General features: G+C 65.3%; 50 protein-coding genes, 1 pseudogene and 1 riboswitch (2 of these 52 cut by a window edge). Of the genes and pseudogenes, 29 read left to right on the top strand and 22 right to left on the bottom strand.

Annotation, left to right across the window (positions count from 1 at the left end; all coding sequences use genetic code 11):
- Positions 1-133: the beginning of a polysaccharide biosynthesis/export family protein gene (locus ABC977_RS03540; protein WP_369665857.1), read on the bottom strand. Its footprint begins 647 nt before the window's first position; the window shows 133 of its 780 coding nt (coding positions 1-133); its start codon is at positions 131-133; its stop codon lies beyond the left edge, outside the window.
- Positions 134-439: 306 nt separating this feature from the next.
- Here ABC977_RS03540 and ABC977_RS03535 point away from each other — a divergent pair, with 306 nt between their 5' ends.
- The 11 genes from ABC977_RS03535 to ABC977_RS03485 all read left to right on the top strand — a co-directional run bounded on the left by ABC977_RS03535 (position 440) and on the right by ABC977_RS03485 (position 11,305).
- Positions 440-1,918 (top strand): O-antigen ligase family protein, encoded by a 1,479-nt coding sequence (locus ABC977_RS03535; RefSeq protein ID WP_369665856.1) that lies wholly within the window; start codon positions 440-442, stop codon positions 1,916-1,918.
- 493 nt (positions 1,919-2,411) lie between these two features.
- Positions 2,412-3,473: an MraY family glycosyltransferase gene (locus ABC977_RS03530; protein ID WP_369665855.1), complete on the top strand. Its 1,062-nt coding sequence runs from the start codon at positions 2,412-2,414 to the stop codon at positions 3,471-3,473.
- Positions 3,474-3,629: 156 nt separating this feature from the next.
- A complete protein-coding gene (gene gshB / locus ABC977_RS03525; RefSeq protein WP_369665854.1) occupies positions 3,630-4,577 on the top strand; it encodes a glutathione synthase in 948 nt (315 codons plus the stop codon).
- A complete protein-coding gene (locus ABC977_RS03520; protein ID WP_369665853.1) occupies positions 4,574-5,698 on the top strand; it encodes an FAD:protein FMN transferase in 1,125 nt (374 codons plus the stop codon). The genes gshB and ABC977_RS03520 overlap by 4 nt, the downstream gene beginning before the upstream one ends.
- Positions 5,699-5,706: 8 nt before the next feature.
- The gene (locus ABC977_RS03515) at positions 5,707-6,525 is read left to right on the top strand and encodes an energy transducer TonB (RefSeq protein ID WP_369665852.1); all 819 of its coding nucleotides are present in this window, start codon (positions 5,707-5,709) and stop codon (positions 6,523-6,525) included.
- A gap of 98 nt (positions 6,526-6,623) precedes the next feature.
- Positions 6,624-7,187, top strand: a complete 564-nt coding sequence (locus ABC977_RS03510; RefSeq protein ID WP_369665851.1) for a YqgE/AlgH family protein — start codon at positions 6,624-6,626, stop codon at positions 7,185-7,187.
- Positions 7,188-7,589, top strand: coding sequence for a Holliday junction resolvase RuvX (gene ruvX / locus ABC977_RS03505; protein WP_369665850.1), 402 nt, complete (start codon positions 7,188-7,190; stop codon positions 7,587-7,589).
- Complete coding sequence (gene pyrR / locus ABC977_RS03500; protein ID WP_369665849.1) at positions 7,576-8,157, top strand: bifunctional pyr operon transcriptional regulator/uracil phosphoribosyltransferase PyrR; 582 nt, start codon at positions 7,576-7,578, stop codon at positions 8,155-8,157. The genes ruvX and pyrR overlap by 14 nt, the downstream gene beginning before the upstream one ends.
- Complete coding sequence (locus ABC977_RS03495) at positions 8,135-9,136, top strand: aspartate carbamoyltransferase catalytic subunit (RefSeq protein ID WP_439849150.1); 1,002 nt, start codon at positions 8,135-8,137, stop codon at positions 9,134-9,136. Before pyrR ends, ABC977_RS03495 begins: the two co-directional genes overlap by 23 nt.
- Entirely contained in the window at positions 9,129-10,433 is a 1,305-nt protein-coding gene (locus tag ABC977_RS03490) for a dihydroorotase (RefSeq protein WP_369665847.1), read from the top strand. The genes ABC977_RS03495 and ABC977_RS03490 overlap by 8 nt, the downstream gene beginning before the upstream one ends.
- Complete coding sequence (locus ABC977_RS03485) at positions 10,430-11,305, top strand: dihydroorotate dehydrogenase electron transfer subunit (protein WP_369665992.1); 876 nt, start codon at positions 10,430-10,432, stop codon at positions 11,303-11,305. Before ABC977_RS03490 ends, ABC977_RS03485 begins: the two co-directional genes overlap by 4 nt.
- 72 nt (positions 11,306-11,377) lie before the next feature.
- On the opposite strand, the pseudogene prmA reads toward ABC977_RS03485, so the two are convergent.
- The 7 genes and pseudogenes from prmA to cutA all read right to left on the bottom strand — a co-directional run.
- Positions 11,378-12,241, bottom strand: a pseudogene (gene prmA, locus ABC977_RS03480) (50S ribosomal protein L11 methyltransferase); the annotation flags it as partial.
- 56 nt (positions 12,242-12,297) lie between these two features.
- Positions 12,298-13,638 carry an acetyl-CoA carboxylase biotin carboxylase subunit gene (accC, locus tag ABC977_RS03475; RefSeq protein WP_369665846.1) on the bottom strand — a complete coding sequence of 447 codons (1,341 nt, stop codon included), beginning with the start codon at positions 13,636-13,638 and terminating at the stop codon, positions 12,298-12,300.
- Between the two features lie 69 nt (positions 13,639-13,707).
- Positions 13,708-14,178: an acetyl-CoA carboxylase biotin carboxyl carrier protein gene (gene accB, locus ABC977_RS03470; protein WP_369665845.1), complete on the bottom strand. Its 471-nt coding sequence runs from the start codon at positions 14,176-14,178 to the stop codon at positions 13,708-13,710.
- Positions 14,179-14,182: 4 nt separating this feature from the next.
- Positions 14,183-14,644, bottom strand: coding sequence for a type II 3-dehydroquinate dehydratase (gene aroQ, locus ABC977_RS03465; RefSeq protein ID WP_369665844.1), 462 nt, complete (start codon positions 14,642-14,644; stop codon positions 14,183-14,185).
- A gap of 130 nt (positions 14,645-14,774) precedes the next feature.
- Positions 14,775-15,353 (bottom strand): TlpA family protein disulfide reductase, encoded by a 579-nt coding sequence (locus tag ABC977_RS03460; protein WP_369665843.1) that lies wholly within the window; start codon positions 15,351-15,353, stop codon positions 14,775-14,777.
- Positions 15,350-17,656, bottom strand: coding sequence for a protein-disulfide reductase DsbD (locus ABC977_RS03455; RefSeq protein ID WP_369665842.1), 2,307 nt, complete (start codon positions 17,654-17,656; stop codon positions 15,350-15,352). The genes ABC977_RS03460 and ABC977_RS03455 overlap by 4 nt, the downstream gene beginning before the upstream one ends.
- Entirely contained in the window at positions 17,653-17,985 is a 333-nt protein-coding gene (gene cutA / locus ABC977_RS03450) for a divalent-cation tolerance protein CutA (RefSeq protein ID WP_369665841.1), read from the bottom strand. Before cutA ends, ABC977_RS03455 begins: the two co-directional genes overlap by 4 nt.
- A 313-nt stretch (positions 17,986-18,298) precedes the next feature.
- Between cutA and ABC977_RS03445 the strand changes: the two genes are divergently transcribed.
- From ABC977_RS03445 to ABC977_RS03430, 4 genes are all read left to right on the top strand, one after another.
- Complete coding sequence (locus ABC977_RS03445; RefSeq protein ID WP_369665840.1) at positions 18,299-18,742, top strand: FxsA family protein; 444 nt, start codon at positions 18,299-18,301, stop codon at positions 18,740-18,742.
- 145 nt (positions 18,743-18,887) lie between these two features.
- Positions 18,888-19,178: a co-chaperone GroES gene (groES, locus tag ABC977_RS03440; RefSeq protein WP_369665839.1), complete on the top strand. Its 291-nt coding sequence runs from the start codon at positions 18,888-18,890 to the stop codon at positions 19,176-19,178.
- A gap of 64 nt (positions 19,179-19,242) precedes the next feature.
- Positions 19,243-20,889: a chaperonin GroEL gene (gene groL, locus ABC977_RS03435; RefSeq protein ID WP_369665838.1), complete on the top strand. Its 1,647-nt coding sequence runs from the start codon at positions 19,243-19,245 to the stop codon at positions 20,887-20,889.
- Between the two features lie 361 nt (positions 20,890-21,250).
- Positions 21,251-22,591, top strand: a complete 1,341-nt coding sequence (locus ABC977_RS03430) for an MFS transporter (protein ID WP_369665991.1) — start codon at positions 21,251-21,253, stop codon at positions 22,589-22,591.
- 32 nt (positions 22,592-22,623) lie between these two features.
- Here ABC977_RS03430 and ABC977_RS03425 read toward each other — a convergent pair whose 3' ends face one another.
- From ABC977_RS03425 to ABC977_RS03415, 3 genes are all read right to left on the bottom strand, one after another.
- Positions 22,624-25,218, bottom strand: a complete 2,595-nt coding sequence (locus tag ABC977_RS03425) for an ATP-binding protein (RefSeq protein WP_369665837.1) — start codon at positions 25,216-25,218, stop codon at positions 22,624-22,626.
- A complete protein-coding gene (locus tag ABC977_RS03420) occupies positions 25,215-26,348 on the bottom strand; it encodes an HD domain-containing phosphohydrolase (RefSeq protein WP_369665836.1) in 1,134 nt (377 codons plus the stop codon). The genes ABC977_RS03425 and ABC977_RS03420 overlap by 4 nt, the downstream gene beginning before the upstream one ends.
- A gap of 207 nt (positions 26,349-26,555) precedes the next feature.
- A complete protein-coding gene (locus tag ABC977_RS03415; protein WP_369665835.1) occupies positions 26,556-27,167 on the bottom strand; it encodes a chorismate--pyruvate lyase family protein in 612 nt (203 codons plus the stop codon).
- Positions 27,168-27,486: 319 nt separating this feature from the next.
- Between ABC977_RS03415 and ABC977_RS03410 the strand changes: the two genes are divergently transcribed.
- The gene (locus tag ABC977_RS03410) at positions 27,487-27,684 is read left to right on the top strand and encodes an alanine-zipper protein (RefSeq protein WP_369665834.1); all 198 of its coding nucleotides are present in this window, start codon (positions 27,487-27,489) and stop codon (positions 27,682-27,684) included.
- Here the strand turns inward: ABC977_RS03410 and ABC977_RS03405 are convergent.
- On the bottom strand, positions 27,663-28,628 hold the full coding sequence (locus ABC977_RS03405) for a L,D-transpeptidase family protein (protein WP_369665833.1): 966 nt from the start codon (positions 28,626-28,628) through the stop codon (positions 27,663-27,665). The two genes, ABC977_RS03410 and ABC977_RS03405, sit on opposite strands and share 22 nt — an antisense overlap.
- 26 nt (positions 28,629-28,654) lie before the next feature.
- Here ABC977_RS03405 and ABC977_RS03400 point away from each other — a divergent pair, with 26 nt between their 5' ends.
- The 5 genes from ABC977_RS03400 to coaE all read left to right on the top strand — a co-directional run bounded on the left by ABC977_RS03400 (position 28,655) and on the right by coaE (position 35,658).
- Complete coding sequence (locus ABC977_RS03400) at positions 28,655-30,706, top strand: elongation factor G (protein WP_369665832.1); 2,052 nt, start codon at positions 28,655-28,657, stop codon at positions 30,704-30,706.
- 370 nt (positions 30,707-31,076) lie between these two features.
- The gene (gene pilB / locus ABC977_RS03395) at positions 31,077-32,786 is read left to right on the top strand and encodes a type IV-A pilus assembly ATPase PilB (RefSeq protein WP_369665831.1); all 1,710 of its coding nucleotides are present in this window, start codon (positions 31,077-31,079) and stop codon (positions 32,784-32,786) included.
- A 5-nt stretch (positions 32,787-32,791) separates the two neighbouring features.
- Positions 32,792-34,048: a type II secretion system F family protein gene (locus ABC977_RS03390; RefSeq protein ID WP_369665830.1), complete on the top strand. Its 1,257-nt coding sequence runs from the start codon at positions 32,792-32,794 to the stop codon at positions 34,046-34,048.
- A gap of 82 nt (positions 34,049-34,130) precedes the next feature.
- Positions 34,131-35,000: a prepilin peptidase gene (locus ABC977_RS03385; protein WP_369665829.1), complete on the top strand. Its 870-nt coding sequence runs from the start codon at positions 34,131-34,133 to the stop codon at positions 34,998-35,000.
- A 1-nt stretch (position 35,001) separates the two neighbouring features.
- Positions 35,002-35,658: a dephospho-CoA kinase gene (coaE, locus tag ABC977_RS03380; protein ID WP_369665828.1), complete on the top strand. Its 657-nt coding sequence runs from the start codon at positions 35,002-35,004 to the stop codon at positions 35,656-35,658.
- Here coaE and ABC977_RS03375 read toward each other — a convergent pair.
- The 4 genes from ABC977_RS03375 to ABC977_RS03360 form a co-directional block, all read right to left on the bottom strand.
- The gene (locus ABC977_RS03375) at positions 35,612-36,772 is read right to left on the bottom strand and encodes a PQQ-dependent sugar dehydrogenase (protein ID WP_369665827.1); all 1,161 of its coding nucleotides are present in this window, start codon (positions 36,770-36,772) and stop codon (positions 35,612-35,614) included. The two genes, coaE and ABC977_RS03375, sit on opposite strands and share 47 nt — an antisense overlap.
- 196 nt (positions 36,773-36,968) lie before the next feature.
- Positions 36,969-37,454 (bottom strand): Hsp20/alpha crystallin family protein, encoded by a 486-nt coding sequence (locus ABC977_RS03370; RefSeq protein ID WP_369665826.1) that lies wholly within the window; start codon positions 37,452-37,454, stop codon positions 36,969-36,971.
- Positions 37,455-37,548: 94 nt separating this feature from the next.
- The gene (locus tag ABC977_RS03365) at positions 37,549-38,136 is read right to left on the bottom strand and encodes a metallophosphoesterase family protein (RefSeq protein ID WP_369665825.1); all 588 of its coding nucleotides are present in this window, start codon (positions 38,134-38,136) and stop codon (positions 37,549-37,551) included.
- Positions 38,129-39,133: a zinc-dependent alcohol dehydrogenase family protein gene (locus ABC977_RS03360; RefSeq protein WP_369665824.1), complete on the bottom strand. Its 1,005-nt coding sequence runs from the start codon at positions 39,131-39,133 to the stop codon at positions 38,129-38,131. The genes ABC977_RS03365 and ABC977_RS03360 overlap by 8 nt, the downstream gene beginning before the upstream one ends.
- A gap of 201 nt (positions 39,134-39,334) precedes the next feature.
- On the opposite strand from ABC977_RS03360, the gene ABC977_RS03355 reads away from it, so the two are divergent.
- The 3 genes from ABC977_RS03355 to ABC977_RS03345 all read left to right on the top strand — a co-directional run bounded on the left by ABC977_RS03355 (position 39,335) and on the right by ABC977_RS03345 (position 43,577).
- Entirely contained in the window at positions 39,335-40,903 is a 1,569-nt protein-coding gene (locus ABC977_RS03355) for a GNAT family N-acetyltransferase (RefSeq protein WP_369665823.1), read from the top strand.
- Between the two features lie 300 nt (positions 40,904-41,203).
- Positions 41,204-42,964, top strand: a complete 1,761-nt coding sequence (gene argS / locus ABC977_RS03350; protein ID WP_369665822.1) for an arginine--tRNA ligase — start codon at positions 41,204-41,206, stop codon at positions 42,962-42,964.
- Between the two features lies 1 nt (position 42,965).
- Positions 42,966-43,577: an SPOR domain-containing protein gene (locus tag ABC977_RS03345; protein WP_369665821.1), complete on the top strand. Its 612-nt coding sequence runs from the start codon at positions 42,966-42,968 to the stop codon at positions 43,575-43,577.
- On the opposite strand, the gene ampD is transcribed toward ABC977_RS03345, so the two are convergent.
- Positions 43,558-44,136, bottom strand: coding sequence for a 1,6-anhydro-N-acetylmuramyl-L-alanine amidase AmpD (gene ampD / locus ABC977_RS03340; RefSeq protein ID WP_369665820.1), 579 nt, complete (start codon positions 44,134-44,136; stop codon positions 43,558-43,560). The genes ABC977_RS03345 and ampD overlap by 20 nt on opposite strands.
- 374 nt (positions 44,137-44,510) lie before the next feature.
- Here ampD and ABC977_RS03335 point away from each other — a divergent pair, with 374 nt between their 5' ends.
- The 4 genes from ABC977_RS03335 (at position 44,511) to ABC977_RS03320 (ending at position 50,618) form a co-directional block, all read left to right on the top strand.
- Positions 44,511-46,559 carry a DUF1631 family protein gene (locus ABC977_RS03335; protein ID WP_369665819.1) on the top strand — a complete coding sequence of 683 codons (2,049 nt, stop codon included), beginning with the start codon at positions 44,511-44,513 and terminating at the stop codon, positions 46,557-46,559.
- Between the two features lie 226 nt (positions 46,560-46,785).
- Positions 46,786-47,667, top strand: coding sequence for a carboxylating nicotinate-nucleotide diphosphorylase (nadC, locus tag ABC977_RS03330; RefSeq protein WP_369665818.1), 882 nt, complete (start codon positions 46,786-46,788; stop codon positions 47,665-47,667).
- 79 nt (positions 47,668-47,746) lie between these two features.
- A riboswitch (TPP riboswitch) is annotated at positions 47,747-47,864 on the top strand.
- Positions 47,865-48,012: 148 nt separating this feature from the next.
- Positions 48,013-49,902 (top strand): phosphomethylpyrimidine synthase ThiC, encoded by a 1,890-nt coding sequence (gene thiC, locus ABC977_RS03325; RefSeq protein ID WP_369665817.1) that lies wholly within the window; start codon positions 48,013-48,015, stop codon positions 49,900-49,902.
- Positions 49,903-50,015: 113 nt separating this feature from the next.
- Positions 50,016-50,618, top strand: coding sequence for a SprT family zinc-dependent metalloprotease (locus tag ABC977_RS03320; protein ID WP_369665816.1), 603 nt, complete (start codon positions 50,016-50,018; stop codon positions 50,616-50,618).
- A 206-nt stretch (positions 50,619-50,824) separates the two neighbouring features.
- On the opposite strand, the gene ABC977_RS03315 is transcribed toward ABC977_RS03320, so the two are convergent.
- Positions 50,825-52,117: a ribonucleotide-diphosphate reductase subunit beta gene (locus tag ABC977_RS03315; protein ID WP_369665815.1), complete on the bottom strand. Its 1,293-nt coding sequence runs from the start codon at positions 52,115-52,117 to the stop codon at positions 50,825-50,827.
- Between the two features lie 92 nt (positions 52,118-52,209).
- The gene (locus ABC977_RS03310) at positions 52,210-53,271 is read right to left on the bottom strand and encodes an SAM-dependent methyltransferase (protein ID WP_369665814.1); all 1,062 of its coding nucleotides are present in this window, start codon (positions 53,269-53,271) and stop codon (positions 52,210-52,212) included.
- Positions 53,272-53,516: 245 nt separating this feature from the next.
- On the opposite strand from ABC977_RS03310, the gene ABC977_RS03305 reads away from it, so the two are divergent.
- Complete coding sequence (locus tag ABC977_RS03305) at positions 53,517-53,642, top strand: hypothetical protein (protein ID WP_369665813.1); 126 nt, start codon at positions 53,517-53,519, stop codon at positions 53,640-53,642.
- Between the two features lie 126 nt (positions 53,643-53,768).
- Here the strand turns inward: ABC977_RS03305 and topA are convergent, their stop codons facing one another.
- The 3 genes from topA to dprA all read right to left on the bottom strand — a co-directional run.
- Positions 53,769-56,123, bottom strand: coding sequence for a type I DNA topoisomerase (topA, locus tag ABC977_RS03300; protein ID WP_369665812.1), 2,355 nt, complete (start codon positions 56,121-56,123; stop codon positions 53,769-53,771).
- Positions 56,124-56,276: 153 nt separating this feature from the next.
- Positions 56,277-56,753, bottom strand: coding sequence for a Smg family protein (locus tag ABC977_RS03295; protein ID WP_369665811.1), 477 nt, complete (start codon positions 56,751-56,753; stop codon positions 56,277-56,279).
- A gap of 72 nt (positions 56,754-56,825) precedes the next feature.
- Positions 56,826-57,456, bottom strand: partial view of a DNA-processing protein DprA gene (gene dprA / locus ABC977_RS03290; RefSeq protein ID WP_369665990.1) — the 3' portion only. 476 nt of this gene lie beyond the right edge of the window; the window shows 631 of its 1,107 coding nt (coding positions 477-1,107); its start codon lies beyond the right edge, outside the window; it ends in the stop codon at positions 56,826-56,828.

Raw genomic sequence — 57,456 nt, 5'->3', positions numbered from 1 at the left:
GCTCGCCAATCGCTCCGGGCGCCAGCCCCGCGGCCGAGCCCGGCCCCCCGCCGGTCGACTGACAGGCGGAAAACCCGAACAGGAGCAGGGCCAGCATGACGACCCGCGAAGATATGGTCAGGGAACTTCTCATTTCGCGGCTCCATCGCCTTCTCTACTCATAGCGGAGATTGTCAAGAAAAAACCGCCAAGAGGATAGCCCTGGCGGACGGGCGGCATCGCGTTTTGCAACTGAGATCACACCCTGCGCAAGTTTACCTTGCCAGGGCGGGTATCTGCAGGAACAATGCGCCGCGCCTCCCACCGGCCTGGGGTCATTTGCACCGGATGCGTCAGACAGGCCAGCCCATTGAAACTGCGAACCGGTTGCCAAACCACGTCGAACTCCTTGCTCATGTTCCCTGCTGCCGCCCAAGAATCACGACGTTCGGCGAATACAGTGGTCGCTGTCTCACTCGCGACCCTCGCCGCGCTCCTCCTCCTCGCGCCCTTATCCCGCAGCGGTCAGCTGCCGGTCGCCGGACTCGTGTTGCAGTGGCTGGCACTGGGCCTGCTCATCACCAGCTTATGGGAGAGAGACAAGATACCCCTGCGTCGCATCGAGATTTGGGGGCTCACGCTGCTGCTCCTCTACCCGCTCGTCTATCTGATTCCGATTCCAGCGGCCTTGGTCGGCTTGTTCCCCGGTCGCGACCTGTACCTGGCCACCGATGATCTGTTCGGCAGCGACGTCACACGCGGGTTCGTTCAGCTGGCGCTGGTGCCAGCCGAGACCCAGGCCGCCTGGCTGTTCCTGCTCGTCCCCGTTGCGGTTTACGTCGGAACCCACCTGCTCGACCCACGCGGTGCCGAACGTTTCGTCTGGCTGCTACTGGCCATCGCGGCGCTCCAAGCGGCCTTGGGCCTGATGCAATATGGCGCTGGCGCCGGCCCGCTGTATTTTGGCCTCGACCATGCGCACGGCAACGCGGTCGGTACCTTCACCAACCGAAACCACCTGGCCGGCCTGCTCGCGATGACCCTGCCGCTGGCCCTCGCGCTGCTGGTTTACTCGGTCGGCCAGAGACCACGCGACCGGGGCAACCATTGGAAAGAGCGGATCCTGTTTCTCGGCTCGCTGCGCGGCCATGTCGCAGTCGGCTACGCGGCGATCGTGCTCCTATTGATCCTCGCGGTCGTCTTCACACGCTCGAGGGCCGGGATTGCGCTGACCATGCTCGGCATCTTGCTCGCGACCTTCGCGTACGCGCGCCGACTCGGCGGGACCAATGTCTATGGCCTGACCGGAACCCTGGTCACGGCCGCGATCGGGTTGGGACTGGTGATCGGCCTCGCCCCGGTTTTAGACCGGTTCACGGTGACCGGTGCGATCGAAGACGCCCGCTGGACGATCAACGCCGCGACCCTCGAAGGCATCCGGCATTTCCTGCCGTTCGGCAGCGGTCCTGGCGGCTATGCCGAAGTCTTCCCGGCCTATCAACCGGTCGAGCTCGGCCGTTACTTCATCAACCACGCCCACAACGACTATCTCCAATGGCTGTTCGAAGGCGGGTTGCTCGCCGCGCTCTTGATGCTGTTCTTCGCGGTGCTGTATCTGCGCCAATGGTCACGCGTCTGGACACCCGGGGCCTGGACCCGAATGCGCTTCATTCAAGTCGCCGCGGGGATCGGCCTGCTGCTCGGCGCCTTGCATTCCCTGGTCGAGTTCCATCTGCATATCCCGGCCAACCTGATCTACTTTGCGTTCCTGGCTGGCTTGTTTTTCTCCGATCTGTCGCACGTCGAGGAACGCACGGCTGCGCGCCGTCGGCGACGGCGAACCCCGGACCTCGATAGCGATACCAGGTCACCGTCCCTGTCGGCGGTACCGCGGCCAACGCCGCCGCCCGACCAGATTCGCAACCCGTTCCTCGATTGACCGGCGCCGACCGGGCGCCGCGCATCCTGCCCCACGACAGTGGCGAGCCCGGATTCACCGACCGACACACCGTGACCGGCCAAGTCACCGCGCGCGGACCGCGATGAGGCTTGCATTACCTTGATCTGGCATCCTTTCCCCGGGCCGCGCCAGGCCACGCGCAGCGGTCGTCATGGCCCGAGCGGCAGGCCAGCACCGCTGACATTGAAAAAAACGGTGTTACTGCGGGCCAAAAACACTTATTCTGTTCCAGGTTTTTCCCCGAAGGCCCTTCAAGGGACTTGCAAGATAGGTCGACAGCCTGGCCAACGCGGGTCAGGTCTGGCGCGAACCGGAAAATGCGACCTCTGTCACGGTCTGAAAATCGTGACCCGGTACCCTGTCACAGGTTCGCGCACTAGCGGTTTTCCGATCGGAAGGTTCGCCTCCGTGGCGATGGGCTGTCTTTGCCTGCCGCGATGGGACCACAAGGGACAATTAGGATCGAAAAACAATGGGGCAGATGCAGTTTGTTGCCAGCGGGTTGTTCGGTTTTTTCGTCACGGCCCTGCTGATCGCGCACTTGATCCCGATCGCTCGAAGAGTCGACCTCGTCGATCGCCCCGGTGGACGCAAATGCCACGCCAACCCCACCCCGTTGATCGGGGGCGTGGCGATGTTCATCGGCTTCGCGCTGGCGGTACTGACCCTCGAAGTGCCCTTGAGTCCGTTCAAGGCGCTGTTTGCCGGGGCCATCGTCCTCGTCGTGGTCGGGGTGCTCGACGACCATCGGGATCTATCGGCCCGGTCGCGCTTCGTGGCCCAGATCGGTGCGGGCCTGCTGATGGCCTTGTGGGGTGGAGTCCTGTTGGCCGATCTCGGGTACCTGTTGAGCAACCAGCTCTGGGTGTTGGGGCTTCTCGCCATCCCCGTGACGGTCTTCGCCACGGTCGGCGTCATCAATGCGACCAACATGATCGACGGCCTCGACGGCCTGGCCGCGTCGCTGGTCCTGGTCACGATCGGCGCGCTGATGCTGGTGGCATGGCACGGGGCGGCCACGACGGAACTCGGCATCCTGACGGTCCTCGCTGGCGTGACCCTGGGCTTTCTGGTCTTCAACCTGCGCCGACGCGGCCCGGCCCTGGTCTTCATGGGCGATGCCGGCAGCATGTTCCTGGGTTTCGTGCTGGTCTGGTTCCTGGTGGCCTTCACCCAAGGATCAGACCGACTGATGGCACCGACCACGGCCTTATGGCTGTTTGCGCTACCCCTGATCGATACCTTCCAAGTGATCATCAAACGCGCTGCGCAAGGCCGCTCGCCCTTCTCGGCCGACCGAGCCCATTGCCATCATGTGTTACAGGATGCCGGCCTGTCCCGGCGCCAGACACTGGCGGCCATGGTCGGGCTCGCGCTCGCGGCAGCGGCGGCCGGCCTGGCCGGTCACTGGTTGGCGGTCCCGGAACCCTGGATGCTCGGCGGCTTCCTGACCTTCACCGCGATGATCGCGGTCGGCCTGCGCCACGCACCACGTCTGATCCCGTCCCGTCCGCGCGCCTTCGACCTCGACTGAACGCCGATCGGGTCCGGAAGGCACCGCGTCGATGCCTGTCACTCCGCGTGCGTCGGCGGCAATCCCTAGCGGCCCCGGCTGCGCTGCGGTCAGGCAACGATCGCCAGGATCGGCTCACGCTGTCACCGAATAGGCGACTGGGGTAAGATCGCGGCCATGAACCAGGCCGTCGGCGTCGTCATGGACCCCATCGGGTCCATCAACATCAAGAAGGACAGCACCTTCGCCATGATGCTGGCCGCCCAGCGACGCGGCTGGGCCGTCTGGTACATGGAGGTCGGCGATCTCTTCTATCGCGATGGGGCCGCGATGGCCCGACGGCGACGGATCGAGCTCCGCGACGACTCCAACGACTGGTTCCAGGTCCTCGACGAGACGACCGGTCCACTGGCGGCGCTGCCGGTGTTGCTGATGCGCAAGGACCCGCCATTCGATATGGAGTACATCTACACCACCTATCTGTTGGAACTGGCCCAGCGCGAAGGCTCGCTCGTCATCAACGATCCTCGGGCGTTGCGCGATGCCAACGAGAAGGTCTTCACGACCCATTTCCCGCATTGCGCGCCGCCGACCTTGATCACGCGCCGCGCGAGCGACCTCGACGCCTTTCTCGACGAACAGCTCGATATCATCGTGAAACCGCTGGCCGGCATGGGCGGGGCCTCGATCTTCCGTGTGCGCCCGGACGATCCGAACCGCAATGTGATCGGCGAAACGCTGACCCGGCACGGGACCCGCTTCTGCCTGGCCCAACGCTATCTTCCAGCGATTCGCGACGGGGACAAACGCGTGCTGCTGGTCGATGGCGAGCCGGTCCCCTATGCGTTGGCCCGGATCCCGCGCCCGGGCGAAACCCGCGGCAACCTGGCCGCCGGCGGGCGCGCCGAGGGGCGGCCGCTGACCGAACGCGACCGCTGGATCGCCGCTCAGGTCGGCCCCGAGCTGCGCCGCCGCGGGATCCTGTTCGCGGGCCTCGACATCATCGGCGACCATCTGACCGAGATCAACATCACCAGCCCGACCTGTATCCGCGAACTCGATGCCCTGTTCGGTCTCGATATCGCCGGTGATCTGTTCGCGGCGATCGAAGGGTATCGGCGGTGACCACCGACCCGTGCACCGAGGCCGCCCTCACGCACACGCGACCTCCGCGGCCACTGATCCCGCTGCTCCTGCTCATGGCCTGTCTGGCCACGGTCCTGACCGCGTGCCGCGGCGATGCCCCGGCTCATACGACGCGCTTCGAGACCTTCGGTGCGGCCGCCGACCTGACCATCGTCGGCATTGATCGGCACCTCGCCGAAGAGGTCAGTCAGCGGATCCGGCGTGAGCTCGATGTGCTAGACCGGGTCTCCTGGACACCCGGAGGGGGGTCGCTCGCGCGAGTCAACCAATTGCTTCCGAGCGGCGAGCCCTTCATCGCCCCACCCGCGATCCGGCCTCTGGTCGCGAAGAGTCAGCGATTGGCCGAGCAAAGCGGGCACCTGTTCAATCCAGCCGCCGGATTCTTGACGGACATCTGGGGCTTCGACCGGGACCCCCCGCGCGGTCCGCCGCCCGACCCGGCGACGATTCGGCAGTACCTCGAGCACGCCCCGACGATGGCCGATGTGCGCATCGAGGGTCTCGAGATGGTCGGCACGAATCCCACCACCCAATTGGATTTCGGCGGGATCGCCAGGGGCCACGCGATCGACCTGGCGATCGAAAGCCTGCGCGAGGCCGGTATCCGTCATGCGCAGCTGCGGATCGGCGATGGCGTGCGTGCGATCGGGGATCGCACGGGCCGCCCCTGGCGAATTGCCATCCGGCGGGCCGGCGGAGGTGGGGTATTCGGCATCGTCGAGCTCCGAGGCGACGAGAGCCTTTTCACCGCCGGAGATCATCAACGGACCTATCTGCATGGCGGACGCGTCTATCATCACATCCTCGATCCACGCACCGGCAGCCCGGCACATGGCGTCCGCGCGGTCACCGTGATCCACTCGGAGGCGGCAACAGCCGACGCCGCCGCCCACGCCCTTTTCATCGCTGGCCCCGAAGGCTGGTGGTCGGTGGCCGCAGCGATGGGCGTCGACCAGGTCGTTGTGTTCGACGGCGCCGGCCGCGTGCAAATGACACCAGCGATGGCAGCACGCCTGGAACCACTCGATGGTCGCCAGCCGATCCTGGTCAGCCCCCCGCTCACCGCCGTCGGAAAGGAACAAGGCTCGGGGACACGATGATCTCAGCCATGACCCGCGGCGCCGGTCCGTTCGGCTGGGCCTTGGCCCTCGCCACGGCCCTGCACCTGGGGCTGATCCTGGGCATAGCGATCCAGCCGCCCGACGTGCGGCCGTCCGAAGGGGGTCGCGAGACGCTCGAGATTCTGCTGGTGCGTGCGGCCGAGCCCAGTCCAGAGCCACCGTCGGCGTCGGCCTTGGCCCAGATCGATCACCTGGGCGCCGGCGGTGACGCGGCAGCCGATGCGGAGGTGCCCGTGTCGGACCCCGAGGGCGCGATCGATACCTCGGTCGAGGTCGAATTCGAGGCGCCACCGGAACCGCTGTTCGAAGACCCGCCGATACTGGAACCACCGATCGAGACCCGTCCGGCTCCGATCGACGTCGCGCGGATCTTCGACAGCCGTGGCGCCGAGATCGCGCGCCTGACGGAGCGGGCGCGGGAACGTTCGAACGCCTACGCGAACCGGCCGCGACGCAAGGCGATCAGCGCCAGCACGACCGAATACAAGTACGCTAGCTACCTCGATGACTGGCGACGGAAGGTCGAGCAGATCGGCAATCTGAACTACCCGGAGGTCGCCAAACAACGCCAGCTCTATGGTAACCTGATCCTCCATGTCGCGGTGCGGGCCGACGGCCAGGTCGAGACCATTCGCGTCTTGCGGTCCTCCGGCTTCGCCGAGCTCGACGAGGCGGCGGTCCGCATCGTCGAGCTGGCGGCACCGTTCGCCCCGTTCCCGCCCGCGATCCGGGCGGAAACCGACGTCCTCGACATCACCCGGACCTGGCAGTTCTTGCACGGTCACCGGCTGGGCTGGGGGCAATGAACCGGTTCGAGCCCGGTCCGGCGAACACGCCGAGCCGAGCATCATACACAGCCAACGTATCACTTGCTTAGGCCCCGCGCGGGTCGGATACTATCGCCATGGGCTTTGCGACCTCTCTCAGGAATCATTTCCTCATCGCGATGCCGGGCCTGAAGGACCCGAACTTCGCGCGCACGGTCACCTATGTCTGCGAGCACACGGAACAGGGGGCGATGGGGATCGTCATCAATCGGCCGATGGACATTCGTCTCGGCCTGGTCTTGTCGCAGCTCGACATCGTCAGCGCGAATCTGGCCGTCAACGACAGCCTGGTCTTCCTCGGCGGGCCGGTGCAGACCGACCGGGGGTTCGTGCTGCATGCGGCCGGTGAACGCTTCGATTCGACGCTGAGTATCACGCCCGACATCAGCATCACGACCTCGCGCGATATCCTCGAGGCGATCGCCGAGGGCCGCGGCCCGGACCAACACCTGGTCGCGCTCGGTTACGCGGGCTGGGGCAGTGGACAGCTCGAAGAGGAGATGAGCGCCAATGCCTGGCTCAGTGGACCGGCCGATCAGGCGGTGATCTTCTCGACGCCGATCGAGGCACGCTGGCAGGCGGCTGCCGGGCTTCTGGGCGTCGATCTGAACCTGCTGAGCGGTGACGCCGGCCACGCCTGAATGGCGACCCTGCTCGGCTTCGATTATGGCCCACGCAAGATCGGCGTCGCCGTGGGTCAGACGATCACCGGCTCCGCGTCGCCGTTGACGACGCTCCGCAGCCGCGAACAACGACCGGACTGGGACGCGATCGCGGACCTGATCGGTGCCTGGCGACCGACGGCGCTTGTCGTCGGTCTGCCGTTCAACATGGACGACACCGAGGCCGTCTGGGCCGACGCGGCTCGCCGCTTCGCCCGGCAGTTGCAAGGCCGCTTCGGCCTGGCCGTGCACCTGGTCGATGAACGCCTGACCTCGCTCGAGGCGCGGCGTCAACTCGGCGGCATGGCCAAAGCATCGGAGACCGTCGACGCGATGGCCGCGAAACTGATTCTGGAGACCTGGCTCTGTGACCAACAATGACAGCTGGCGGGATGCGGCCGAGGTGGAGGCCCTGATTCGCCGGCTGGCCGGCGAGCTGGCCGAGCGCCTGCGTGACCGGGACGTGACGCGGCCGCTGATGATCGGCATCCACACCGGCGGCGTCTGGATCGCTGAGCGGCTCCACGCATTGCTCGGCCTCGACGAGCCCTTGGGCCACCTCGACATCTCCTTCTATCGCGACGACTTCACCCGCATCGGGCTGCACCCGCAGGTGCGGCCATCCCATCTGCCGGTGCCGATCGACGACCGCCATTTGGTGCTGGTCGACGATGTGTTGCAGACCGGGCGCACGATCCGCGCCGCGTTGAATGTCCTATTCGACTATGGCCGGCCGGCGTCGGTGCTGCTCGCAACGCTGGTCGAGCGCGACGGACGCGAGCTGCCGATCGCGCCGGATCTGGTCGGTCTGCACGCGCGCCTGCAACCCGGCGAGCAAATCAAGCTGGTCGGACCCGGCGCGTTGGAACTGGTCATCAGCCAGGACCCCGAGCGGCGTGGCCGGAAGCCCGAGGCACCCTCCTCCGATGGCAGCCCCCCCCATGACTAGGCCCGACCTGCAACGCGATGCCCAGGGCCGACTGAAGCACTTTCTGACGATCGACGGCCTCGGTGGCGAGATCCTGACCGAGATCCTCGACCGCGCCGAGGGCTTCGCCGGAGTCGCCCGGCAGGCGGTGAAGAAGGTGCCGCTGTGCCGTGGCAAGATCATCGCCAACCTCTTCTTCGAGAACAGCACCCGGACCCGCACGACCTTCGAGCTGGCGGCGAAGCGCCTGTCCGCGGACGTGCTGAACCTCAACATCAGCACCTCGTCGACCGCGAAGGGCGAGACGCTGCTCGACACCTTGCGCAACCTCGAAGCGATGCATGTGGACATGTTCGTCGTGCGCCACGGCGACAGCGGGGCCGCGCATTTCTTCGCCGAACACGCGGCACCGCACGTCAGCGTCGTCAACGCCGGCGACGGGCGACATTCGCACCCGACCCAGGGGATGCTGGACATGTTCACGATTCGCCGGCACAAGGGCGACTTCGGCGCACTGACGGTCGCGATCGTCGGCGACATCCTGCACTCGCGCGTCGCCCGGTCGCAGATCCTCGCGCTGACCGCCCTCGGCGCCGGCGAGGTCCGGGTGATAGGCCCGCGCACGCTGATTCCGACTCGCGTCGAGGAGCTCGGTGTGCGCGTCTTCCACAGCCTGCGCGAGGGCGTACGGGATGCCGATGTCGTGATCATGCTGAGGCTCCAGCGGGAACGGATGGACGGCGCGCTGCTGCCGAGCGAACGCGAGTACTTTCAGCTCTACGGCCTGACCGAGCGACTGCTCGAGACCGCCAAGCCGGACGCGATCGTCCTGCATCCGGGGCCAATCAACCGCGGCGTGGAGATGGATTCGCAGGTCGCCGATGGGCCGCGCTCGGTGATCCTAGAGCAGGTCAGTAACGGCATCGCGGTGCGGATGGCCGTCATGTCGCTGTGCCTCGGAACCCAGAGCCAACGCGCACAAGGAGACGAGGATGGCTGACGGTGACTCGCTCAGCATCCGCCATGGCCGGCTGATCGACCCGGCGAACGGCATCGATGGCCTCCTCGATCTGCATATCGCCGACGGCCGTATCCTAGCCGTCGGCGCAGCCCCGCCCGGCTTCACCCCGGACCAGGTCCTCGAGGCACGTGGCCAGGTGGTCTGTCCCGGATTCGTCGACCTGTGCGCGCGGCTTCGCGAACCCGGCTCGGAGCAGACCGCGACGATCGCCAGCGAGACCCGCGCCGCGGCCGCCTCGGGCGTCACAGCCCTGTGCTGCCCGCCCGACACGCAACCCTTGATCGATACACCGGCCGTCGCGCAACTGATTCGCCAGACGGCGCAGCGTCACGGGCTCGCCCGCGTGCTGCCGGCCGCCGCCCTGACGCAGGGCCTCGCCGGCACCCAGATCAGCGAGATGGCCGCGCTGAAACGCGCCGGCTGCCCGGTCATGAGTCACGCCGATCGACCGGTCGTCAACACGCTGGTCCTGCGCCGCGCACTCGAATACGCGGCCACCTTCGATCTCACCGTCTTCCTGCATCCGGAGGATCCCTATCTGCGGGCCGGAGGCTGTGTTCACGAGGGCCGGATCAGTACCCGGCTCGGCCTGCCCGGCATCCCCGAGGCGGCCGAGACGGTTGCCGTCGCGCGCGACTTGGCGCTCGCCGAACAGACCGGCGCACGCGTGCATTTCCGCGGCCTGTCGACGGCCCGCGCGACCGAGATGCTGCGCGAGGCGCAGGAGCGCGGCATCGCCGCCACCGCCGACGTCAGCGCCGCGCAACTGGTGCTGACCGAGGACGATGTCGGCCGCTTCGACAGCAATTGCCATCTGATCCCGCCGCTGCGCACCGCGCGCGATCGTGCGGCGCTGCGCGCAGCCGTGGCCAATGGCGTGATCGGCGCCATCTGCTCGGACCACCAGCCCCATGAGGCCGACGCGAAACTGGCGCCCTTCCCGGCCACCGCACCTGGCATCTCGGCGCTCGAGACCCTGTTGCCGCTGGCCTTGCGTCTCGTCGACGAGGATGTCGCGGCGCTGCCGGTCGTGATCGCGCGCCTGACCGAGGGTCCGGCACAGATCCTCGGCAAACCGCTGCTCGGGCGCCTCGACGAAGGACACAGTGCCGATATCTGCGTCTTCGACCCAGAGGCCTGCTGGACTTTGGACCCGACCCGCCTAGTCAGCCGCGGCCGCAACACGCCGTTCGCCGGACAAGTGCTCAAGGGCCAGGTCACTTGGACGCTGCTCGCCGGCCGCGTCGTCTATTCCCGGCCATTGGACAACCCATGATCGAACGCCCGCATCGCGACACCATCTTCCTCGAGGAGGCCACCGTTCTCGTTCAGGAAGCCCACCCAGGGGACCAATACCTGTTGCGGCTGGCGGCCCCGGACTGTGCCCGTCATGCCCAGCCCGGCCAGTTCGCGCACCTGCGCTGCGACCCGCGCCTACCGATGCGTCGGCCGCTGTCGCTGATGCGCGTCGATGCGACTGCCGGTTGGGTCGAATTCCTCTACAAGATCGTCGGCGAGGGCACGCGCCTGTTGGCCGGCCGCCGACCCGGTGACACCCTGAGCCTCCTCGGCCCGATCGGCCGGCCGTTCGCCTGGCGCCCCGAGTATCCGCGACCATTGCTGATCGGCGGCGGCGTCGGGATCCCGCCGCTGATCTTCGTCGCCGAGCGCTTGCGCCACGAGCATGCGTATCGGCCGTTCGCGATCCTCGGCTCCGAGGTCCCCTTCCCGTTCCGGCCACGGCCGGCGCAGCATCTGGTGCCCGGCCTGCCAGCCGGCGTCATCGCAACGATGCCGCTGCTCGAGGACTGGGGTCTGCCAAACCGGCTCGCGAGCCGGCAAGGCTACGCCGGCTGCTTCGACGGGTATGTCACCGAACTGGCCCATCACTGGCTCGCCTCGCTCGACCCGGCGGAACGCGACCAAGTCGAGATCTTCGCTTGCGGCCCGCACCCGATGCTCGCTGCCGTCGCCCGCCTCGCGCGCGAGTGGGAGCGCCCGGCCCAGGTCTCGCTCGAGGAATACATGGCCTGTGGTGTCGGCGGCTGTGCCGGCTGCGTGGTCCGGGTCGAGACCGAGACGGGCCCGGCGATGAAACGGGTCTGCGTCGACGGCCCGATCTTCGAGGCCCGCGAGGTCTTCGGCTGACGGGGCGGTCGCCACGGCGCATCCGCCTTCGTGACGCCGAATGCAGGATCCGTCCGAGAGGCGTTGGCCGGTCAACAGCGCCCAATCCTCGCACACGACCGGCGAGGCCATGGCGAAGGCGCCTGCATAGGCGGCCGCGACCCGTTCGGCCTGGTCGCGCAACAGGCCCGACAGGGCCAGAGAACCGCCTGGACGGACAAGCGACGAAAAGGTGGCGGTCAGTTCGATCAAGGGGCCGGCGAGGATGTTGGCGACCAACCGATCGACGCAGAGCGTCGGCCGCGCATGGGGCAGACAGGTCGCGATGCGCTCGGCGACCCCATTCGCCCGCGCGTTGGCCTGGGTCGCCTCGAGTGCCTGCGGGTCGTGGTCGATCGCGATCACGCGCGCCGCGCCGAGTCGGAGCGCGGCGATCCCGAGGATACCGGAACCGCAACCGTAATCGATCAGCGTCTGGCCAGCGAGATCGAGACCATCGAGCCAGGCCAGACATAGCGCCGTCGTCGGATGCTGGCCGGTGCCGAAGGCAAGCCCCGGATCCAACGCGACGATCACGGCCCCAGCGTCGTCATCCGGCCGCTGGCCATGCGGGCACACCCACAGCCGACGGCCGAATCGCGTCGGACGGAAGCGATCGAGCCAGACTCGCTCCCAGACCTGATCGGCCAGGCGCGTGACGACGGCCAGCAGATCGAGCTGCTCGCGCACCGCGGCGACCAGTCCCGCCGCTTGGGCCTGGCCGGACGGGTCATCGGCGAACAGCGCCGTGACCTCGACCCGCTGCCACAAGGGCATGGTCCCGGGCGCCGGCTCCCATTGCGGCTCGTCGGCCCCATCGACCAGGGTCACGGCCAGGGCGCCGGCGTCGTCCATCAGGGCCTCGGCGACGGCCGTCTGGTCGCGGCGCACCGCTACGGTGACTTGAAGCCAGGACATCTCGATCGATCACTCCGCTTGCGCCCGGGACGGGTTCATGAGGGGCCGACGGGGCCTCACATCTTGAGCTTCTTCTCGAGATAGTGGATGTTCGCGCCGCCGATCTGGAAATTCGCATCCTTCATGATCTGGCGGTGGAGTGGGATGTTGGTCGCGATGCCCTCGATGATGGTCTCGCGCAGCGCATTGCACATCCGGGCCAGGGCCGAGTTACGGTCCTCGCCATGGGCAATTAGCTTGCCGATCATCGAATCGTAATAGGGCGGCACGACATAGCCTGCGTAGATGTGCGTCTCCAAGCGGATACCGGGACCACCGGGCGGATGGAATTCGGTGATCCGGCCTGGACACGGGCGGAAGGTCTCGGGATCCTCGGCATTGATCCGGCACTCGATCGCATGGCCATTGATGACGATGTCTTCCTGACGATAATGCAAGGGCTCGCCGGCCGCGATGCGAATCTGTTCGCGAACGATATCGACGCCGGTGATCATCTCGGTGACCGGATGCTCGACCTGGATCCGGGTATTCATCTCGATGAAGTAGAACTCGCCGTTCTCGTAGAGAAACTCGAAGGTACCAGCACCGCGATAGCCGATCTCGCGACACGCGTCGGCGCAACGCTCACCGATTCTCCGGCGTTGTTCGTCGGAGATACCAGGCGCCGGTGCCTCTTCGACGACCTTCTGATGGCGACGTTGCATCGAGCAATCCCGCTCGCCCAAGTGGATCGCATTGCCGTGCTGATCGGCGAGGACCTGGAACTCCACATGGCGGGGATTCTCGAGGTACTTCTCCATGTAGACGGCGTCATTGCCGAAGGCCGCCGCCGCCTCGGCCTTGGTCAGCGCGATCGCGTTGAGCAGGGTCGCCTCGGAGTGGACAACGCGCATGCCACGCCCGCCGCCGCCGCCGGCGGCCTTGATGATGACCGGGTAACCGATCTCGCGCGCGATGCGCACCGTGCGCGCCTTGTCGTCATCGAGCGGACCATCGGACCCCGGCACACAGGGAACACCCGCGGCGCGCATGGCCGCGATCGCCGAGACCTTGTCACCCATCAACCGGATCGTATCGGGCCGCGGCCCGATGAACACGAAGCCGCTATGCTCGACGCGTTCGGCAAAATCGGCGTTCTCGGACAGGAAACCATAACCAGGATGGATGGCCACCGTGTCCGTGACCTCGGCGGCGCTGATGATCGCCGGGATCTGCAAATAGCTGTCGCGAGACGGGGCGGGACCGATGCAGACGGACTCATCGGCAAGCAACACGTGTTTCAGGTCGCGGTCGGCATCGGAGTGAACGGCGACCGTCTTGATGCCGAGCTCCCGACAAGCGCGCAGGATCCGCAGCGCGATCTCCCCTCGATTCGCAATTAAAACCTTTTCTATCATTGACGTAGGATCCCGCGCAAGGCCAAGGTGGAACGGATGCTGGCAGATCGAGGACCAGTGACCGCCCCGCTAGGCGATGACGAAGAGCATCTGGTTGTATTCGACCGGTTGGCCATTGTCGACCAGGATCCGCTTGACGAGGCCGGCCTTGTCGGACTCGATCTGATTGAGGATCTTCATCGCCTCGATGATACACAAAGTGTCTCCGACCTTGACCCGATCGCCGACCTCGACGAAGGGCGGACTGCCCGGTGACGGGGACCGGTAGAAGGTACCGACCATGGGCGAACGCACCAGGTTGCCCTCGGGTTCTCGCTCGGGCTCGGGCTCCGTCTCGCCGCTCGGCATCGCGGCGGCGCTGGCCGTCGTCGTCGGTGCGGGCGCGGCGGGGGCACCCATCATCTGGGGAACGAAGTAGGGCATCGGGTTCGTGCCGTGGCGACTGATGCGCACCGACTCCTCGCCTTCGTGGATCTCGATCTCGGCGACGTCCGACTGTTCGATCAGCTCGATGAGTTTTTTGACCTTGCGAATATCCATGAGGTTATTGGTTCTCTTGCTTGTTATCCCACTCGAGTCGCGCGATCGCAGCGAGCAGGGCCAGGTCGTAGCCCTGAGCCCCGAGCCCGGTGATGACCCCCGTGGCGATGTCGGAAAAATAGGAGTGGGCGCGAAAAGGCTCGCGGGCATGCACATTCGATAGATGCACCTCGATGAAAGGGATGCCGACCGCCAGCAGGGCATCGCGCAGGGCCACGCTGGTATGAGTGAAGGCCGCCGGATTGAACAGGATGAAGGCGACACCCTCCGCTGATGCGGCGTGGATCGCGTCGATCAGCTCCGACTCCGCATTGCTCTGACGGAAGTGCAGCGCATGACCCGCCGCCCTGGCAGTCTGTTCCAAGCGCTGTTGGATCTCGGCCAATCCGATCCGGCCATAGTGTCCCGGCTCACGAGTCCCCAGCAAATTCAGGTTCGGACCGTTCAGCACCAGGATTGTAGCCATCGATTTCAGCACGTATCGGTAGGGGTGGTCGGACACGGCCCGGATCATGCCCGACGGGGGAAACCGTGGCCAGCAAGGTGGAATTGTCCAGATTCCGAAAGATCCTGTCCAGTTGCAAAGACTTTACCGTCTAGTTGTCGCCTTTTGTCCTTTTGTGCTCACCCACCAGGGCCGTCAGGATCGGCCTCAGCACGGCAGGGTCGAGCTCCCCGACCTGACGGAAGACCTGGCGACCGGTGGCATCGAACACCATCGTGAAGGGCAGGGCCTGGATCCGATTCCCGAAGCGCACCGCCAGATCCATCGCAGCTTCATCGCCAACCAGGACCAGATGGTCGACGGGCCGCTCGGCCAGAAAGCGCTCGACATCGGCCGGCCGATCGATCGCGACGCCAACGAGCTGCCAACCCGCATCCGCTCGTTCCCGCGCCAAGTCCCCGAGCAGGTCCATCTGCCGAACCGAATCGGGACACCAGGTCGCCCAATAGTGGAGGATCAGCACGCGTCCGGCCCAATCGCGGTTCGAGTGAACCTGGCCGGCGACGTCCGGCAACTGAAAAGGCGGGAGACGCGTCAGGGGCGCACGCGCGAGGGACTGTCCTGGCGACGACGGCGCGGCGTCGCCGAGCCATCGTTCCCCGAGCAACGCGATTCCGATGCTCAACCCCCCGGCCAACAGGGTCACCATGACGATCTTGAGGCCGTTCACGAGGCGGCCTTGCGCAAGTGGTCCGCGAACGGGCCCGGTGCCAGGTAGCCGACGATGCGGTAACCACGCCGCTCGGCACCATCCGCCCCCCAAAAGATGATCGCCGGCGGGCCAGGCAGCCCGAAGCGCCCTTGGAGTAGGGCCTGATCCTCGGCGTCGTTGGCCGTGATATCGGCCTTCAACAAAACGAAGCGAGCCAACTCCGCGATCACCTCGGGATCCGAAAAGGTCGTGCGTTCCATGCGCCGGCATTCGACACACCAGTCCGCGTAAAAGTCGAGCATGACCGGACGCCCGGCCACCCGCGCGTCCGCCAGGGCCTGGTCGAGGTCCTCGACCGTCTTGATCGCCCGGAACTGGGCCTGGGTCGGGATCCCGGTCGTCGACGAGATCAACCCACGCAGAGGTTGTAGCGTATCTCGCCCGCCAGCCGCCGCCCCCACCAGCATCAGGACACCGTAAACCAGCAACACCAAACCCAGGCCTTTCCAAAGGCGGGCCCAACCGCTGCTCTCAGCGGGCAAGGCGTGTAGCGCCCCCATGTAAACGGCAGAGCAAATCAGCAGCGTCCCCCACAAGGCCATGGCGACCGATGGTGACAGAACACGTTCCAACAGCCAAACCGCGACGGCCAGCAGGAGCACACCGAAGACGGCCTTGATCGACTCCATCCAGGCCCCGGCGCGCGGTAGGATCCGACCGGCCGAGGTGCCGACGGCCACCAGGGGCGCACCCATGCCGAGACTGAGCGCAAACAGCGCGAGGCCGCCCAGCACCGCATCCCCGGTCTGGCCGATGAAGATCAGGGCACCGGCCAGCGGGGGCGCGACACAAGGTCCGATGATCAGCGCCGAAAGGAGCCCCATGACCGCGACGCCCGTCAGAGTCCCGCCGCGTTGGCGGTGGCTCAGCTCAGTCAGCCGCGTCTGCACGCGCGTCGGCAATTGGAGCTCGTAGAAGCCGAACATCGACAGCGCCAGTGCGACGAAGATCGCCGCGAAGGTCGCCAGAACCCAGACGTTTTGGAACGCAGCTTGCAGATTGGCACCGAAGAGCCCAGCCAGGACGCCGGCGACCGTGTAGGTCAGCGCCATCGCCAACACGTAGACGACCGAGAGCACGAAGGCACGGCGCGTCGTGATGCCCGGCCCCTGGCCGGCGATGATGCCGGACAGAATCGGGATCATCGGAAACACGCATGGGGTCAACGACAACAGGAGGCCCAAACCGAAGAACAGGGCTACGATGGCCCACAGGTTGCCACCGGCCAGCACGGCCGCGAGCCGGTCGACCTCGGAAACCGGCTCAGGGTCGGCCGACGTCGCCGACGGCATCGCTACCGTGCCGGTCGCAACCGAGGTCGTCGCGCTGGTCAGTTCGGTTTCCGGCAGCGTCAGCGCGACACGGGTCGTCACCGGCGGATAACAGATGCCGAGGTCGGCGCACCCCTGGTACTTCGCGACCAGCGTGATCTCGGCGGCGCCCGGATGGCCCCGCGACAAGGGGATCTCCAAGTCCAATCGATCCCGGTAGACGAAGGCATCACCGATACCACCGTCGGGTAGAACGGTGTCCTTTTCGACCTCGGCGCGGGGCCATTCGATCGCCCCGAGCCCGACCTCCGGCGGTCCTTCGAGCGAGAGCGCCAAACCTGCCTGGTAAAGCGAGGTCCCGGGGGCAATGTCCCAGGTCGCACGCAGCAGATCCGGTTCCACGACCGCTGCGGCGAAACGAAAGGCTTCGTCGACGGGCAGCAACTCGTCGGCGAGGCGCGCCCCGGTCAGGCGCGCGAGCGCCGCGGACGCCCGATCACGAAGCGACGAAAGTGGGGCGCTCGACACCTCGGGGGACGCTTGCTCTTCGGCCCGAGCGTCGCCCGTCGGCCTCAGCGCGATCTCGAGTGTCTGGCGCTGCGGTGGGTAACAGAGACCCGCCTCGGCGCAACCCTGATAGGTGACCTCCAACGCGACGCGATCGCCGGACTCGTCTCGACGTAGGACGGGCACCTCGACGATGAGCCGGTCGCGATAGATCGAGACATCGCCGAAGAACTCATCCCAGGTGACCTCGGCCGGCGGCAGATCGACCTCGCCGACCTCGATCCCGTCGGTGACGCTGCGAAAGGCGAGCTTGCTCTGGTAGAGATAGTAGCCGTCGGCGATATCCCAGTTCAGCGTGACGGCATCCGCGCCGGCGGCCTGCCCGGCGAGACGGAAGGCTTGATCGGGATGCAAGAAGTCGTCGCTAGCCAGGGCCAGCGCGACGACCGACCACAGCAGGACGGCGAGACCAAGGCGCTTCATGGCTTGGACCGGGTGCAGGCGCGAAGCCAATCGAGGTACGCGGGCAGACCGTCGGCGATCGGGATCGCGATGATCTCGGGCACCTCGTAAGGATGCAATTGGGTCACGCGCCGTTGGAGCTCGTCGAACTGCGCCGAGCCGGTCTTGATCATCAGCAGCACCTCATCGACCTGCTCGGTCCGGCCCTCCCAGCTGAAGACGGACAGGGCACCTGGCAAGATGTTGACGCACGCGGCGAGACGCGCCTCGACCAGGGTCGTGGCCAGGCGTTGCGCGCTTTCCCGATCGGGGCAGGTGCACAAGGTCAACAAAAGATCGTCGTTGGTCATGGTATTTTCTACCCAGGTGGCCAGGGTGGCATCGGGTTCGAGTCGACATAGAGTAGCGAATACCTGCTTGGCATTCACCCGAATGGCCGCGACCCGCCACCGATAGGACCTTCCGATTCCTCGGATGCGCGTTGGCAGGCGTGACCCAGGAGGCCCGGCAAGGCCCGCGTCCATCAGCGCTCGGACAAGCCCGGATTCGAACCTCGCACCTTCGGAGCCGGCGCCGATCCAAGATCGAGACACCCGACACATCGGCACCACGCGGCCGCGCCGCCCTGTCGATCCACCCCAATCACCGGAGAGGCCGAACACAGTGCTACCCGTTATCATCATCCTTTTCATCGCGGCCCCGCTCGCCGAGCTTTACGTCCTGCTCAAGGTCGGCAGCGCGATCGGCCCCTTGACGACCATCCTGCTCGCGATCCTGACAGCCGTCATCGGTACCCTGCTCGTGCGGCAGCAAGGCTTCACCGTCTTGCGCCGCGTTCAGCAGCAAATGGCTCGGGAGGAGCTCCCGGCACTCGACATGTTCGATGGCGCCTTGTTGTTGTTCGCGGGCTTGTTGCTGCTGTTCCCGGGCTTCATCACCGACGCCATCGGCTTCGCACTGCTCGTCCCGCCGCTGCGACGGCTCGTCATCAACCGCTATGTGCAGATCATCCCGATACGGTCGGTCGACCCGCGCGACCCACGCTCGATGGATCGCGATGAGGGTCCGCGGGTCATCGACGGCGACTACCGACGCGAAAAGGACTGACATCCACAGGGCAAAAATCCTCCCGTGACCGCTTGACACGGCGGCCGACACGCCTATTATTAGCGCTCACATTAGACGAGTGCTAACAACCCGGCACCGGGTTGATGGGCGCTTCAATGTTCAACCGCACGAGGAGAAACGTCCGATGAATATCCGTCCCTTGCACGATCGCGTCGTCGTCCGCCGCATGGAGGAGGAACGTACAACGGCTGGTGGTATCGTGATTCCCGATACGGCAACCGAGAAGCCGATCCAGGGTGAGGTCATCGCGGTCGGCCGCGGCAAGCTGCTCGACAACGGCGAGACCCGCCCGCTCGATGTCAAGGTCGGCGACCGGGTGCTGTTCGGCAAGTACTCGGGTACCGAAGTGAAGCTGAGCGGCAAGGATTTCCTCGTCATGCGCGAGGAAGACATCATGGGCGTGATCGAGGGCTGACGGCCCACCGCAGCTCCCGCCTCCCACGAACCGATTCAACCACTTCGCAACAGGATTCAAGACAATGAGTGCAAAAGACGTCCGTTTCAGTGATGACGCCCGTAACCGCATGTTGCACGGGGTCAACGTCCTCGCCAACGCCGTCAAGATCACGCTCGGCCCCAAAGGTCGCAACGTGATTCTGGAGAAGAGCTTTGGCGCTCCGACCGTGACCAAGGATGGCGTCTCCGTCGCCAAGGAGATCGAGCTCAAGGACAAGTTCGAGAACATGGGCGCGCAGATGGTCAAGGAAGTCGCGTCCAAGACCTCCGACATCGCCGGCGACGGCACCACGACCGCGACCGTGCTGGCCCAGGCCATGGTCCGCGAGGGCCTGAAGGCCGTTGCCGCCGGCATGAATCCGATGGATCTGAAGCGCGGCATCGACAAGGCGGTCATCGGGATCGTCGACGAACTCAAGAGCATGTCGAAGCCTTGCACCGAGAACAAGTCGATTGCCCAGGTCGGCACCATCTCGGCGAACTCCGACGAGTCGATCGGCGAGATCATCGCGCAGGCGATGGAAAAGGTCGGCAAGGAAGGCGTCATCACCGTCGAGGAAGGGACCTCGCTGCACAACGAGCTGGATGTCGTCGAGGGGATGCAGTTCGATCGTGGCTATCTGTCGCCCTACTTCATCAACAACCAGCAGAACCAGAGCGCCGAGCTCGAAGACCCCTTCATCCTGCTGCACGACAAGAAGATCTCGAACATCCGCGATCTGCTTCCTGTGCTCGAGGCCGTCGCCAAGGCCGGCAAGCCACTGCTGATCGTCGCCGAAGACGTCGAGGGCGAGGCCCTGGCCACGCTGGTCGTCAACACGATCCGCGGCATCATCAAGGTCTGCGCCGTCAAGGCCCCGGGCTTCGGTGACCGCCGCAAGGCCATGCTGCAGGACATCGCGATCCTGACCGGCGCCACCGTGATCGCCGAGGAAGTCGGCCTGTCGCTCGAGAAGGCCACGCTGAACGAGCTCGGCAACGCGAAGAAGGTCCAGATCACCAAGGACGAGACTACCATCATCGACGGGGCCGGGTCCGAGAGCGACATCAAGGCCCGCTGCGAGCAGATCCGCCAGCAGGTCGAGGACACGACCTCCGATTACGACCGCGAGAAGCTGCAGGAGCGGCTGGCCAAGCTCGCCGGCGGTGTCGCCGTGATCAAGGTCGGTGCCGCGACCGAGGTCGAGATGAAGGAAAAGAAGGCGCGCGTCGAGGACGCGCTGCATGCGACCCGCGCGGCCGTCGAGGAGGGCATCGTGCCCGGCGGCGGTGTCGCACTCGTGCGGGCGCTGTCCGCGATCAAGGACCTGACGGGCATCAACCACGACCAGGACGTCGGTATCGCCATCGCGCGGCGCGCGCTCGAGGAGCCGCTGCGTCAAATCGTCGCCAACGCCGGCGAAGAAGGCTCCGTCGTGCTGCGCAAGGTCGCCGAAGGCTCGGGCAACTTCGGCTACAACGCGGCGACCGGCGAGTACGGCGACCTGGTTGCGATGGGCATCCTGGATCCGACCAAGGTCACCCGTTCGGCGCTGCAGAACGCCGCCTCGATCGCGGGTCTGATGATCACGACCGAGTGCATGGTCGCCGAGATGCCGAAGGACGACAAGCCGGCGATGCCGGGCGGCATGGGTGGCATGGGCGGCATGGGCGACATGGACATGATGTGATCTCCGGATCCCATTCCCGCTAAGCCAAGCAAGCCCCGCCTCCGGCGGGGCTTGTTCGTTTGGCCCGCCTGGCGCGCGCGGATCGCGCAAAGGCCCCGCGTCCCTCGCCAGGATCCCCCAAGCCTCATCGAGGTGACCTGGCTCCGCGGCGTCGGCAACGACGCGACATCGCGCTCGAACCGCCTCCCCTACCCCCGTCGTGTATTCCGCCATCCGCGGCGAGACAGCCCCTGCCTAGCGTACAATTCGGCGATCGATCGCTGTCGCGCTGGAAGTCGGGAGACCTCATGAGCAGCATCTTGTTACGCTGTCTGCACGGTAACGGCACCCGGTGGCGGTGCCGACGACCCGGACGAGAATGATGCCACCGCGTGTCCGAGCCCCAAAGCGCGAGATCTTTGGTTGGGCGATGTTCGATTTCGCCAACCAGGCTTACACGTTGCTGATCATCACCGTCGTCTTCGGCGACCTCTTCACGCGCATCATCGTCGGAGACGCCCCGGACTACCGGCTGGGCAATCTGCTGTGGAGCCTCGCTCTGGCCACGGGCTATCTGCTGGTCGTCGTCTGTTCGCCGGTCGCCGGCGCCATCATGGATTACACCGCGACCAAGAAGCGCTTCCTGTTCGCAAGTTATCTGGTCACGGTCGTCACGACGGCCGCACTCTACTTCGTCGCCCCCGGTTACCTGCTGCTCGGCGTCCTGCTGCTGATTCTGTCCAACTTTGCCTATTCGATCGGCGAGGCCTTCATCGCAAGCTTCCTACCGGACCTGGGACCGCCGGAAGACTTGGGCAAGATCTCGGGGTTCGGCTGGGCGCTGGGTTACATCGGGGGTTTGATGTCGGCCATCTTCGTCTTGCTCGCCCTCGGCGAGGTCAGTGCCGAGAACTTCGAGCGCATCCGCTGGGTCGGCCCTTGGGCCGCGGTGTTCTTCCTGCTCGCGGCCATCCCGACCTTCGTCTGGGTGCGCGAGCGCGGACGCCCGCGGCCGCTGCCACCCGGCACCGGCTACCTGGCCATCGGTTTCGCCCGCGTCGGCCAGACGATCGGACGGCTTCGCGAACACCGCGATCTGGCGGTCCTGTTCGTATCCGTCTTCTTCTCGATGAGCGGCATCTACATCATCATCACCTACGCCTTCATCTACGGCGCGCAGGTGATCGGCTGGGACGAATCGGTGCGGACCCTGATGTTCGTGCTAGTCCAGATCACCGCCGCCGCCGGCGCGCTCGGCTTCGGCTTCATTCAGGATCGGATCGGGGCACTGCGCACCTATGGCATCACATTGATCCTATGGATCACGGCCATTGCCCTGATCTATTTGACACCGGCGATCAGTCGCGGCCTGATGGAGCACTTGGGGCTCGACTGGCCGGCCCAGTACCTGTTCCTCGTTGTCGGCTGCGTCGCCGGCCTGAGCCTTGGGTCCTGTCAATCGGCCACTCGCACGCTGGTCGGTCTGTTCGCCCCTCTGTCTCGCTCCGCGGAACTGTTCGGCTTTTGGGGCCTAGCCATGAAGTTGGCTGGGGTCTTCGGGCTGGTGGCCATAGGCCTGTTGCAGATGCTGGTCGGATTGCACACGGCCATCCTGTTCTGCGTGCTGTTGTTCGCGATCGCCCTCGGGGCGACCCGTTTCATCGATGAAAGCCGGGGCCGCGCGGTGGCCATGGCCCATGACGCGGGCGAAACGACCTGGTGATGGAAGGTCCCGTCGCCTCGAGCCGAGCGCCCTCAAGACGCCTCCGGTGGGAGGGCCAGACCGGGGGGCTGATTCGAGTCGCCCGGGCCGTGATAAAGCACGGCCAGCCGACTGATGGTTTCCCCCTGCGCCAGCCGCAAGGCGGCAAGCAACGACGCAGCCCGTTCGCTGTGCAACTCGAAGGGGCGCAAGGTCTGCAACTGGCGGCACAGATCCAACACGCGCAATGCCCCGAACTCCGCCGCAACGCCTCTCAGGGCATGGATCGTCGCCCTCAGGGCCGGGTAGTCCTGCTCGTCCAGCGCAGCGCCCAGACGCTCGATCGCCGATTCGCCATCGCGCCGGAAACACTGTACCAATTCGTGAACGAACGCGGGGTCGGCCGCGAGTTGGTCCAACGCTCGCAGCTTGTCATCGTCCAACAGCAACCCCGGTGCCGCGACACCAGACGCGTGATGCCCTGGATCCTGGCGACCGCAACCGGCGGCACCAACCGCTGCGATCAGCTCCAGGAGCTTGACCGACTCGATCGGCTTGGTCAGGAAGGCCGTGACACCGGCGTCCAGACAGGCCTGCCGGGCCTCGGGAGTCGCGTCCGCCGTCAGGATGATCGTCGGCAATGCTGCACCAGCGCGCATGAAACGGTGGGCCTTGAAGACATCCAGGCCGCTGCGCCCCGGCATATTGTGGTCGATGACCATCAGATCGAAGTCATCGGCACCGTTCGCCAAGGCTTCCAGCGCCGCGTCACCGTTATCGAACAAGGTCACCGAATGACCGACTCGCTCGAGCAACCCCCGCAACAACAGCCGATTGGTTTCGTTATCCTCGGCGACCAAGATCCTCAGATGCGCCGATGTCGGAGCCGCCTTGGCACGATAGTGGTCGATCAACGACACCACATTCCCAGGGATCTCGCGGGCACTCGATGCCGCATGAATCGCGTTGAAAAGTAGCCTCTTATCCAGCGGGTCGTGCACGACGCTCGAATATCCCTGCGCATGCCAATGTTCCATATCACCGTCGACGCGTAGCGCACCGACCAACACCAGCCCGACAGCATCGCACCCCGCGGTTAGGCGCAGTTCGGTCGCGATGCGCGCCGGGTCGGGCAGATTCGCGCCAGTACATACCAGCACCAAGTGGTAGGACCGATCGCGCGAGCAGGCGGTATTCAGCTCTGCGCACGCTTCGATAGGAGAACGGACGATGCGATGCTCCAATCCCCACGCGATCAGATAACCAGACAAGGCCCGCGTCAGATCGCCGGCCCCGATGACCAGCAGGCGCAGACCGCCGAACCCCGGCTCGGGAGGGGACGGCAGCACGGATTCCCGCACCTCCAGCGGCACCTCGACCCAGAACAGCGAGCCCCGCCCCGGCATGCTGCGAAGACCGATCTCTCCGCCCATCAGCCGTGCCAGCTCCCGCGCGATCGCGGTGCCCAAACCCGAGCCACCGTAGCGGCGCGTGATCGAACTGTCAGCCTGGCGAAAACGGTCGAAGATCGTTGCTTGGTCGGTCTCGGCGATTCCGATTCCGGTATCTTCGACCTCGAGGCGGGCCAGCACCCGGCCTCCCGTCTCCATCCCGCCCGCCAATCCGGCCCGCAACACCACCGAGCCCGTTTCCGTGAACTTCACGGCATTACCCAGCAGGTTGATCAGGATCTGGCGAAGATGCAACGGATCGCCACGCAACAGGAAAGGCAGCTGTGGATCGATGCGCATCGACAGTGCGAGACCCTTGCGTCGGGCCTGCGGCCGAACCATCTCCAACGTGTCCGCGAGCAGCCGATGCAGATCGAAGTCGATCCGCTCCAACTGCACCCGCCCAGCCTCGATCCTCGACAAGTCCAGGATGTTCTCGATGATGCCGAGCAGCGTCTGCGCCGAGGTCTTGATGGTCCGAGCGAGCGACCGCTGTTCCGAGCCGAGTTCGCCGTCCATCAGCAACTCGCTGCCGCCGATGACGCCATTCAACGGCGTGCGCAACTCGTGGCTCATCTTCGCGAGGAACTGGCTCTTGGCGCGATTCGCGTCGTTCGCGCGATCGACCGCCTCGGTCAGCTTCCGCAACAGGAGCGCCACATACGGCGGGATCAGGATCAAGACCAACAGGTAGCTGATCCCGAGGAACGGGTGCGAGTGCCAGAACGGCGACAAGGCGATCACGACGATGAAGCCCACGACCGCCAGGCAGGCAGCCACGACGAGATAGCTGACGCCGAAGCGAAAGCCGTTCCCGATGATGACCCACAGGTAGACGGCGAGCAACGGCGCCCCGTGTTCGCCGGCGAGGCTCATCGCGACCGTGGTCGCGGACAGGTCCAGCAGGATCCCAGCGATGCGGCGGAAGGGCGATGGCGACGGCCAGATCAGGATACCCAGAAGCAACGCCAGCGCCGACGCCATGAAACCGACGGCGACGACGACGATGGCCGGACCGACCGTCCACCCGGCATCCCCGAAGAGTTCCGCGCCGACCATGTAGAGACAGGCGGCCGAGCCGATCACGAGGCGCAACAGCGCCTGTTCATGCTCGGTATCCGCCCGCTCCTGCAATCGGACTAGCCAGGAGCGAGGACGTCGAACCTCCGGTGTGGCGTTCGCGTATCGAGGCGTCATCGACCGCTCGGGTCCGGCGTCTCCTCGGGACCGGGACCGGCTGCGTCGGGGTCTCCGTTGGCCAGGCCCTCGTCGGCCAGCTCCCGTCCGACGGCCTCGACCGATTCCGTGACCGACAAAAAGGCCGTGACGCACTCGGGGTCGAAATGCGCACCGGACTCGGCGACCAGGTGGCCCAACGCCTCATCAACCGGCCAGGCTTGCTTGTAAGGACGGGCCGTCGTCAGCGCATCGAAGACATCGGCCACGGCGACGATCCGTGCCTCCAGCGGGATCCTTTCCGCCGCGATGGCGCCCGGATACCCGGTACCATCATAGCGTTCGTGATGATGCAACGCGATCGTGGCGCCAAGCTGAAGGTAGCTCGACGGACTGTCTTTCAAGATCTCGAAACCGATCGCGCAATGGCGCTTCATGATCTCGAACTCGCCAGGCGTCAAACGCCCGGGCTTGAGCAGGACCTGATCCGGGATCCCGACCTTGCCGATGTCGTGCATCGGCGCGGCCAGCTCGATCGCGTCACAGTGCTCCGACGTCAGACCGAGCGCCTCCGCCATCAGACGCGAATAGCGTGCGATGCGCAACACATGATCACCGGTCCCCTTGTCGCGGTACTCGCCAGCCTTGGCCAAGCGCAACAGGGTTTCGCGCTCACGCGCCTTGATCTCGGAGGTGGCCTCGGTGACTCGCGCCTCGAGCCAGGCCGCCCGGTCACGGATGATCATCTGCTGATGACGCAGTGTCAGCAGATTGCGACACCGGGCCCGGCATTCGTATTCGTCGATCGGCCGATGGAGGAAATCGGTAGCACCCGCGTCGAGCGCCTGGTACCGGACGTCCTGGCCTTCCAGGATCGTGACCACGATGATCGGGACATCGAGACAGGCGTGGAAGGCACGAATGCGCCGGATGAAAGCAATCCCGTCCATACCGGGCATCAGATAGTCGGTCAGGATCAGATCCGGGACGCGCTGACCGATGGCCTCGATGGCGGACAGCGGGTCGCCGAAACAGGCCACATCGAGCTCCGGCGCCGAACCGTGGACCATGCGTTCCAGGATCCGGCGCCCAGTGGCTTGGTCATCGACGATGACGACGAACGGACGGCGCTTGACGGACGCGACAGGCATGATTCGAGAAGTCTCCGCAAAGAGGCGACTGCCTTGCGAGCGACGCACAGATGCCGAGCATGGCCACGGAATGAAAGCGCATCCGCCGCCCGAGACCAGTGCCCGCGCCAGCGTTTCCGGTACCCGCCCGGATTTCAGCATTGCCAGACCCTTTTCGCAACCAAGGTTGCGACATCCCCCGATACCAGTCGATGGAGGCTCCCTCTGTCACCGGTAACGCGAGACCGGGAATCCTTCGGTGATCAGGATCACCGGTTCACGGCCGATGATGATCCGATAGGTCCGCGCCAACAAGTCACCCGTACCCAGTTCTTCATGGTCGATATCCTCATCTGTGACGGTCGTCACATCGACTTCGATGACCTCACGATAGCTCTCGAGGCCGCTGTCCCGGATCAGGACGCCGATTCCGATCTCTCGATCGATCAAGCGCTGACGGAAGGTATCCGGTATCAATTCGGTGCGGATGATCGAGAAGGCCGTGGCATAGAGGGTGCCGCGATCGGCACCCCGAAGATGCGCCTCGCGCACCAGAACCCGGTCGCCAGGGGCCACGCTCACCCACGGGATCGGCTGCTCGGCCGTGACGAACTCCTGGCGCTGCGTCGAGACATTCACCGGTTCCCAGAAATAGGCCTCGAGGATCTTGGTCACGGTGCCATCGGTCACGAGCAGCGCGCGCAGGAATGGTGGCAGTGTATCGAGCGCGACTGATCCGCCACCACGCCGCGGGATCGCGCCATCGCGGAGGAAACCCTCGCACCGAAAAGGATTGATCGTCGACTCTCGGTCGGCGCGGTCGTAGTAGCGTCTGACCATCGGTTGCTCGTATTCAGCGGGTTGGCGTGAGTAAGATGAGGGACATTGCAGGCCCGGAGATTGTGCCGGATCCGCCACGCTCGACCAAGCCGGGCCGACCGATTTGTGGTATATCGGATACGTAGCTTTTGCTCCCTAAAAGGTGGCACAATGCAGGCTATCGGAGATGCCCGATAACCTGCGCGGCCCGCAACGAATGCCGGGGTCTGGCGTCTTCGACTCAGGAATCCGTCGTGGTACTCAACAAATCGCGACGCCTTGTGTTATACCTTACACGGGCCTATCGGCCCCCTCCGTTTTTCATCAAGGAGAACTCACGATGACCCCTAAAGCCAAGGTACTCGCCCTGACGGCCACGGCCCTGTTCGGTGCCTCGTTGCTCGGCGGCTGCGCCACCGACCAGCAAGCCCGCGACATGGCCATGGACGCCTTGAACAAGGCCAACGCCGCTCAGGCCTGCTGCGACGCCAACCAGGCACGCATCGATCGCATGTATCAGAAGATCATGTCCAAATGATGCCAGTTGGCTGATGCATTCCGGCCTCCCACCAGTTTCGGGAGGCCGGTTCGAGCCTCGAGGGTCCGCCTGACCGCACCCCAATCGATGAACACGCCCGGGTCGCCAGCCAGCGCCGCCGGTATCACCTCCCTCGGATCCCGGATCGACTCACCCTCCTTCTTGTGCACTTCGAGATAGAGCTCATCCCCGTACCAACCGATTTTGACCGGCTGATCGACGATCGTGACCTGGGTCTTGAGATCGACCATCGGGAACAGATGGGCGATGTCTTCCGGGTACATGCGGATGCAACCGGCACTGACCTCCATGCCCAGCCCCCAGGGCCGGTTGGTACCGTGGATCAAGTAACTCGGGTCGCTCAACCGCATCGCAAAGTCACCTAGCGGATTGTCGGGGCCTGGTGGCACGACCTCGGGTATCGGCCGCCCCTCCTTCGCCCGTTGCTCGCGGATCCAGGCCGGCGGTCGCCAAGTGGGATTCTCGTTCTTGGCAAGGATATGAAACTGGCCGACCGGCGTATTGTGGCCCTCGCGGCCGATGCTGATCGGAAAGCTGTGGACCTTCGTTGGCTCGCCCGGGGGGAAGAAATAGAGCCGCTTCTCCGCCAAGTTCAGCACGATGCCCTCGCGCGGCGCGTCGGGCAGCACGAAGCGATTCGGGATCAGCACGTTGGCTCCATCGCCCGGCACCCACATGTCCACCCGCGGGTTTGCGCTCCGCATGTCATCGTGGCCGAAGCCGTTGAGCCGGGCAATGTCCAGCAAGGTATCCTCGCTCCGACTCCTCACAAAAAAAGCAGCGCCGACGACATCATCGGTCGCCCGCTGGAGCTGATAGAGCTCCGCATGGCCCGTCCCACCGATGCCGGTACCAGCCAACAGCAGGGCGGCAGCCAGCCACACCCGCGGCATCGAAAACGCAGAGGTCGTGTTATGGTTCATCGTAGCTATCCGCACAGGTTTGATCGATGAGCAAGCATGCGACGCTCGCCCGGCTCCGAAACATCGGCATTGCCGCCCATGTCGACGCGGGAAAGACGACGCTGACGGAACGCATCCTCTTCTACACGGGCGCCTCGCACAAGATCGGCGAGGTCCATGATGGCACCGCCCATATGGATTACCTGGCCGAGGAACAGCGCCACGGCATCACCATCACCGCGGCGGTGACCAAGGCACCCTGGCACGATCATCTTATCCAGATCATCGATACCCCGGGCCACGTCGATTTTACCATCGAGGTCGAGCGCGCGATGCGCGTACTCGACGGCGCCATCCTCGTCCTCGACGGAGTCCGGGGCGTCGAACCACAGACCGAAACCGTCTGGCGACAACGCACCCGCTTCCATCTGCCCGCCATCTTCTTCGTCAACAAGCTGGATCGACCTGGCGCCGATTTCGCCAAGGCACTCGAGCATGTCGCCAAACGGCTGAAGGTCAACCCGGTCGCGGTCACGGTGCCGGCGCCGGGGCAAGCCGCCGTCGTTCATTTGATCGATCGCACCCTGCTAAGGTTCACGGGTGACCAGGGCGAGTCGGTCGTCAGCGAACCCTGTCCAGCGGATCTGTGGGACGAGCTGGCGAGTTGGCGCGAGGCCCTGCTGCTCACCGTCGCCGACCTCGACGACAGGCTGGCCGATCAGGTCCTCGCCGGTGCCGAGCCGGACCCCGCGGAGCTTCGCCGCATCCTGCGGTTGGGCACATTGGCCGGACGCTTGTTCCCGGCCTACGGCGGAAGCGCCCTGCGCAACCTCGGGATCCAGCCGCTGCTCGATGGGATCGTCGATTTTCTGCCCGCCCCGACAGACCGGCCGCCGGCCCTCGCGCGGCGACCTGATGGCCAGGTCGAAAGCGTGTCGATCGGCGACCAGGGCACCTTCGTCGCGCTCGCCTTCAAGGTCCAGCTGTGGGATGGACGCCGGCATGTGTTCGCCCGCATCTACCGCAATCGGCTGCACCCAGGCGATGCCCTCGAGTTCCTGACGGCGGACGGCCAGACACAGCGGGAACAGGTGGCCAGGATCTTCGATGTCGATGCCGGGAAGAAGACGAAGGTCGCCGAGGCCGGTCCGGGAGCCATCGTGCTCCTTGCGGGTCTGCGCAGGGCCACAACCGGGGACACCCTGTGCGGCCCAGGCCATCCACTTGCATTGGAGCGCATCGAGGCGCGCGAACCGGTGCTGAGCCTCGCCATCGAGCCTGGCCCGGACACAGACCCGGAGCGCCTGCTCGAGGTCCTCGATAAACTGACTCAAGAAGATCCGACCTTGCGCATCGAGGAGGATCCCGAGACCGGACAACGCCTCCTCAAAGGCATGGGCGAGTTGCATCTGCAGATCCTGCTGGAGCGCCTCGAGCGAGAATTTCATCTGCACGTCCGCGCCGGGTTCCCAGCCGTCGCGGTGCGCGAGACGGTATGCGCCGTGGCCTCCGGCGACGCCCTCTACGCCCCACCCCCAAGCCCGGACCCTCGAGTGCCGGAGCGCATCGCCCGCGTCGCGGTGCGCATCGCACCGCTGGCGCGTGGCGCGGGAACACGATTGATCGATACACCACACATCCGGCCCGACGGCGCGGAAGCGACCCCCGCGCAGCGCGCCGCCGTCGTCGAGGGCGTCCATCAGGCCTTAACGGCCGGCCCCCTGCAAGGCGTTCCGGTGCAGGATATCGAGGTCGAGATCCTCGAGGTCGAGCTGTTCGGTGCATCCTCCAGCACCGAGGCCGTGGCGGCAGCGGCCAACAAGGCCGTACGAAAGGCGTTGGCGGCTGCAAAACCCGCGCTGTTGCACCCGGTGATGGCGGTCGACATCCTGGCTCCCACCGACAACCTCGGGGCGATCCTTGGCGATCTGCAGGCCCGCCAGGCGCTGATACAAGAGACGCTGGCTCAGGGCGAAACCGCGATCATCAGCGGCGAGGTGGCGCTAGAGAGGCTCTTGGGCTATACGACCGCGCTGCGCAGCCTGACCCAGGGGCGCGGCCAGTTCACGATGCAATTCGCCCGTTTCGACCTGGTGTGACAGGGCATCACCCGCGCGACCCGCTAGCGAAATCATGTCCCGCGGCGAACCGGACCGGTTCGCGAAATGGCGAACCAGGTCTCGAATGCCACATCACTGACAGGCCCATACTCATGTAGACTTATCGGAACCTTGAAAAATTGCCATCCGGGCAACTTTTCAAGACGCAAGCCGACAATGCGATGTCCGCTTTGCTTCATTTTCCGTCGCTCGAGCGCCTGAAAATGGCGGGGCATCCCGGCCCCGCGCGGGCTCCCTGAATTTTCGAGGAGCCCTCATACCGGTATCGTGCGAAGCCAGACGGTTGGCTTCGATCGCGGCCAGTGTCGGAGGCCGCGGATACCGGGGTTCATCGACCTTGGGATCCTGGATGGCTACTACACAACCTGCTCTCAATCCATCGGGCCTGGCATGGCGATTGGTGCGTGACCGGCTGATCAGCGAAGAGGAGGCGCGTGCGGCTCACGCCGAATCGGCGAGTCGCCGCGAGCCCTTCGTCCATTATCTGGTGGCGAACAAGATCCTCGACAGCCGCCGTATCGCGGTCGCCGCCTGTCACGAGTTCGGCGTTCCGCTGCTCGACCTCGATGCGGTCGACATCCAGGATCTCCCGCTCAACCTGGTCGACGAAAAACTCATTCGAAGGCATCGCTCCCTGCCCCTCTATCGACGCGGCAATCGGTTGTTCATCGCGCTCTCGGACCCAACCAACGATCAGGCCCTCGACGAGATCCGCTTCAATACCGGGCTGACTACCGAGGCCATACTGGTCGAGGAGGACAAACTGGCCGCGGCGATCGAGAAGGCGATCGACGCCCAAGACACGACCATGACCGACATCATGGACTCGGAGTTGGCGACGCTCGACATCGCCGGCGACGACGAGGAACAGGCAGCGCCCGACCTCAATATCGATGACGCCCCGATCGTTCGGTACGTAAACAAGATGCTCGTCGACGCGCTTGCCGGAGGGGCCTCCGACGTCCATTTCGAGCCTTACGAGAAGAGCTTTCGCGTTCGTTTCCGCCAAGACGGCCTGTTGCGCGAGGTCGCGAGCCCACCGGTCAGCCTCGCCGCACGTCTCGTGGCGCGCCTCAAGGTCATGTCGCGGATGAACATCGCCGAACGGCGCGTACCACAGGATGGGCGGATCAAGCTCAAGCTGAGCCGCAATCGCGACATCGATTTTCGCGTCAACACCTTGCCGACGCTGTACGGCGAGAAGGTCGTGTTGCGGATACTGGACTCATCGGCCTCGTCGGTCGGTATCGAGGAACTCGGCATGGACCCAGACCAGAAGGAGGCTTTCCTATGGGCCATCGACAAGCCCTACGGCATGATCCTGGTCACGGGACCCACCGGGTCGGGCAAAACGGTCTCCCTGTATTCCGCACTGAACCTGTTGAACAAGCCCGAGGTCAACATCTGCACCGTCGAAGACCCGGTCGAAATCCTGGTGCCGGGCATCAATCAGGTCAACATGAATCCGAAGACGGGGCTGACCTTCGCGGCTGCGTTGCGATCCTTCCTGCGACAAGACCCCGACATCATCATGGTCGGCGAGATTCGTGATCTGGAGACCGCGGAGATCGCGGTCAAGGCCGCGCAGACCGGTCACCTGGTCCTGTCGACCCTGCATACCAATGATGCGCCGCAATCGCTGACCCGACTTGCGAACATGGGAATCGCACCCTTCAACATCGCCTCGTCGGTGCTGCTGATCATGGCGCAGCGACTCGCCCGTCGGCTCTGCGTCCACTGCCGCACGCCGGACGATGTGCCACGCGAGGCCCTCCTCAAAGAGGGCTTCCGCGAAGAGGAGCTTGCCGAAGGCTTCCCGATCTACCGTCCCGTTGGATGCGAACGCTGCACCCGCGGTTACAAGGGCCGCGTCGGGATCTTTCAGGTGATGCAGGTCTCCGAAACCATCGGCCGACTCATCATGGAAGGTGGCAACGCGATGGCCTTGGCTGCTCAAGCACGACAGGAGGGGGTCTCGGACCTGCGCCGCTCCGGCCTTAACAAGGTCAAGGCCGGCGTCACCAGCCTCGAAGAGATCAACCGCGTGACCAAGGAATAACGCCGATGGCCCAAGCGATATCTTTGCGGAAAACGAAAAACAAGGGACCCGAGGTCGAGACGGCTTCCGTTTTCGCCTGGGAGGGCACCGATCGGCGCGGCACCCGCATCAAGGGCGAGACACGCGCCGCCAACATGGCGATGGTCCGGGCCGAGCTACGTCGCCAGGGCGTCAACCCGCTGAAGGTCCGCAAGAAAGCGCAGCCGCTTTTCGGCGGGCGCAAGCGCAAGATCACGAGCGCTGATCTAGCGGTTTTCACGCGTCAGTTGGCGACCATGATGGCGGCCGGGGTCCCATTGGTCCAGGCCTTCGACATCGTCGGTCGCGGCCACGAGAACCCGTCGATGCAGGACCTCCTGCTCCTGATCAAGGCCGATATCGAAAGCGGCACGGCCATGGCCGTCGCACTGCGGAAGCATCCGGCCTATTTCGACGACCTGGTCTGCAATCTGGTCGCCGCCGGCGAGCAAGCCGGCGTGCTCGACGTGCTGCTGGACAAGATCGCGGTGTACAAGGAGAAGACCGAGTCGATCAAGGGCAAGATCAAGAAGGCCCTGTTCTATCCGGCCGCGGTCATCGGCGTGGCCGTGATCATCACCGCGGTGATCATGTTGTTCGTCATCCCGCAGTTCAAGGACCTCTTCTCGAGCTTCGGGGCGGATCTGCCGGCCTTCACGCTGCTGGTCATCGCGATCTCGGATTTCGTGCGCGAATGGTGGTGGGCGCTCGGGATCGGCCTGTTCATCGCTGGCTTTGCGATCGGCAAGACGTTCAAGCGCTCGGCCAAGTTTCGCGAGATCGTCGATCGCATCGCGCTGAAGATCCCGGTGATCGGCCCGATCCTCAACAAGGCCGCCATCGCACGTTACGCCCGGACCCTGTCGACGATGTTCGCAGCCGGCGTGCCGCTGGTCGAAGCCTTGGAGTCGGTTGCCGGAGCCACCGGAAACGTGGTCTATGCCGAAGCCGTTCGCCGGATGCGCGATGACGTCGCGACCGGACAATCGCTCCAGCTGACGATGCGTCAACAGGACCTGTTCCCGCACATGGTCGTGCAAATGACCGCGATCGGCGAGGAATCGGGGTCGCTCGAGGAAATGCTGGCCAAGGTCGCGGATTTCTACGAGGAGCAGGTCGACAACGCGGTCGATGCGCTGAGTAGCCTGCTGGAACCTCTGATCATGGTCGTGATCGGCAGTCTCGTGGGCAGCCTCGTGATCGCGATGTACCTGCCCATCTTCAAGCTCGCCGCCGTGGTGTGACGCGGCCGGTCTCGTCGACCCTGCTGACCACCTACGCACCACCGTACACGCGCCTCTGCCCCGGCCTTAACGAGGATCCCCGATGGCTTGGATCGACCTTCTCCGCGACGAGCTCCCACTCCTGGTGGCTAGCGCCGGCGTCCTTGGGCTCATCGTTGGCAGTTTCCTGAACGTCGTGATCCTGCGCGTGCCGCGAATCCTGCAGCAGGAGTGGCAGCGTGATTGCGCCGAATTGCGCGGGGAAACGCCGACGGTCGCTGATCCGGTCACGCTCAGTGCCCCACCATCGACCTGTCCGCACTGCGGACACCGGATCCGCTTCTTCGAGAACATCCCGGTCCTGAGCTTCTTGGCCTTGCGCGGCCGCTGCTCCGCTTGCGGCCACCCCATCGGCTGGCGTTATCCGATCATCGAGGGTTTGACAGCCATCCTGTCGATCGTCGTCGTATGGCATTTCGGTCTGGACTGGACGGCGGCCGCGGCGCTGGTGTTGACCTGGGGACTGATCGCACTCACCGTGATCGATCTGGATACCCAATTGTTACCCGACAACATCACCTTGCCGCTGCTCTGGCTCGGGTTGCTGGTCAGCCTTGCCGGCCTGTTCGCAGACAGCCAGGCGGCGATCCTCGGTGCGGCCATCGGCTATGCCAGCCTCTGGTCGGTCTTTCAGATCTTCCGCCTGGTGACGGGCAAGGAAGGCATGGGGTTCGGCGATTTCAAATTGTTCGCCCTGCTCGGGGCCTGGCTCGGTTGGCAATATTTGCCGCAAATCATCCTGTTAGCGGCCGTCACCGGAGCCATCGTCGGGCTCCTGCTGGTCTTGACCCGTGGCCACGATCGCGAGATCCCCATCCCATTCGGACCCTATCTCGCAGGCGCCGGCTGGATCAGCCTGATCTGGGGTGACTCGATCAACCACTTCTATCTGAGTTGGAGCGGACTCGGCTGAGATGCTGCGCATCGCGCTGACTGGCGGCATCGGCAGCGGCAAATCGACGGTCGCGGACCTGTTCGCCGCGTACGGCGTGCCGATCATCGACGCCGATCGATTGGCCCATACTCTGACGGCGCCTGGTGAACCGGCGACGACCGACATCGTCGCGGTCTTTGGACCCTCGGTGCTGAACCAGGACGGGGCACTCGACCGCGCCGCATTGCGTCACCTGGTCTTCCGTGACCAGGCGGCACGCCAGCGGCTCGAAGCCATTCTGCATCCACGCATCGGCGCCGCGATCCGCTCCTGGCTCGCCTCGGTGAACGCACCCTACGCGATTCTGGTCATCCCCTTGCTGCTCGAGACCGGCCAGCAAGACCTGGCTGACCGAATCCTCGTCGTCGATGCCCCGAAGGCACTTCGAATCGAGCGGGTCAAGGCCCGCAGCGGGATGGCCGAAGACGAGATCGAACGCGTCATGGCCGCGCAGGTCACGCGTTCGACGCGCCTCGCGCAAGCCGATGATCTGATCGATAACAGCGGCGATCCGGCGCGACTGGCCGATCAAGTCGCGCGACTACACGACCTTTACCAAGGCCTCAGTCGCGAGTGGAGAACCGAAGGCATCAGTCCGGCACGATCCGCAACAAACGGCCGCGTGGAGCGTCCGTGAGGATATACAAGTAACCATCGGGCCCTTGGCGCACATCGCGCACCCGCTGACCGATCGATAATTTGTCCTCGCCAACGACCCGTTCGCCGTCGAGTGTGATGCGCCGCACCTCTTGAAAGACGAGCGCGCCGCTGAACAGGTTGCCCTGCCAGGCCGGGAAGACCTCGCCGGTGTAGAAGGCCAAACCGCTCGGGGCCTTGGAAGGCGTCCAGACGACCTTCGGGTCGCGCATCCCCGGTGCCGTGGTCTTGTCGCTGACTCTCGGCCCCCAGTATTCGCGCCCATAGGTCACCCGCGGCCAACCGTAATTCGCGCCGCGTTCGATCAGATTCAGTTCGTCGCCACCGCGCGGACCATGTTCGTTGGCCCAGATGCGGCCAGTCGTTGAGTCACGGGCCAGCCCTTGTATATTGCGGTGACCCAGGCTCCAGATCTCGGCGCGCGCACTCGCGTCGTCGATGAATGGGTTATCCGGATGCGCGCGGCCCTCGTCGGTCAACCGCAGGATCTTGCCGAAATGGGTACCGAGGTGCTGTGCCTGCTCGCGGATATCGGTGCCGGCGTGGGAAATCGGCGGATTACCGCCGTCGCCGATAGTCAGCAACAGGCTCTGGTCGGGCAACCACAGGATACGGGCCCCAAAGTGCTGTCCGCCCGACTTGTCATCGGCAACCTCGAACAGGACCTCGACCGACGTCAGGCGTTGGTCATCGAACCGGCCTCGGCCGAGCGCGGTGCGGTTGGCCTGCTGCGTTCCCGTCGCGTAGGTGAAATAGACCAGACGATTCCTGGCGAAATCTGGATGCAGTGACAGGTCGAGCAGGCCGCCCTGGCCATGGGCCAGGATCTCTGGCAAACCGCCGACCGGCTCCTCCACGAGCCGTCCATCACGGATGACCCGCAGCCGTCCCGGCCGCTCGGTGACGAGGGCCGTCCCGTCTGGCAACCAGTCGATCGCCCATGGGTGTTCCAACCCTTCGATCAGGGTCTCAGCGCGCCACCCGGTCGCCTCCGGCACATCGCCGGTCGGCGAGACGGGTCCCGTCAGGGCATCGCTGTCGCACGAGGCCAGGCCGAGCGCAATGGTCAGGATCAGCCATGGGATCGAATGCATCGCCAACACCTCCGAGCGAATCCCGTTGGGGGAGGGAAACCTGGATCGACGTCGAAAGGCGAGGCCGGTCTTCTAGACCGGCCCCACGAGAGCGCCTGCGCGGCGCCTGTCCCCGCTTGCGGGGTGTGGATTGCTGTGCCGTCGTCTCGGACCTGTCTCCTGATCCGATCCTCAGCGGACAATACCCTCTTGATCGCTAGACGATCTCGATCCGCTTGCGCTCGGTCGCCGTGACCTTCGGCAGACGAATCTCGAGAACCCCGTCGCGGAACTCGGCCTTGACCTCATCGGCCAAGACGTCTTGCGGCAGGTGAATCACGCGACTGAAAGTCCCGTGCGCGATCTCCTCATACAGGTAGTCGTCGCGCTCCCGCTTCTCCTCGCGACGCCGCTCGCCGCGGATCGTCAGCGTCTGACCGGATAGATCGACCTCGATGTCCTTGCGGTCGACGCCCGGCACCTCGGCCCGGACCAGGATGTCGGACTCGCGATCGATGACGTCGACACGCGGAGCCGTCATCGTGAACGGTGCCATCTCCATGGTCCATTCCGGCCACCCGCGACGCCATGGACGCATCCAGCCGCGGGGGAAGAAGTTCTCGAACAGGCGGTCCATCTCACCAAGAAGATGCATCTCCCGATGAGGATCGGTTGCCGCCATCTCGGTGCGTTTGGTCTTCATGATGATCCTCCTTTTCGGTTCACTCGATCCTACCCGTAAGCATAGTCGTGGCGGCCGGTTTTTCAACGGTCGCCACAAGCTTGCCGAGGCTCCGTCAGGGTGCCGCGGCCGACTGGTCGAGACCTCGGCGCGGCCTCGGACGCCGCCGCGGGGTCAACGCGAAACGATGCACGACCAATGACCAATCGGTTTCGGTCGCGGTCAGGATCAGGCAGGACGCGCCACCGTGCGTGCGCACGCGACCCGCCGCACCGGGATTCAAGATCCAGGGCGCCTGGTCCCGATCGATGCTCAGATGATGGCTGTGGCCATACACGACTGCCCGGGCCTGCGGGAAACGACGCCGCAGCATCGCGTGACGCCGGAAGGCCGGATACTGGTGACCATGGATCAAGATCAGCTGTCCACCCGGCAGCACCACGTCGGCGATCTCCGGCAAGCAATCGAGGATCTGCCGTTCGTCGACCGGCCAGTGCCGCGGCTGGTCGTTGTTGCCGCGCACGGCGATGACCCGCCCACCGCGCGGCGTCAACCGCGCGAGCACCGAAAGCCCACCGATGTCGCCACCGTGGACTGCGAGATCGCATTCGCTGACCAGATCGGCGACCCGATCATCCAGGTCGCCGTGCGTATCCGACAGAATGGCGACACGCCGTCGTCCCGCCTGATCTGGTTCATTCATGGTCCATGGTCAAGACCAGCTTGCCTTGCGTGTGCCCGGCCTCGATCGCCCGGTGCGCCGCGGCCGCTTCGCTCAACGGGAAGGTCTCGGAGACATGGATGCGCAACTGATTACGGTCGATCAACTCGCCGCACCGCCGCAGGATCTCGCATTGATGTGCACGAGCCTGCGGCAGCGGTTGCAGCATCGGCGTCAGCATCAGTTCTAGGCTGATCCGAAGATTGCGTTGGCGGGCCTCGTGAAGATCGAGATCGGGTCCGGGATCGAGAATCGAGATCAGGTCGCCATAATGGGCCATGGCCGGGATCGTCCGGCGAAATACGGCCGGGCCGACCGTATCCAAGGCGACATCGACCCCGCGCCCCTCGGTCCAACTCATGATCATCTCGGTGACGTCCTCGTCGCGGTAATTGATCGCGCACTCGGCGCCCAGATCGTGCACGAAGGCGGCCTTTTCCGGGCTGCTGACCGTGGCACAGACCCGGGCACCGGCCAACCTGGCCAACTGAATCGCGACATGGCCGACGCCACCGGCACCGGCGTGGATCAGCACCGTCTGGCCTTCGCCGAGCCGGGCGCGATCATACAGGGCTTCCCAGGCGGTGATCAGGACCAGCGGAGCGGCGGCACTCTCGACGAAGCCGATCGAGCGGGGCTTGGGCTGCGCGATCGTCGCGTCGACGACGATGTACTCCGCATAGTTACCAGTGAGTCCGCCGAGGCCACCGTGACAGAACCAGACCTCATCCCCGGGCTTGAAGCGGGTCACATCGCGACCAACGGCTTCGACGACGCCCGCGCCATCGCATCCGAGTATCGCCGGCAGCCCATCGGGCACCAAGACACCGCGGGCGCGCAATTTGGTGTCGATCGGATTGACGCCGGCCGCACGCAACCGCACCAGGATCTCGCTCGGGGCGTCGATCGTCGGTAATGACACCTCATCGTAGGCCAGGCACCCCGCGGCACCCGGCTCACGCATCAGGATCGCCTTCATGAGCTACCCTCCTTCTTCGTCGACTGGATCGGTTGGTCTTCAACCAGGCTACATCCTACTCTTGGTCGCGGGCGCGTGCGCAACGGGGCAAGGCTTGACAGGAGACCGACCCCCTGGCCAGGCTTGCCCCCTGGCACCCAAGCGAGCACGCAAGGGCCCAAACCGAATCGCGCACCCATCCCCGAACGGAGAACGCACCGCATGCCGAGCAGTAAGAAGACCAGTAAGCCGCAGCTCCTCGTGCGCAACGCCCGCGTCAAGGACATCCCAGCCATCCGCGACCTGGTCACCCGTGTCTATGCCGATAGCGGCTTGGGCACCTATTCGACCAGTGTCTTGCGCGGTCAGATCCACAACTTTCCCGAGGGGCAGTTCGTCGCCGAATACGAGGGCGCGGTGGTCGGCTATTGCGCCACCTTCCAGATTGGACCTGAGCTCGCACTGAAACCGCATACCTGGAGCGAGATCACCGGGGGCGGCTACGCCTCCCGACACGACCCGGAAGGCGAGTACCTGTACGGCATGGAGGTATGCGTCGACCCGGCCTACCGGGGCCTGCGCATCGGTCAACGGCTCTACGACGAGCGGCGCAAGCTGGCCCAGGCATGGCGGCTGAAGGGCATCGTCTTCGGCGGACGGCTGCCGACCCTGGCGCGGCGGAAGAACCGCTTCGGGACCCCTGATGCCTACCTCGAGGAGGTCAAGAGCAACCGCCAACGCGACCCGGTCTTGAGCTTTCAACTGCGCAACGGCTTCGAGGTCCTCGGGTTGCTGCCCGACTATCTTCCGGAAGACAAGGACTCGCTCGGCTACGGTGTGCACCTGCTGTGGCGCAATCCGAATGCCCTCGACGACGCCGAGGAACGCCGTGCCCGCAGCTATGGAGGGCGCCTCCCTGATACGGTACGGATCGCCACCGTCCAGTACATGCAGCGGCGGGTGCGCTCGTTCGCCGAGTTCACGAACCTGGTGCGCTATTTCGTCGACGTCACCTCGGAGTACCGCGCCGATTTCGTGGTCTTCCCGGAGCTCTTCTCGCTGCAGCTCCTGTCCATGCAGGATCAGGAGTTGACCCCGGCGGAGTCGATCGAGGCCCTGACTCAGTACACGGACCCCCTCAAGGAATCGCTGCGCGAGATGGCGATCCGACACAACATCAATATCATCGGCGGATCCCATCCGACGCGCATGCCCAACGGCCGGGTCGAGAACATCAGCTATGTCTGCCTGCGTGGAGGAGAAATCTTCGAACAGCCGAAGATCCATCCGACCCCGAATGAGATCTACTGGTGGAACATCGAAGGCGGCAACACGCTGCAAGCGATCGACACCGACTGTGGTCCGATCGGGGTATTGATCTGCTACGACGCCGAGTTCCCGGAACTCGCGCGTCATCTCGCCGACCAGGGAACCAACATCATCTTCGTGCCATTCTGCACCGACGAACGTCAATCGTACCTGCGCGTGCGCTACTGCGCCCAGGCCCGCGCCGTCGAAAATCAGTGTTACGTCGCCATGTCCGGCAATGTCGGCAACCTGCCGAACGTGCACAACATGGACATCCAGTATGCGCAAAGCTGCATCCTGACCCCGTGCGACTTCCCGTTCGCCCGTGATGGCATCGCAGCCGACACGACGCCGAACGTCGAGACCGTCGCCTTCGCCGACCTGCGTCTCGAATCGCTGCGTTTGGCGCGCAACTCGGGGACCGTTCAGAACCTGCGTGACCGGCGGCACGACCTCTACCGAACCCTATGGCGAGAAAAGTAGCCGTGCGATCATGATCTGGTGGCAACGGGCGCGATCCGAGGCCGACAGGCAGCGCGGCTTTACGGTATGCTGTGCCGGTGGTTGAATCCATGCTCGGCCGACGCGGCTGAGACCTCCTGGAACCATGCTGACCGATCCAGCGTGTCCCAGGGGGTGCGGATGCCCCGCCATGTTCGGTCACCTCGGCGACCGAACATGAAGCAATGCGGAAACCGCATTGTCGTTTTGCGTCGCGAAGATTGCCCGGATGGCCCTTCTTCGAACTCCCCCTAAGTTCCGCACCGCTCGATAACGGTATCCATGAAGAAACAGATCCAGGATCACCTGACCCACGCGCTTCGGCGGCTGGTCGAGGACGGGACCCTGCCCGCGTCGGAGCTTCCGACGCCGCAAGTGGACCGGACCAGGGACCCGAGCCACGGTGAGTACGCAACCAACTCCGCGTTGGGATTGGCAAAGATCGCACGCATGCAACCGCGCGCGCTAGCCGAGCGACTCGTGGCCGCGTTGCCCGAAACGCCGGGGGTCGCCCGCGTCGAGATCGCCGGTCCGGGTTTCATCAACTTCCATCTCGCCGCGCATGCCTACCGCAGGATCGTGCCGACCGTGCTGGCCGCCGGACCCGCTTATGGACGCAGCCAGCTCGGCGCCGGCCAGCGCGTGCAAGTGGAATTCGTGTCTGCGAACCCGACCGGTCCCCTGCACGTGGGCCACGGCCGCGGCGCCGCCTATGGCGCCGTGGTCGCGGATCTCCTGGCGGCGGTCGGCTTCGACGTACACCGCGAATACTATGTCAACGATGCCGGCCGCCAGATGGACATCCTGGCGACATCGGTCTGGCTGCGTTACCTCGAGCTCTGCGGCGAGACCCTGGACTTTCCGAGCAATGGCTACAAGGGCGACTATGTCTGGGATATCGCCGCTGCGCTGCATCGCGAACACGGCGATGCGTACCGCCAGGATGCCGCGGCGCTCTTTCGCGGTATACCGAGCGACGAGCCGGATGGCGGCGACAAGGAGGCGCACATCGATGCGCTGATCCTGTGCGCCAAGCAGGGGCTCGGCGACCATCGCTACCGCTATGTCTTCGAGCTCGCGCTGAATACGATCCTCGACGACATCCGCGATGACCTGTCGTTGTTCGGCGTCGACTATCAGGAATGGTATTCGGAACGGTCACTGGTCGAGAGCGGTGCCGTTCAGCGCGCGATCGAGCGGCTCCGGAGCAATGGCCATGTCTACGAGCGGGATGGCGCGCTCTGGTTCCGCTCGACGGCCTTCGGCGACGAGAAGGACCGGGTCGTCGTGCGCGAGAACGGGCAGCCGACCTACTTCGCGTCGGACATCGCCTATCACATGGACAAACTGGAACGGGGCTTCGCGCGGGTCATCGACATCTGGGGGGCCGACCACCATGGCTATGTGCCGCGGGTCAAGGCGGCCCTGAGCGCGCTCGGCGACGACCCGAGCCGGCTCGATGTGCTGCTCGTGCAGTTTGCGATCCTCTACCGGCAAGGCGAGAAGGTGCAGATGTCGACGCGGTCCGGTCAGTTCGTCACGCTCCGCGAACTGCGCAAGGAGGTCGGACGCGATGCCGCTCGCTTCTTCTACGTGATGCGCCGCTGCGAGCAACACCTCGACTTCGATCTGGACCTGGCGAAATCCCAATCGGCCGACAACCCGGTCTACTATGTGCAGTATGCGCATGCACGCGTCTGCAGCGTGCTGCGGCAGGCCGCCGAGCGCGCGATACCGATCGACCCGACCCCCGGCGAGCGCAACCTGGACCGGCTCACCGAACCACAGGAACAGGCGCTGCTGCGCTTGCTGTCGCGCTATCCCGAGGTCGTCGAGGGTGCCGCGGTCGCCGCCGAGCCACACCAGATCACGCATTTCCTGCGCGAGCTCGCCAATGAGTTCCACGCCTACTACAACGCCCATCAATTCCTGGTCGATGACGAGCCATTGCGCGATGCACGGATCAAACTGATCCTGGCCACCCGGCAAGTGCTGCGCAACGGTTTGGAATTGCTAGGTGTTTCGGCCCCCGAGGCGATGTGACATGACCATCGATTACCGGCGCGGCGCACCAAGATCCCTGACCGTGAAACGCCGCGAGCCACGACCCTGTTTCTTTTGGTTCATGTTCGGCGGCCTGATCGGCGCCGCGAGCGTCGGTCTGGTCTGGACCGCGAAGACCCAGCCTCCGGGCAGCGAAGATGGGCCGCCACCCCAGACCGCGCAAACCACACCGCCGAGTTTCCATTTCTGGGACATCCTGCCCGAGATCGAGGTCGTCGTCCCGAACGAGGCCATGTCCGCGGCGACCCCGCCGCCGGCCCTTCCGCCTCGGCCACAGCCCTTGACGGTGCAGGAGACGCCGACAACCCCACCCACCGCGACGCAAGACCCGGCGCCGGCTCCGGCGTCACCGACCGCGGAAAGCTACCTGCTGCAGGTGGCCTCCTTTCGACGCCCGGCCGACGCCGAGCGGCTTCGGGAGCGTCTTGCGGCACTCGGCATCCAGACCCATATACAAACGGTAACGATCAACAACCAGGACACCTATCACCGGGTGCGCACCGGGCCCGTCGCCGGACGCGATCAGGCCAATCAGATCCGCGACCTGTTGAATCGCCACGGACTGGAAAGCATCACGATCCGGGCTCAATAGCCAACTGCCGACGCAACCGCGCCCAGTCGAAGGAGGGCCCCGGATCGGTCTTGCGACCCGGAGCTATATCGCTGTGGCCGACGATCCGACCCCAGTCGATGCGCGGACAGCAGGCGAGGATCTGGCGGATCGTGCCGACCAGCACCCTGTACTGGGCCGCCGTGTAGGGGACCTCATCGGTCCCCTCCAGCTCGATGCCGATCGAAAAATCGTTGCAGGCCCGGCGACCGGCGAACAGGGATTCCCCGGCGTGCCAGGCCCGCTGCCACAAGCCGACGTATTGGATCAGGGCGCCATCCCGCCGGATCAGCAGATGAGCCGAGACCCGTCGGTTCGCGATTTGGCGAAAGAACGGGTGCACCGAGGGATCCAGCCGATTCAGGAACAGGTCGTCGATCCAGGGACCACCGAAGTGGCCTGGCGGCAAGCTGATGTTATGAATCACCAGCAGGTCGATGGATTGGCCGACGGGACGGGCGTCTTGGTTCGGCGAGGGTCGGGGTTCGGCGTCGGGTAGCCAGCCATCGTTCAGGGGACCGCGGAACGCTGTCGGGTTCATGGTCGTCAAATCCGGTCGGTCGGCGAAATTTGGTCGAGCGGTCCGGCGCGACCTATCATTGCCGTATTCCAGAGATCGCTGGACGACGGAAAATCCCAGGCGAGGCCGCCTCCATGGCCTCGCGATTGTCGAGTGTTTACCGCCTGGCTGCAATCCCCGCTGGTCGCCGCTGGGATTCGCCGGTAGCGCATGGCGGGCCGTTCCACCGGATGCGCGAGCGGCCTGTCTTTCGACGCTTGGCCGAGCGAACGGCCATTGGGGCATCCGACGAATGCGCGACAGGGTGGGCAGATCGATGATCGAGACGGAGTAGGTCCCGGTTCATGAACGACCCGACGTCAAGCGGGCGGTTGCATGCCTCTGGCGCGTGGCGCATGGAGCGGTCCACCGATGGTTTCTATCGTGATCTAATGGGGCTGTTCGATGGTTTCCTCGACCGGCTGGGCGACACCCTGTCCGAACTGGCCGACCGAGCCGCCACCAATCATCAGGCCAGCAGCTACCTTCAAGCGATGCGGCTGGTCCGCCGATACCGTGACACCTGTCGTGACGCCTTTCGCGATAGCTTGAACCGGCACGCCGAGCGGCTGGCCCGCGGCCGATCTTGGCCAGCTGCTGAACTTGGTCCCGAGCCAGACGACATGAGCTTGATCGGCATCGCCGAACTCGAGGAAACGCTCGCGATCCAGAAGCTGGTCGCGGAAGCGGAAGATCGCTACCGCGACCTGTTGCAGGCGCTGAGCGCTGGGCTCGCCGAACCCTTGAACCGCAAGACCCTGCCCTTGACGGTCAATCCTATCGGCCCGGCGGTGATCGGCGCGGCCTTGCGGCGGTCGCTGGCGGAGCTCACCGGTATCGATCCGCTCGTCAAACTGGACCTGTACAAGCTGTTCGGCACCCAGGTCATGGAGCGACTCGCCCAACCTTATCGCGACTGTCTGGCTCGAACCCCCGGAGGCGAGCACAGGGGGCTCGGACGCGCCCTGTCTGGTCGGCCAGGCCCGACTCGATCCCGCCCCGGGGAAACCTCCCGGCCCAAGCCTGATGCACCAGCGCCGTCCGGCGTCGTGCCTTTCGCGACACTGCGACATCTGCTCGAGGAACGACGCCCCCGTGTCCCCGCGGGGCGCCTCGAGGTCGCCGTCGAGACCGGCGAACTGCTCGCCGCACTGACGCGATTACAGCGGAACCCGGTCGCCGACCTCGAGATGACCGACCAGCTCCGTCTCTGGGTCGATCAGGCCTTGGGACTCGATAGCAGCCGAGCCACGGATCGCGGACTGGGACCGGTCGACGAAACCACGTTGCAGCTGGTCTTTCTGCTGTTCGAGCATCTGTTGTCGGACCCGATGCTCCCGGATCCGATCAAGGTCCTGATCGCCCGGCTGCAAATCCCAACGTTGAAGGTGGCATTGCTCGACAAGTCCTTCTTCGATGACCCTCGGCATCCGGCCCGCTGTCTTCTGAACCACCTCGCCCAAGCCGCCGTCGGCTGGACCGACGATGGGGACCGCTCGGCGCGAAGCCTGTTCGGTCGTATCGAGTCGATCGTGGAACGGATCATCGGGGACTTCGGCCAGGACCTGTCGCTGTTCGCGGAACTCGATGCCGAATTGGCCACCGATCTGGCACGCGAGGCCGAGTTGGCTCGCACCTGGGAGACCAAGGCGCGGCAGAAGGCCGAGGTGAAGGCTCACAATAGCGCCGCGGAACAGGCCGTTACCATAGCGATCCGCCAGGAACTGCAAGGCTACCGCAATGTTCCCCAGGCGCTGGCCGCGCTCTTGGAAGAAGGATGGCTACCAGTCCTGCGCGCCATCTACCTGCGCGATGGTCCAACGAGCGAGGCTTGGAACGAGGCACTCGCGATGAGCAGTCGACTCTTGTGGAGCGTGTGCCCGAAGTACACCGCGGAGGAACGACGCGAGCTTCTCCGTGCGATCCCGCCGATGCTCCGGCAACTGCGCCTGGCATTGGCCGCACAGGTGCCGGACCAGCATAAGATCGCGCGATGGTTCAAGGAGCTGCAAGCGCTGCACATGACTGCGTTGCGCGGCGACGGCGACACGGTCCCCGCCCGGGACGCGAGTGCGGCGGAACCGGGCCACGAGCGTGCCCCAAGCACACCGGACAGACCTGAGGCCGAGGCGGCATTACCGGAACCCCTTCCCAGATTGATCCCCGGCACCTGGATTCAGCTCGACCGCGACGAGGATGGGAAGGTCAGAATGAAACTGATCTGGTTGACCGCCGACCGGCAACGGCTGTTGTTCGTCGACCGACACGGGCGCCGGGCGATCGAACTCGCTGTCGACGAGCTGGCTGAATTGATCCGCAGCGGGCTTGCGGTCATCGTCGGGCACCAGGACGACATCATCGTCGATCGTGCCGTCGCCGCCGTCCGGGAAGCGATCGAGACGTAGGCGATGTCAGTCAAGCAATGCACCACCTCGCTGGTCTCGTCGCCCGCCCGTCGTGTCGTGCCGTCGCCGCCGTCCGGGAAGCGATCGAGACGTAGGCGATGTCAGTCAAGCAATGCACCACCTCGCTGGTCTCGTCGCCCGCCCGTCGTGTCGCACCGACAGCCGCATAGACCGGTTATGATCCTGTCGGCGCTTGTTGAAGGCAAACGCCTCCGAGGTTTACTCCATGCCCCCTTTTGCACAGACAGAAACCATCGACCCCGAGCGACGCGAGCGTCACCTGCCGCCGGCCGAGCTAATCGCCGCGCAGGTGCGACTGGCGCTGGACGAGGATCTCGGTCGCGGCGACCTGACCGCCGCGTTGATCCCGGCCGATCAACGCTCGCAGGGCGAGGTCGTCGCCCGCGACGAGGCGATCCTATGCGGCGGGGCCTGGTTCGAGACCGTCTTCCGGCTGCTCGACCCACGCATCGAGATCCGCTGGACGGCCGGCGACGGCCAGTCGGTCGCCGCCGGCCAGACCCTGTGCCGGCTGGCGGGGCCGAGCCGCGCGCTGCTGACCGGCGAGCGCACGGCGCTGAACTACCTGCAGACCCTGTCCGGCACGGCGACGCGGGTACGCCGCTATGTCGAGGCCCTGGCCGGGCTGCCGGTGCGCCTGCTGGACACCCGCAAAACGCTCCCCGGCCTCCGCGTCCAGCAGAAGTACGCGGTCCTCTGCGGGGGCGGACACAACCACCGACTGGGTCTATTCGATGCGATCCTGATCAAGGAGAACCACATTCGCGCGGCCGGCTCGATCACCGCGGCCCTCGCGGCGGCCCGGGCGCTGCCGTACCAGGTCCCGATCGAGATCGAGGTGGAGTCGCTCACCGATCTCGAAGAGGCGCTCGCCGCCGGCGCGCCGCGCGTCCTCCTCGACAACTTCACACTGCCGCAACTGCGCCAGGCCGTCAACCTGAACGCCGGCCGCGCGCGGCTCGAGGCCTCCGGCGGCGTCACCCTGGCTAGCATCCGCGCCATCGCCGAGAGCGGCGTCGACGACATCTCGGTCGGTGACCTGACCAAGGACGTGACCGCCGTCGATCTGTCGCTGCGCTTCCTGTGATGCACCCGAGCCCGCTTGCACCTGGATTCGTCCGCCCCTTTGGTTGAAAACCCCGGCCCCTTGCGCTAGCTTCCGTTGTGAGTCCTGCTGGGGGTGCCCACGCCGAGGGCGAGCGACGGATCCCGCGTGGCGCTGAGAGAGACCCTTGGAACCTGATCCGGGTAATACCGGCGCAGGAAAGGCGGGCGTGATCGGATCCTCGTTCCGCGGCCAGGCGAGCGCGCGATCCTCCGATTCGGCGCCCACGGCCCTCCCCCAGTCACTCAGAACAGCGAATCAGCCTGCTACCGGCCGAGGTCGCCTGGGGCGACAACGCCTAGGCCCCCGATCCAACGAGGAAACCAGATGAGCGCCATCGCCGCCGCCTTCGTCCAGTCCACGGCCCGACTCTCGGACGAGGTTACCCAGCCTTTCCCCGGCTCCCGCAAGGTCTATGTGCCGGGATCACGCCCCGACCTGCGCGTGCCGATGCGCGAGATCGTCCAAGCCCCGACCAAGACCCGGACCGGTCACGAGGACAATCCGCCGATCTTCGTCTATGACACCTCCGGTCCCTACACCGACCCGCACGCATCGATCGACCTCCTGCGCGGCCTACCGGCGCTGCGCGCGGCTTGGATCGCCGAGCGCGGGGACACCGTGCCCCTGCCCGGCCCGACGTCCCGCTTCGGCCAGAGCCGCCAGCAGGATCCGGCGCTTGCCCACCTGCGCTTCGCGCACATCCGGCCGCCGCGACGCGCCAAGGCCGGGAGCAATGTCACGCAGATGCACTATGCGCGCCGCGGCCTCATCACGCCGGAGATGGAGTTCGTCGCGATCCGCGAGACGATGCGTCTCGCGGAACTGCGCCAGGATCCCCGCTACCGACGGCTGTTGCGGCAACACCCCGGCCAGGCCTTCGGGGCACGGATCCCGGAGACCATCACCGCCGAATTCGTCCGCGCCGAGGTCGCCGCCGGCCGTGCGATCATCCCGGCCAACATCAATCATCCGGAGCTCGAACCGATGATCATCGGCCGCAACTTCCGCGTGAAGATCAACACGAACATCGGGAATTCCGCGGTCACCTCGTCGATCGAAGAGGAGGTCGAAAAGATGGTCTGGTCGACGCGCTGGGGCGGCGACACCCTGATGGACCTGTCGACCGGCCAGCACATCCACGAGACCCGCGAATGGATCCTGCGCAACGCCCCGGTGCCGATCGGCACCGTGCCCCTGTACCAGGCGCTCGAGAAGGTCGACGGCCGGCCCGAGGAGCTCACTTGGGAGATCGTCCGCGACACGCTGATCGAACAGGCCGAGCAAGGGGTCGACTATTTCACGATTCACGCCGGCGTCCGGCTGCGTTACATCCCGCTGACGGCCGACCGCGTGACCGGGATCGTCTCGCGCGGCGGATCGATCCTGGCCAAATGGTGCCTGGCGCATCACCAGGAGAACTTCCTCTACACCCATTTCGACGAGATCTGCGAGATCATGAAGGCCTACGACGTGGCCTTCAGCCTCGGCGACGGGCTGCGCCCGGGGTCGATCGCCGATGCCAACGACATAGCCCAGTTCGCGGAGCTCGAGACCTTGGGCGAACTGACCCGGATCGCGTGGAACCACGACGTCCAGGTCATGATCGAGGGCCCCGGTCATGTGCCGCTGCAGATGGTCAAGGAGAACGTCGACAAAGAGTTGACAGATTGCTTCGAGGCCCCCTTCTATACGCTGGGCCCGCTGATCACCGACATCGCCCCGGCCTATGACCACATCACCTCGGGGATCGGCGCCGCGAACATCGGCTGGTACGGCACCGCGATGCTCTGCTATGTCACGCCGAAGGAGCACCTGGGCCTACCGAACAAGCAGGACGTCCGCGATGGCATCATCACCTACAAGATCGCCGCGCACGGCGCCGATCTCGCGAAGGGTCTGCCCGGCGCCCAGCTGCGCGACAATGCCTTGTCGAAGGCCCGTTTCGAGTTCCGCTGGCAGGACCAGTTCAATCTGTCGCTCGACCCGGAGCGAGCGCGCGCCTACCACGACCAGACGATGCCCCACGAGGCCCACAAGGTCGCGCACTTCTGCTCGATGTGCGGCCCCAACTTCTGCTCGATGAAGATCACCCAAGACGTGCGCGACTACGCGGCCAGCACAGGACTCGGCGAGCAGGAGGCATTGGAGAAGGGCTTGCGGGCCAAGGCCGCCGAATTCCGCCAAGCCGGCGCCGAACTCTACAAGGAGGTGTGAAGGGCACCGCCCCCCACTGCGCAACCGACGGCTCACGCACCGAAGCGGTCGCGCGGGCTCACACCGACGGGGTGTCGGCGCCGCCGGCGCCCTGTCACCGAAGGATCGAGGCCATGACCACGACCGACCCGAGCGCCCACGACGAGCGGCTGCGCCACCTGGTCGCGCTCGCCACCGGCGAGACGCGGCGCCTGATCGGAGTCGGCCTCGCGGCGCGGCCGGCGTCCGCTGGCGAACGCTGGTGGGGGCGCGCTGCCGACGCGTGGTCGAGCGAACCGCCCGCGATCCGTTTCGACCTGCTCGGACAGAGTGCCGGCCAGTTCCGCGTGGATAGCCAGGGCCGCAGCACAATCCGCTACAACCCGATCCTGTTGCGGCGTTACGGCGAGGCGTTCGTGCACCGCACCGTGCCCCACGAGACCGCGCACTATCTAGCCTACCGTGTCCATGGCCGCCGGATTCGCCCCCATGGCCCGGAATGGCAGGCACTGATGCGTGCGCTAGGCGCCGAACCGACCCGTTGCCACGACTACGACGTCAGCGATCTGCGCGCCAGGCGGATGCGCTATCACCACTATCATTGCGCCTGCCGCGACCATCGCCTGTCGAGCATCCGTCGCAACAAGGTGCTGAACGGCGCTCGCTACCTGTGCCGGTATTGCGGCGAGGCCCTACGCCCCGGTCCGCACCCCGCGCCCGAGGCCGCCGCGCCTTAGAAACAACGCACCCAGAGTGCATCTGGTGCGCCGTGCACCACGGCCGGAATCGCTGCGCCGCGCCTGGTTGCGGCGAACCAAGCCGCCATGAGGGCCACCCGTCATGACCTTTCCCACACTCCGCCTCGATGACATCATAGCAGCTTGCCTCTTGCTCACCGGGGCTGCCTGGGCGACGCGCCCCGAGATCGACAACGAACACCCCTTCAGTCCCAATTCAGCGCTCCGCCCGTCTGGTACTCGGTGACGCGGGTCTCGAAGAAGTTCTTTTCCTTCTTCAGATCCAGCACCTCGGACATCCACGGAAAGGGATTGGTCGCCCCGGGGTATTGCTCGGGCAGACCGATCTGCGCGCAACGGCGGTTGGCGATGAAGTGCAGGTACTCGGTGAACATCGACGCGTTCAAGCCGAGCACGCCGCGCGGCATCGTGTCTTGCGCGTATTGGGCCTCCAACTCGACCGCCTCGCGGATCATGCCGGCCAGTTCTTGCTGGAAGGATGCCGTCCACAGGTGCGGGTTCTCGATCTTGATCTGGTTGATCACGTCGATGCCGAAATTCATGTGCATCGATTCGTCGCGCAAAATGTACTGGAACTGCTCGGCGGTGCCGGTCATCTTGTTGCGCCGGCCCATCGACAGGATCTGGACGAAGCCGACGTAGAAGAAGATGCCCTCGAAGACCACGTAGAAGGCGACGAGTTCGCGCAGCAAGCGCTGGTCATTCTCCGGCGTTCCGGTGTGGAAATGCGGGTCGGCCAGGTGCTGGGTGTAGGGCAGCGCCCACTCGGCCTTCCGCGCGACCGCCGGCACCTCGCGATACATGTTGAAGATCTCGCCCTCGTCGAGACCTAGGCTTTCGACGACGTATTGATACGCGTGCGTGTGCAGCGCCTCTTCGAAGGCCTGGCGCAGCAGGTACTGGCGGCATTCGGGGTTCGTGATGTGGCGGTACACGGCCAGCACCAGGTTATTCGCGACCAGCGAATCGGCCGTCGAGAAGAACCCCAGGTTGCGCTGGATGATGATGCGCTCGTCCGCGGTCAGCCCGGCCGGATCCTTCCACAACGCGATATCCGCGTGCATGTTGATCTCCTGCGGCATCCAATGGTTCGCGCAGGCATCCAGGTATTTCCGCCAGGCCCAATCGTACTTGAAGGGCACGAGCTGGTTCAGGTCGGCCCGGCAGTTGATCACACGCTTGTCGTCGACCCGCACGCGCCCGGCCCCGAGCGTCACCTGCTCGAGCCCGGTCGCGCCGCCGGCCGCTTCGGGCACGGGCGACACGGGTCGCAGCGAAGCGGCGCCGAACGGCTCCGAGCGGCCCGCGAAGGGGTCCGGGGCGACACTGGGCGCAGCGCCGGCGGTCGCCATCAGGCGTTCGTTCGTGACGAGACCGGTTCCAGGACGCACCGGATCGCGCTCGGCGCTCGGCGGTGGCGGTCGGTTCGCGGGGGCCGACGGGTTCGCCTGGATCAGTGGATCATCCCAATTCAGCATTCTGCTCCCCTCGTGTGGTGACGCCATGGCTGGCAGGAATCGATGGTCCCTCGATGGCCGGCACGGGCCGGCCGCGCGGCGCTACGGCCGGATCAGCCGATATCTGCTTGGTCGGCGCGGCCGAGCAGATAATGGCCGACATACCACTCCTGTCCCCGACGAAAGCCGAAGAGTTCGGCGCAGGCCATCAGGAAGAGCCGCCAGCGTACCCACCAGAGGGCCGCGTCAGCGGCGCCGTAGGTCCGTTCCAGGATCGGCCAGATCTGGGCACGGCGGGCGTCCATCTGCGCCAGCCACGCATTCAGCGTGCGCTCGTAGTGGCGACCGTTCAGGCACCAGAAATCGCGGATTCGCAGATGGTCCGGAAAAAGGAGCGGCAGGTCGGCGCTCGGCATGATGCCGCCGGAGAAGAAGTAACGGCCCATCCAATCGGTCGGTCCCTGTTCCTCGAAGAGGTAAGGGTGAGCGCGATGACAGAAGATGTGCATGAAGAACCGGCCGTCCGGTTCCAGCCAGTCGGCGACCCGCGCATAGAGCCGGCGATGGTTGCGGATGTGCTCGAACATCTCGAGCGACACGATCCGATCATAGCGGGTCGGCGCCGCGAAATGGTTCATGTCGGCAGTGATCACGGTCAGGTTCCCCAGATGACGGCGCGCCATCTCGGACTCGATGAAGCCTCGTTGCCCGTGCGAGTTCGAGACCGCCGTCACCTGGCAATCGGGAAAATGGCTCGCGACCCATAGGCTGAAGGAACCCCAGCCGCAACCCAGATCGAGCACCCGCATCCCGTTCACGATGCCGGCCCGCTCCACGGTCAACTTGAGCGACGCCTCCTCGGCGACCGCCAGATCCGCGACCCCGTCCGGCCAGTGACAGCAACTGTACTTGCGCCGCGGCCCCAACATCGCCTCGAAGAATTCGGGCGGCAGTTCGTAGTGCTGGGCATTGGCCTGATCCGGGACCTCGGCGATCGCCGAGGCATCCATCCGCGCGACGAAGGCCATCTTGTGCCGGGCCGCGGCCTCGCAATCGGCCGTCGGCAACTCGGCAAGCCGCTGACGCAAGAGATCGCGGATCCCCCAGCGCACCAGCGCATCGGGCACGAGTCCGCGTTCGATCCACGGAATAACCTGGGCTTTGATACGGCTCACCGGTCATGACTCCTTATGCGGGTGATGATGCGGTTGTCTAATCACGGCGGTCATCCGTTGCCTGCGTGGTCAGGAGCAACCGCTCTCGAGCAACCGAGGTTTGCCACCGGTCACCGGCATCATGCGACAATCGATCGCCGGATTCGGACGAGGCCAGATCAAGGGTCACTCGGAGACCTCATCGCTGGCCGACGCGCCGGTTTTCTTTCGGGCCGCGAGCCCTTTGCACAGCGAGGATTCTCCAAATGTTATCCGCACTCTTCATCCTGGCCATCGGCATCATCATCGGCTGGAATTGGCCGCAACCGCCTTGGGCGCGCGACATTCAGGACAAGGTCGTGACCTGGGTCAGGTCGCTCTTCTCAAAGTAGGGTCCGTTCCGGGCACCGCAACGGGCGCTCGGCACACCGCGTGCGCCCGCGGCGATCCTCGGGCGTTCCGCGCTTGCGATCAGGTCGCGCCGACGAACCGGCGCCGGCACGCGCCGGGCTGGCGGCTCATGATGAGGTCCGTGCACGACGGCGGCGCGGCGCGGAAGCCTGGACATCTGGCTCCGGTACGGCCGTTGGCTCTTGTTCGGCCGAGGGCGCCGTGTAGCCGCAGTCCTTCTGCGGGCAGACTTTCGTCTCGCCCCCACCGCGTGCCACCTTCTTCGTCAGAATCGCCCAGCCGCAGTTCGGGCAGGGCTCGGCGAGCGGTTCGTTCCAGACCGCATAGTCGCAGGTCGGATAGGTCGAGCACGAATAGAAGATCTTGCCGCGCCGCGACTTCTTCTTCTGCAGTGTGCCGCGATTGCACTTGGGGCAGGTGACACCCGTATCCTCGGGGCGTTCGAGCGGTTCGATATGTTTGCAGGTCGGATAGGCGCTGCAACCGATGAAGCGTCCGAACCGGCCGCGTTTCACATGCAGCGCCGAGCCGCATTTGGGACACGCGCGATCGGCAACCACCTCCGGGGCCTCGGGCTCGGCCTTGTCGCTGCCGAGATCCCGCGTGTAATCGCAGGCCGGATAGTTGGTACAGCCGATGAAGCGGCCATGGCGGCCAAGGCGGATCGCCAGGGCCGAACCACACTTCGGACATGGTTCGTCGATGCGCTCCTGGGTGACGTCGCTGCGCTTGACATTCTCCTCCGTGTAATGGATCCGTTCTTTGAAGGGCCGCCAGAACTGTTCGAGCAGCGGGATCCAGTCCCCTTCGCCGCGCGCGACCGCATCGAGTTCGTCCTCGAGCTTGGCCGTGAAATCGTAGTCGACATAAGACGCGAAATGGTTGGTCAGGAAACGATTGACGACCCGACCGACATCGGTCGGGATGAACCGCTTCTTCTCCAGTTGCACATACTCGCGCTCCTGCAGCGTCGAGATGATGCTGGCGTACGTCGAGGGCCGGCCGATGCCGAACTCTTCGAGCGCCTTGACCAGGGTCGCCTCGCTGTAACGCGGCGGCGGCTCCGTGAAGTGCTGTTCGGGGCGCAGCGCTACGAGATCGACGAGATCCCCCTCGGCGAGCGGTGGCAGCATCCGTTCCTCATCGTCATCGGCCGTCTGCTCGTCGTCGCGACCCTCGAGGTAGACGACCATGAAACCAGGCTCGGCGACGGTCGAGCCGGTCGCCCGAAACAGGTGCCCGCCGCCGGGCGTGAGATTGACCCCAACGGTATTGATCAGCGCATGGGCCATCTGGCAGGCGAGCGTGCGCTTCCAGATCAGTTCATAGAGCCGGAACTGATCGTTGGTCAGGTGCGCCCTCAAGGCGCCGGGCTCGCGCCGAATCGAGCTCGGCCGGATCGCCTCGTGCGCCTCTTGGGCGTTCTTCGCCTTGGTCTTGTAACGCCTCGGCTGCGACGGAACCTGCTCGGCGCCATAGCGGTCGGCGACATAGCCGCGGATCTCGGTCAACGCCTCCTGCGCCAGATGGACCGAGTCGGTCCGCATGTAGGTGATCAAACCGACCGCCCCATCGCCGACGTCGACGCCTTCGTAGAGCTGTTGCGCGATGCGCATGGTCCGCTGCGCCGTGAAACCGAGCTTGCGCGCGGCCTCCTGTTGCAGTGTCGAGGTAATGAAGGGGGGGGCCGGAAAACGCTTGCGCTGCTTGCGCTCGACCGCAACGACCCGCAGATGCCCGGCAGCGGCCCGCTCCAGCGCCCCGGTGACCTCGGCGGCACGGTCGCCGTCGGTAATGCTGAACTGCTCGAGCTTGTCGCCGGCGAATTCGATCAGCTTGGCGACGAAGGGTTTGGTGTCCTTCGCCAGATCGGCCTCGACCGTCCAGTATTCACGGCGGACGAAGGCCTCGATCTCCTGTTCGCGCTCGACGATCAGCCGCAGCGCCGGGCTCTGCACGCGACCCGCCGACAGACCGCGCCGCACCTTCTTCCACAGCAGCGGGGACAGGTTGAAGCCGACCAGGTAGTCGAGCGCGCGGCGCGCCTGCTGAGCATTGACAAGTTCAATCGACAGGCGGCGGGGATGTGCGACGGCATCCTGGACCGCGCGCTTGGTGATCTCGTTGAAGACGACCCGATGCACGGGCTTGTCACCGAGCTGGCGACGACCCTTGAGCAGCTCGTAGAGATGCCAGGAGATGGCCTCGCCTTCACGATCCGGGTCGGTCGCCAGATACAGCGCCTCGGCATCCTTGAGCCGACGAGCGATCCCCTGGACATGCTTTTCGCTGCGGTCGATGACCTGGTACAGCATGCGAAAACCCTGGTCCGGATCGACCGCGCCCTCCTTCGGGACCAAGTCCCGCACATGGCCGTAGGACGCCAGTACCTCGAAGTCGGGACCCAGGTACTTCTTGATGGTCTTGGCCTTGGCGGGTGATTCGACGATTACCAGATTCATAGTCGCGCGGCATGGCTGATGGGGCGCCTAGGAGATACGATCCCGGTCTCGGACGTCAAGGGGGCGGCCCAATCGAGACCGACCGATCGAGATCGAGACCCGGTAGGGTCGCTCGGCACCGAACGCCGCGCCGCCGGGCGCGCGACCGGGGCACTAGTGCAGGTAGGGCGGGATCTCGCAGTAGATCAGGTCTTCCATCTGCGTATAGGCATCCTCGCGGCCGGGTCGGCTCATCAGGACCAGCAACACGACCCATTTGAGTTCTTCGATCGTCAACTGCGGCTGTTCCAAAGCCAGTGCCCGCTCGATCACGAACTCGCGGCTGACTGGGTCCAGGATCCCGGCCTGCTCGAGGAACAGCAGCAGACCGCGGGCCTCGCAATCCAGCTTTGCGATCTCGGCCGTCGTGAAGACGCGCATCGACCCCCCGCGACAGGCCCGATACGCAGCGGTGCGCGTGCCAGTGGCGAGATCATCGAGCCAGCGCAGGGCCTTGCGAACCTCGACCTGCGTGAAGCCAGCGTGCGTCAACTCCGTTTCCAGTTCGCCTTGATCGACCGGTGCCGCATTCTCCCCATCCATGTAGTTCTCGTACAGGTAGATCAGGACTTCGACGGTGTTCTCGTACATCCAGGGACCTCGAGACAAATACGAACCGCCATCGACGCGCGATGGCATCGGCCAAGCCGACCCGCGCGGCCCTCAACAGGATTCGCTATCGCGACCCGAGGTCCGGCAGTAGCGGCCTCCTGGACAGGATGATACATGACCTTCGAGCTCTAGCAACAAGAGCATCGAGGCAATCCTAGCGGACGGCAAGCCGGTGCGGGCGATCAATTCGTCCGGCACGACAGGATCGTATCCCATCGCCGACAGCAAGCCTTGGTGTTGTTCGTCGAGCGGAGCCAACGTCGGAGCGGAAGCGGCCCCATCCGCGCCACGGGATGGTGCAACGCGGACCTGCGTCATAAGCCCGCTCAGCTGCGGGGCGATCTCGACGAGCACGTCCTCGGCGCACTCGACGAGCGTGGCCCCCTGGCGGATGAGCCGGTGACAACCGCGGGCTCGCGGATTGCGGATCGAGCCGGGCATCGCGAAAACCTCGCGCCCCTGCTCGCCAGCCAGGCGGGCGGTGATCAAGGAACCGCTCCGCTCCGCAGCCTCGGTGACCAGGACCCCGAGGCTCAAGCCGCTGATCAGGCGGTTGCGACGCGGGAAGTGATGGGCTTGTGGGCCGGTACCGGGTGGATACTCGGTCACCAAGGCACCCTTTTCGGCGATCCGGTGGGCAAGCCGTCGATGCGTCGCCGGATAGACGCGATCCGGCCCGGTG

It is taken from the genome of Thioalkalicoccus limnaeus, assembly GCF_041197575.1.
GTDB classification, from domain to species: Bacteria; Pseudomonadota; Gammaproteobacteria; order Chromatiales; family Chromatiaceae; genus Thioalkalicoccus; species Thioalkalicoccus limnaeus.
This window is presented reverse-complemented; position numbering and strand designations above follow the sequence as displayed.

Excerpts from the sequence above, each read along its gene's own strand:
- ABC977_RS03530 (WP_369665855.1), top strand. The coding sequence starts at position 2,412 with ATGGGGCAGATGCAGTTTGTTGCCAGCGGGTTGTTCGGTTTTTTCGTC.
- gshB (WP_369665854.1), top strand. The coding sequence starts at position 3,630 with ATGAACCAGGCCGTCGGCGTCGTCATGGACCCCATCGGGTCCATCAAC.
- ABC977_RS03515 (WP_369665852.1), top strand. The coding sequence starts at position 5,707 with ATGACCCGCGGCGCCGGTCCGTTCGGCTGGGCCTTGGCCCTCGCCACG.
- ABC977_RS03510 (WP_369665851.1), top strand. The coding sequence starts at position 6,624 with ATGGGCTTTGCGACCTCTCTCAGGAATCATTTCCTCATCGCGATGCCG.
- ruvX (WP_369665850.1), top strand. The coding sequence starts at position 7,188 with ATGGCGACCCTGCTCGGCTTCGATTATGGCCCACGCAAGATCGGCGTC.
- ABC977_RS03495 (WP_439849150.1), top strand. The coding sequence starts at position 8,135 with ATGGCAGCCCCCCCCATGACTAGGCCCGACCTGCAACGCGATGCCCAG.
- ABC977_RS03490 (WP_369665847.1), top strand. The coding sequence starts at position 9,129 with ATGGCTGACGGTGACTCGCTCAGCATCCGCCATGGCCGGCTGATCGAC.
- ABC977_RS03485 (WP_369665992.1), top strand. The coding sequence starts at position 10,430 with ATGATCGAACGCCCGCATCGCGACACCATCTTCCTCGAGGAGGCCACC.
- accC (WP_369665846.1), bottom strand. The coding sequence starts at position 13,638 with ATGATAGAAAAGGTTTTAATTGCGAATCGAGGGGAGATCGCGCTGCGG.
- accB (WP_369665845.1), bottom strand. The coding sequence starts at position 14,178 with ATGGATATTCGCAAGGTCAAAAAACTCATCGAGCTGATCGAACAGTCG.
- aroQ (WP_369665844.1), bottom strand. The coding sequence starts at position 14,644 with ATGGCTACAATCCTGGTGCTGAACGGTCCGAACCTGAATTTGCTGGGG.
- ABC977_RS03455 (WP_369665842.1), bottom strand. The coding sequence starts at position 17,656 with ATGAAGCGCCTTGGTCTCGCCGTCCTGCTGTGGTCGGTCGTCGCGCTG.
- cutA (WP_369665841.1), bottom strand. The coding sequence starts at position 17,985 with ATGACCAACGACGATCTTTTGTTGACCTTGTGCACCTGCCCCGATCGG.
- groES (WP_369665839.1), top strand. The coding sequence starts at position 18,888 with ATGAATATCCGTCCCTTGCACGATCGCGTCGTCGTCCGCCGCATGGAG.
- groL (WP_369665838.1), top strand. The coding sequence starts at position 19,243 with ATGAGTGCAAAAGACGTCCGTTTCAGTGATGACGCCCGTAACCGCATG.
- ABC977_RS03430 (WP_369665991.1), top strand. The coding sequence starts at position 21,251 with ATGCCACCGCGTGTCCGAGCCCCAAAGCGCGAGATCTTTGGTTGGGCG.
- ABC977_RS03425 (WP_369665837.1), bottom strand. The coding sequence starts at position 25,218 with ATGACGCCTCGATACGCGAACGCCACACCGGAGGTTCGACGTCCTCGC.
- ABC977_RS03420 (WP_369665836.1), bottom strand. The coding sequence starts at position 26,348 with ATGCCTGTCGCGTCCGTCAAGCGCCGTCCGTTCGTCGTCATCGTCGAT.
- ABC977_RS03415 (WP_369665835.1), bottom strand. The coding sequence starts at position 27,167 with ATGGTCAGACGCTACTACGACCGCGCCGACCGAGAGTCGACGATCAAT.
- ABC977_RS03410 (WP_369665834.1), top strand. The coding sequence starts at position 27,487 with ATGACCCCTAAAGCCAAGGTACTCGCCCTGACGGCCACGGCCCTGTTC.
- ABC977_RS03405 (WP_369665833.1), bottom strand. The coding sequence starts at position 28,628 with ATGAACCATAACACGACCTCTGCGTTTTCGATGCCGCGGGTGTGGCTG.
- ABC977_RS03400 (WP_369665832.1), top strand. The coding sequence starts at position 28,655 with ATGAGCAAGCATGCGACGCTCGCCCGGCTCCGAAACATCGGCATTGCC.
- pilB (WP_369665831.1), top strand. The coding sequence starts at position 31,077 with ATGGCTACTACACAACCTGCTCTCAATCCATCGGGCCTGGCATGGCGA.
- ABC977_RS03390 (WP_369665830.1), top strand. The coding sequence starts at position 32,792 with ATGGCCCAAGCGATATCTTTGCGGAAAACGAAAAACAAGGGACCCGAG.
- ABC977_RS03385 (WP_369665829.1), top strand. The coding sequence starts at position 34,131 with ATGGCTTGGATCGACCTTCTCCGCGACGAGCTCCCACTCCTGGTGGCT.
- coaE (WP_369665828.1), top strand. The coding sequence starts at position 35,002 with ATGCTGCGCATCGCGCTGACTGGCGGCATCGGCAGCGGCAAATCGACG.
- ABC977_RS03375 (WP_369665827.1), bottom strand. The coding sequence starts at position 36,772 with ATGCATTCGATCCCATGGCTGATCCTGACCATTGCGCTCGGCCTGGCC.
- ABC977_RS03370 (WP_369665826.1), bottom strand. The coding sequence starts at position 37,454 with ATGAAGACCAAACGCACCGAGATGGCGGCAACCGATCCTCATCGGGAG.
- ABC977_RS03365 (WP_369665825.1), bottom strand. The coding sequence starts at position 38,136 with ATGAATGAACCAGATCAGGCGGGACGACGGCGTGTCGCCATTCTGTCG.
- ABC977_RS03360 (WP_369665824.1), bottom strand. The coding sequence starts at position 39,133 with ATGAAGGCGATCCTGATGCGTGAGCCGGGTGCCGCGGGGTGCCTGGCC.
- ABC977_RS03355 (WP_369665823.1), top strand. The coding sequence starts at position 39,335 with ATGCCGAGCAGTAAGAAGACCAGTAAGCCGCAGCTCCTCGTGCGCAAC.
- argS (WP_369665822.1), top strand. The coding sequence starts at position 41,204 with ATGAAGAAACAGATCCAGGATCACCTGACCCACGCGCTTCGGCGGCTG.
- ABC977_RS03345 (WP_369665821.1), top strand. The coding sequence starts at position 42,966 with ATGACCATCGATTACCGGCGCGGCGCACCAAGATCCCTGACCGTGAAA.
- ampD (WP_369665820.1), bottom strand. The coding sequence starts at position 44,136 with ATGAACCCGACAGCGTTCCGCGGTCCCCTGAACGATGGCTGGCTACCC.
- ABC977_RS03335 (WP_369665819.1), top strand. The coding sequence starts at position 44,511 with ATGGAGCGGTCCACCGATGGTTTCTATCGTGATCTAATGGGGCTGTTC.
- nadC (WP_369665818.1), top strand. The coding sequence starts at position 46,786 with ATGCCCCCTTTTGCACAGACAGAAACCATCGACCCCGAGCGACGCGAG.
- thiC (WP_369665817.1), top strand. The coding sequence starts at position 48,013 with ATGAGCGCCATCGCCGCCGCCTTCGTCCAGTCCACGGCCCGACTCTCG.
- ABC977_RS03320 (WP_369665816.1), top strand. The coding sequence starts at position 50,016 with ATGACCACGACCGACCCGAGCGCCCACGACGAGCGGCTGCGCCACCTG.
- ABC977_RS03315 (WP_369665815.1), bottom strand. The coding sequence starts at position 52,117 with ATGCTGAATTGGGATGATCCACTGATCCAGGCGAACCCGTCGGCCCCC.
- ABC977_RS03305 (WP_369665813.1), top strand. The coding sequence starts at position 53,517 with ATGTTATCCGCACTCTTCATCCTGGCCATCGGCATCATCATCGGCTGG.
- topA (WP_369665812.1), bottom strand. The coding sequence starts at position 56,123 with ATGAATCTGGTAATCGTCGAATCACCCGCCAAGGCCAAGACCATCAAG.
- ABC977_RS03295 (WP_369665811.1), bottom strand. The coding sequence starts at position 56,753 with ATGTACGAGAACACCGTCGAAGTCCTGATCTACCTGTACGAGAACTAC.